Below are 57,671 nucleotides of genomic sequence, written 5' to 3'. Positions count from 1 at the left end.
GGGAACAAAAACCTTTCAACAGGCACCAACCTGGTTAAATACTTTATAAAAGATGTATCCCCATTTGCAGGTATGGCAGAAAATACGCCCGAGAACTTCGACATCCTGTATAACCTCCTGCCATCTTCAACTACGGTAGCTGTTTTTAGTCCCGAAGAAATGGAGATCCCTCAGCCATGGAAAACGATTCAGCAAATGCGGGTTTTGCAAATGGTATACAATAACCCAGCGCCTGAGGCTATAACCGATGTGGAACTTGTCCCTTTACGGGATGAGCATATCCCTGCCATGCTGGCACTTACCAAACTAACCAACCCCGGTCCGTTTTTTAACCGCACTATTGATTTTGGATATTACTACGGCATTTTTAACGATCAGCAACTGGTAGCCATGGCAGGGCGGCGTTTACAACCTTCGCCCTACATGGAAGTGAGTGCTGTTTGCAATCATCCCGACCACTTAGGCAAAGGTTACGCCAGCCAATTAATACAACACCAGGTGCGGCTTATTAAAGCAGAGGACGGTACGCCGTTTCTGCATGTGCTGCACAATAACGTAAATGCTATTAAACTTTATGAAAAACTGGGATTTGTAACACGTAGGGTGATGAGTATTTGCGCGATACAAAAAGTTTAATTATCAATGATATTGATACAATCCATTGGCCCCAAATTGACCTTACTTATCATATATTAGTGAAATAACCTTTCATCTAATTTATGAGAACAAAAACAGGGTATTTCGGCTTGGTTGCGCTTTTTTATTTACTGAGCTCCCCACTCGTTTACGCACAGGAAGCTAAACAGCAGCCTGCAACAATTACCGTAAATTTAAAAGACGAAACAGCAGAAATGAGCCCGGTTTGGGCTTGGTTTGGCCACGATGAGCCAAACTATACCTACATGAAAGATGGCCGCAAACTACTTGCCGAGCTGGCAAAACTTAGCCCTGTGCCTGTTCATTTGCGTGTGCATAACCTGCTTACCACGGGCGATGGCAAAGCCGCCCTTAAATGGGGATCAACCAATGCCTATACCGAAGATGCCAATGGCAAGCCTGTATATAACTGGCACCTGGTTGATAGCATATTTGACACTTACATTAAACTGGGAATTAAACCCTACGCGCAAATTGGTTTTATGCCCGAAGCTCTTTCAACGCACCCCCAACCATACCAGCACCACTGGAAACCCGGCGACGATTATAATGATGTTTATACCGGCTGGACCTATCCGCCCAAAGATTACCATAAATGGGAAGAGCTGATATACCAATGGGTAAAACATTCGGTAGAAAGATATGGGAAAAAAGAGGTGGAAAGCTGGTACTGGGAAGTGTGGAACGAGCCCAACATTGGCTACTGGAAAGGAACCATGCCCGAGTTTTTTAAAATGTATGATTATGCAGCCCATGGTCTGAGAAGAGCATTGCCAACAGGCAAAATTGGCGGACCGGAAATAGCCGGCGGATCAAGTCAAAGCGGGATGAAGTTTTTGAAAGCATTTATAGAACATTGCGTAGCCGATACCAATTACGCGACCGGCAAAATAGGCTCGCCGCTTGATGTGCTATCTTTTCATGCTAAAGGGCAGCCAACGGTAACCAATGGTCATGTGCGGATGAATATGGCTCCGCAGATGCGTGATATTGCCGAAGGCTTTAAAATTGTAGCATCGTACCCGCAAACCAAAAACTTGCCTATAGTTATTGGAGAATCTGACCCGGAAGGCTGCGCGGCCTGTGGTATGGCTACCAATCCATCCAACGCCTATCGCAACGGCACTATGTATTCCAGTTATACAGCGGCGTCCTTTGCCCGCGAATACCAATTAGCCGATTCATTGGGTGTAAACTTCATGGGCGCGGTTTCATGGTCGTTTGAATTTGAAGATCAGCCCTGGTTTTACGGTTTCAGGGATCTGGCCACCAACGGCGTTGATAAGCCAGTGCTCAACGTATTTCGGATGTTTGGAATGATGAAGGGCAAAAGAATTAAGATACAGGCAGATCATATGTACCCGGTTAAAACAATGATTGACTCAGGCTTAAGGGGATCACATACCGATATAGGCGCATTGGCCACTAAAGATAAAAAGGAAGTTGCCGTTATGGTTTGGAACTATCATGATGATGACATCCTCGATGCCGGGAATACTGTAAAAGTTACCATTACTGATTTGCCTGCCAACACGGTTACACTTACGCAATACCGGATTGATGAGCAACATAGTAACTCCTATGAGGCCTGGAAAAAAATGGGATCGCCGAAGACTCCAACTTCCGCACAAATTGAAGAACTGCAAAAGGCGGGGCAATTGCAAACCATGGGTAAACCGATAGCGATACCCGTTAAATCGGGACGATTAAGTACAGAGATCATATTGCCAAGGCAGGGCGTGGCATTGCTGAGGATGAGCTGGTAAGTTGTAAAGCATATTTTAACGCATGGAATGCTTTTTGATATCTCGGCAGGGAAATCGCGTTTAAAATTTATAGTGGCTTTTCTATTAGCATGATGAAATTAAAAAGCGGACGTCGTGCCGAATTTATTTCGGCATCCCACAGGACATTCAAGCCTGCCAGGTCTCCGACTTGTCTGCTGTAGATTTATTCCGTGTTCGCTTGCATGTTGGATGCCGAAATAATTCGGCATGACTTGGTGTTTGAATGAACTTAAAGCAGGTAAGGGTAAAAAATTCACAAACGTTGAAGATCTTTTTAACAGTATCTGATCAAATCCATGTTTGAAATCGCTTCTTCATCAAATACGTCCACAAATTATTTACTGACATAGGGTTTATGGATTATTGTGGCCTTATTCATCGTTTGTTGAATCTTAAATAATCGGGTAGCCATTTCAAAGCGCTCTTTGTAAGTCCGTTTTAAACCTTCCTTTAAAAGCTCCAATTCCGCCTCATCAAATGCTTGCTTCTTTGTTTCCATGGCGTATAGTACTTTAAACTATATCAAATTTATATAAAAAGCAACTAATAACACCATCTGGGCTCCCTTTCTTCAATGCCCAAACCTCATCCCGTTCAGAAATTATATAATCCTTTGGTATCCCGCGGGCAACATAACTTTCCCCTACCCCAAATAATTCACATATCTTTCCTCAAACGTTCCGTCACTGTAAAGATCAAGCAGCCCATAGCCGGGTGCTGTTTCACGCCGGTTTCCATCCCACCAGGCACCACTTACAGCACCGTTGCAGATGTAGGTAACATTATTATAAACCACTTTATCCCTTAGGTGGATGTGGCCGCTCAAACATAATTTAACATTGGGGTGCTGGTAAAACAGGCGGATTATTTTGGCCGTATCGGTATGCATATCGCCGCCAAGCATTACCCATTTATTAATAATATCATCCTCAATCATTAGCGTAGCGGTAAGGATAGGGATGTGCGACATGACCAACACCGGCATGGCAGGATCGGCAGTTTTCAATTCATTTTCCAGCCAGGCAAACTGTTCATCGCCCAGTTTACCAATGTACCACGTTCCGTCAATATCAAGATGTACACTATCCAGTAAAATAAACTTCCAGCCGCCTTTGATAAAGCTGTTGTAGGGCTTTGAAAGTTTTAGCTGATCCATTGCATACTGCTTGCCATAAATAGCCTGGTTTTTGTCGTTCTCGTTCCACCATATGTCGTGGTTACCAAGGCAATAATGCGTGGGGATGCTGCTTTCGGCTTTCAGAATACCATTCATCAGCTGCCATTGGTCGTTTATGGTGCCAATGTTTTCTTTGTTCATATCAAAAACAATGTCACCACCATTCAAGACCAGATCTGGCTTTGGGTTTTGCTGTTGCATATGATGCAGGCATTTAACAAACTTAGCCGGCGCGTCGAATTTATTTTTAAGGTGAATATCGGTCAGGTGTGCTACCCTGAGCACACTTTTTTTAGGATCAATGATGTTACCAAAACCCAGGGTTGGCGCTAATAGCAGGCCGCCAATATTTTTTAATGCTGATCTTCTTTGCATGAATAATGTAAACAGGTTAGATACGGGGCTTTTTGTGCGCCCCTTTTTCCGGCTTCATCTCTGATCGATTGCTATCCTTTTCATAATCTTTTTCATCCTTTTGATTCCTGCGGATGAGCCATACTACCAATGCAGCCAGTGCAAGTACTACGGCAATTACTAAGGGATAATTTATCGTTTCCATAACCGGTTTAATAAAACAGATGTAGGGAAAGGACTCGAACCTTTCATATGCTGCCGGCCAGCACCCTACGCAATGATCTCAATGACCGGTGCAAAGTTAAATGCACTTTTTGGGTATTAGTAGTACATGTGAATTATTTAACAAAATAGTAATATACCGGATGTCGCCTGCAGAAAAACACTAATTCAATACCTAAAGCATAACAACAATCCATCTATTCCTTTACACCGCAGCCTTAACTTTGCCAAATGGCGGTAATCAGCAAAAATGATGTTATTAAGGCTACGGGAACAAAAAGGCTTCCCGGTTTAGCTACTTTTTTAATGAAGCTGATGAAAATAGATGCTTTTAATAGTATGATGCAGCAGGCCGGCATGTTACAAGGTGTTGCCTTTACCCGTTTTGTGCTGGATTTTTTAGGCATCACTATTCAGATCGACGAAGAAGACCTGGCCAATATTCCGGCTTCTGGTGCTTTTATTGCGGTGGCCAACCACCCCTACGGCGCTGTTGAATCGCTCGCTTTGCTTAATTTACTGGTTTCATCAAGAGAGGATACTTTGTTTATGGGCAATTTTCTGCTAAAGCGGGTACCAAACCTGGCCGATTATATTATCGCCGTTAACCCGTTTGAAGCAATTAAAGATAGCTCCAGCATCAGCGGACTAAAAAACACGTTGTGCAAACTCAAAAACGGCACCCCGGTTGCAATTTTCCCCGCCGGTGAAGTTTCTGCCTTTGATTTTAAAACAAAACGGGTTACCGACAGGCAATGGCACCCTGTTGTTGGCAAACTTATTGCCAAAGCCGGTGTCCCGGTACTTCCCATTTATTTTCATGGCGATAATGGAATAGGTTTTAGTTTGCTCAGATACATACATCCGGCCTTGCAAACCGCTATGCTGCCTGCCGAGCTTTTTAATAAAAAAGGGATGGTATTACGTGTGCGTATTGGCAAGCCCATATTGCCCGGTGATTTTCAAACGCAACAAAAAGCTGATGAGCTGTTACCCATACTAAGGGCTAAAACATATGAGTTAAAAGAAGTTGCAGCTTAAATTAGCTGCAATAATTTATTAACCGTTGGCATTATAAATAAACCAAGCATTTAACGACAGGTAAATAACCAGCAAAACCTGGGCGCTTATAAAATCGAACTTTTTGGCTCTGGCTATTTTCTCTTGCTTTACAAGCCTCAGCGAATATGAGGTGCAAATGATTACGGTAAGTATAAAAAACAAAGTCATCCCGTGCAGGGTATCTACCAGGGTAAATGTGGTTGATTCAGGCAGTGTTGAATCAATGATGTACTTATTACCAATAACCGCAAACAATGCGCCTACACTTAGCCCAAAGCGCGAATCAATACTATCCGTATGGATATAAAAGCACATATAGGCAATAAGGAAGGCCACATACATACCCAGGAACATTTTCCAGAACAGGCCCATGGCGTCCCTCTTAATTTGTAGCCTAACTTTAAAATTGCTGTATTCGGTATGGGGTTTCTTCAGGCTTTCATCGCCAAATGCTGTTTCGTAGGCCTTAATGCCAGTGCTGATGTTAAGACTATCAATATTCCACCCTCTTAGTGTAAAACGCGGGTCGAAATGTTTGCCCAGCGTATCAGCAACAAACACCAACGATTGGGAATCGAACTGTGAGTTTTCGATAGAAAATCTTAGTTTTTGCCTGTCGAAGGGAAAGTTATTAATTGCCCAGGAATCCTTCATCACACATTGCAGTTTCATGAGCATATAAACTTTGTTACCACTGGAATCAATAGTTGAAAACGATTTGGTAACTGTTTTCGCCTGTGGCACTTCCAGGTTCTGCAAAAAATCAAATTTCCTGTTTTCGTATTTCAGCCACAGCCAAAGGTCAATGGTATATTCTTTATCCTTAAAATTAATATCGTGGATGCTGGTAATATAAACCCCGGTCTTTACGGTATCCGCAGTTGGCCCCTTCGCCATAACGCTGGTTGATGCAAAGCATATAAACAGGATAAATAGCAGGGAATATTTCAATGTGATATCTTGTTAGATTTAAAGCGGCCCATGCTAATATACCTAAATATGTATCAAGTATATTTTTATTACTCGTAATAATCTGGCTTTGGCGGATCAGGAATTTCCCTTAACCTGATAAAAGTTCCATTTTTATGATCTATTTTCATTTCAAACGTCGCTTCTGCGTTGGAGACGGCCAAACCGGCTAAACCGCCAAAAAGCATAGTCGCGGCAACTACATCACCTGTAGAGGCCGTTACCTTTGCTGTACCGGTAAACAAGAAATCGTCTTTTACCTTTTTTAAAGGATAATATTCGTGTTTGGAAGCAATATAGGGCTGCCCTTTATAAACTATTGCATAAATATTTTGAGCCTGTACTTTTTTAAGTTTTCCATTCTCATCTTTTGCTTTCACAGCATCCGGGTAAATCTGATACCCTTCAACAACTATTTGTTTATCGGGCGTTTGCTCCATAAATAATTTATAATTGGAGTATAGGCCATCTACGTAAGTTGCCGTATTATAAAGTTTTATCTTCCGTTTTTCAACGCTATCCATTTTTAACACCTCGCGGTAGGTGTAAAAGTTGCCCTCATGGGGTTGTTGCAAAAGATTGGCGGCAATAAAATTACCTATAGTTGCGCTTCCGGCCTTTAGCAACCCGTTGGTTACATCCATGGCTTTTACTAATACTACCGTATCTATTGCCGAAGTTAATTGATACTGACCAGCCTTTTTGGAGTAAAGTTGCGCATTGAAATAGCAATAACCCTTTTCGCTTACAGATCCTGTGACTTCGGCAAAACCCAATTGCCGTAATTGTAGCAACAGTTCTCCGTGCTTAGCTGTTGAATCGGTAAGGGAATTTAACAATATTGAAAACTGTTGAGCCAAAGGCTTTTTAGCAACCACAGTAGCCTTCCGGTTAAATAAACCCGTTTGCACAAACCCAATATTGGTGGTATCCGACCTGCAATCAAGGAGTTTAATACTATTGTATAAGCTGTTTTTAACTTTGACCTCAGGGGGACTAAGCTCAAATTCCTGCTTGTTTTGCGCGTACAGGTTTATGCAGCTTAGCAGGAGAAGAAATTGAACAAGTAAAATTTTATACATATGATGCTTATTATAATTAACTGCAAATAGGGTTAGTTACAATAACCAAAAATATCTTTTTTTAACCTCGAAAAATATTTTATTCAAACATAATCTACCGCTATGTTTATTTTACTTTCTTCACTCCTTCACTCGTCATTATCACCCGTTTAATGGTACCATCCTTATTATAATACAAGTAATCAATACACACCGATCGGTGAAAACTACCGGCATCGGGCACCAAAGCGCCGTTATGATAAATGAAATAATTTTTTCCTTTAAATTCAATAATGGCCTGGTGGTTGGTGTTGGAGTTACCGGCCAGCTCGTTAATTATCCCCTTATAAACCCAGGGGCCATTAATATTCCTGCTCATGGCATAGGCAATTTTCTCGGGAAACTCGTAGGCGTATGACAGGTAATACCAGCCATTGCGCTCGTGAATCCACGGCGCTTCGGTATAATGGGGCAGGGTGATGGTTTTTATCGGACCGTCCAGCTCGGTCATGTTGGCTTTTAGTTTGGCATAGTAGCAAACGCCATTGCCCCAAAACAGGTAAGCCTGCCCGTCTTTGTCAATTATAACCGATGGGTCAATATCATCCCAGGGGTGTTTGGCTGCCTTGGTCATATCGTTGGTAACTAAGGCCGTTCCACGCGCATCCTTAAACGGACCGGTTGGGCTATCACTTACCGCAACACCTATGGCTTTGCCGGGAATTGTACCATGCTCAACAGCAACATACCAGTAAAACTTGCCATTGCGCTCAATCACCTGCGATGCCCATGCATCAGCCTTTGCCCATGTAAAATCCTTTACATTTAGAGGTGATGGGTGCTCGGTCCAGGTTACCATATCTGATGATGTGAAGCAGGTCCAGCTGTGCATTACATAGCCATTTTGATTTGCGGGTGCTTCATCATGGCCCGTGTATAAATATACTTTCCCCTTGTACACCATTGCCGCCGGATCTGCCGTGAACTCGTGACGGATGATAGGGTTGCCAGTTGCATGAATGACGGTATCGCCGTTTATCTGAGCCTGAGCTGAAGTTAAGCAACTGAATGCAGTTATTAGTGTAAGGAGGTATGTTGATATTTTCATTGTAAGTATTATTAACTCATATAAATCACATCATTGCGAGGTACGAAGCAATCTCTTTGCTATAAAGAGCGGACTATGCAGACCGATTTGCTTGTGTAGAGATTGCTTCGTACCTCGCAATGACGCCGTTTCTATTTCCCAATCATCGGCCAACCATCAACCCAATTCAACTTCTTCAACTGCAGCTTCGAGATGCCCCTATCAGCGGCATCATAAGCATGGTAAATAATATAATCATCACCGTCGAAATTAGCTACGCCGTTATGACCTACGCCATACCAGTTGCTATCACCTTGCAATAAAATAGTGCCGCCGCCCTTATTCATCTCGAGGCCGGTTTTATCAAGATATGGTCCTTTTAAGGTTTTTGATCTGCCGATGATCATTTTATAAGTGCTCTTTGGCCCTTTGCAGCAATAATCTATAGAAGCAAACAGGTAAAAGTATTTACCGTGCCTGTAAATGAACGGTGCTTCAATAGCATTGCCACCTGCATCAACAGGGTTCCCATCAACCGCTGGTAGTTTTTCTACGGCATCTTTTCTGCGCGAAGCGATGGTGGGCAGATTGCCTATATCTTCAGCAACGCTTAGCCTGTCCTTATTAAGTTTAACCAATTTCAGGCCATCCCAAAATGAGCCGAATATTAAATATGGTGTACCATCTTTATCCGTAACCAAATTAGGATCAATAGCGTTCCAATTGGTTTTGCCGGGGATGGACTGGATCACCTTACCATGATCTACCCACTTATAGGCCGCATCATTGGTATGCAGCGTAGTATTGGTAGCCACCCCAATTGCCGAGGTATTTTTCCCAAATGCCGATACCGAATAATACAGGTAATACACGCCATCGTGATACGAAATATCCGGTGCCCAGATATGGCCTTTAAAGCCGGGGATAGCATCAACCGCCCATTGCGGGGCAGTGGCAAAAACAGGCTGCTCCGGCTTCCAATGTACCTTATCTACCGACGACCACATAGCGATGCCCATGCCTGTACAAAAAATGTAATAAGTACTATCCTGCTTAATGATCACCGGATCATGCACCGAAATATCGGTGCGCAATTCCTGGGCATTGGCTGTGATGTTAGCAAGCAGCAGGAATATGGCTATGGTTAGTTTTTTCAAAATGTATGGCTTAAAAACTATGTCATTGCGAGCGTAGCGCGGCAACCGCGAACTATGCAGAGCCTCCCTGTAAAGCTCGCGATTGCTTCGTACCTCGCAATGACGGGGAGGGGGAAGAAAGATGATTGTCTAACCCTTATTTATTCTTCAACCTTATAACCTTAAACGCGTACGGCTCCACATTGATGTTTAACGCTTTTCCGTTAACCGCAAGGGTACTTTGCACAGGGCTTACCGCTATTGGGTTTTCGATCGAGTTTTCGGCGCTGCCTTTATCGCTGCTTAACGTAGTTACATTGGCCTGTTTTTGATAGCTGCCTCCGTTAAGTTTAAAGCTTACGTTTTGCGCGGTAACCCCGGTGTTTACAAATTTGATGATCAATTCGTTGGTGTTTTTATCCAAACTGGCGGTTGCATAGCAGCCATCCTGCCCGGCAACAACATCGTTGTTAAGGGTAAGCGGTACTACATCTGTGCCTTTGTTTAATGAAAATAGTTGCTGTACGTAATAATTCGGCGTGGCATAGCTTTTCAAGTTATCAAACCAGATTAGGTTTGGTGTCCATTGCCAGCCATCTACGTGGGCAAATAGCGGGGCGTATGATGCCATGTTTACTACATCGGCATTGCGCTCTAAACCGGTCATGAAAGCGGCTTCGGCAAGGGCGCATTCCCAGTTATTCTTGTTATCCACACTAACGGTATGTACGCTCTGTGCTGCATATTCGCCAGCAAATATTTTAGGGCCTTTACGGTCGTAGTTATCATAACGCCTGGCATTGTCCCTAAACCATTTTGGTGGCGCATAATAATGCTCATCCAAAATATCGGCACCTAAACCACGGAAGGTTTTGTTCAGCATATCAAACTCTTTTCCATCAGGTGATGGACCTAAAGCCGATACAATTTTCACATCAGGGTATTTACTTTTGATGGCTTTGGTGAAAACTTTCCAGCGTTCTACATATTGCGGCCCCCATTGCTCGTTACCAACACCTATCATCTTCAGGTTAAATGGTGCCGGGTGACCTAAATCCGTACGCAGCTTGCCCCATTTGGTGCTGGCATCGCCATTGGCAAATTCAATCAGGTCGAGCGCATCATTCAGGTAAGGCTCCAGCTGATCCATCGGCACCAATTCGGCGGTGTTGAACTCACAGGCCATACCACAATTCAAGATCGGCAGCGGCGAAGCGCCAATATCTTCGGCAGTCATGAAATACTCCATAAAGCCAAGTCCGAAGGTTTGGTAATAATCGGGTGTAGAGCGGTTTGCAAATTCGGTATTCCAGCGATTTATAATGTTGGTACGTTTGTCAACATCGCCAATAGTTTTTTTCCATTGATAACGGTTGTTCAGTTCGCGGCCCTCCACAATACATCCGCCGGGAAAACGCAGGAAACCGGGTTTCATGTCGGCTAACTTTTGCACCAGGTCGGCACGTAAGCCTGCTGGTCTATCTTTCCAGGTGTGCTGCGGAAACAGGGAGATCATATCCATATCGATAGTACCTTTTCCACTTAGCCAAACATATAGCTTAGCTTTTTTAACTGTTGCCGATGATTTAAATTTTACGCTATACCTGTTCCATTCTTTGTCTGTTGGGGTAAGTTCGGCAGTACCAACAATGGCGTCATTATCACCATGCAGTTCCACATTCAGCTTTACGTTGGTATCGCCATCCTGTTTTGCCATTACAGAGAAGCTGTACTCCTCGCCCTCTTTGATCCCCATTCCGCGGAAACCTTCATTGGCCAGACCAAAAAAGCCTGCATCTGATGATACATAGGCTTTTATAAAATGCGGATTCTCCGGCCTTTCTGCAGAACGGTTGATGACCTCTATACGGCCATCGCCGCCATCTTTTTTCTGTTGGGTCCATGCAGCTAAAGGCATATTGAACTCAAACGAACGGTTTTTTACCAATTCGGCATATACACCACCATCGGCAGCCATATTAATATCCTCGAAAAAGATACCATACATGGTTGACTTTATAGGTGTTTTAATTTTATCGGCCTGGATGGCATAAACCTTAGGCGTTTGCGCATGTGCCGATAAGAGCATACCGGCACTGCAAAAAGTTAAAAAAGCTTTCCTGATCATTTTTGGTTTTGTTGGTACGCTAAAACTACAAAAAAAATATTATTAAGTGTTATTTCAACAATCATTATTTTTTTAGTATTATAAGATTGACATTTCGAAACGAGGTACGAGTGAGAAATCTTATACATCCTGCAATTCAATATGCATTGTTCAATTGCCTGTCGCCTAAGATTTCTCTTTCGCGGCTCTCTAACACTCCCTTTCGCTCTATCGAAATGACAATTTTCTTCTATTAAAAAGATGTGTTCACATAGCATCCCCTCTCGAGAGGGGATTTGCACAAGGCCTCGCCTTTTACCCTACGTCCTTATTTTACCTTACTTCTTCTTTCCCCATATAGCCGTGCCGGTATTATCCAGGCCGGTAAATATTAATGTTGATGTTATTTTGTTTTCCCAATCGCGTTCGCGTTCAACCTTTAATTTATAGGTATCACCGCTGCTGTATTTAAGGGTAATATATGGCGATGCAAAGGTCCAGGTATCGGCGGCGCTACCATTAATGGTACCCGCGGCATCCAGTTTAAACTGGGTCGAAACCTGGAAATCCGGGTTGGTTTGCTCGGTACCGTAACCCACAACCACATGGTAACCTAACGTTATTTTTTCATAGGTACCTGCAATATCGGCACTGGCTATAGCCGTTTGCGCAACATTGGCATAACGTTCCGGCGATACTACTGGCCAGCCATCAGGTGTCCAGGAGATTTTGCGTACATGCAGGTCCATAAAGTAAGAGTTGATTCCCGGCCGGCCCTGGTGAGCCATAAAATACTGACCGCTGCCATCATCAAACACGGCACAATGCGCAGTACCCTGCCAGCCGCTTTGGTTACTAAACTGGTAAGGAGCCAAAATCATAGGCCCATGATCTTCGCTGGTATTAATATCATGCCCATTATAATCATAAAACGGACCAGTTGGGCTATCGCCCCGGCCTACCCTTACATTGTATTTGGTTTGCAGCCAATCGTAACTGATAAATAGGAAATATTTTTTCAGGTCGGCATTATAGATTACTTCCGCGCCTTCAATATTGCCATTGTATTTGCCGCCTGTAAAACCTCGGTTGGCAATGCGTTTACCTTTATCGCCCGGTGATGCCGCCAACCCGGTTGATGCATCCAGCTTTAATATATAGATGCCATCCCATGCCGAACCATAGTACATGTACTGTTCGCCACTGCTGGTGGTAACTACTGTGGGGTCAATAGCGTTGGTTTGTATGGTAGCATCATTTGCTGATGTTACTACCAAACCTTTTTCTGTCCAGGGACCATCTGGTGATGTCGCGGTTGCCATGCCAATCACGCTTAAGCGTGCAACTGCCGATGACAATGAGTAATAAAGACGATATTCTGTCCCTACCTTCATTACATAAGGTGCCCATAAGGCATTAAAAGGTGTGCCGCCTTTGCCGGTAATATATTGCGAACCCAATGCCGGCAATGATGAAAATACCCAGCCTACATACTCCCACTTCACCAGATCTTTTGACCGGCGGATCTGCAGACCCGAGCGTACATCTATCCCAAAACCAACATCGGTACTGTAGCAATAATAATAATCGCCAAATTTTTTGATCGATGGATCGTGCACATTGTATACCGTCCATTTAGGATAATAGATAAAGGCAGATATATCGGCATACGTATCGGTTATAGAACCAACATCAAATGAGGCCGGCGGTGTTACCGGGGTAGTTGTAGTATCTGTTTTAACAGGCGTTGGTGTTTCCTTTTTTGAGCAGGAAAACATTGTAGTTACCAATGCGGTTGCTATGTATAAAACCCTTGCTTTCTTCATCTCGCTTTCTTAACCTTTTGTTTTAATTCCCTCCCAACGGGAGGGGTGAGTGGGGTAGCGTGCGATGGCAGGGAGGGGCTTATACGAGCGATGACCCGCTTGATTAAACCCCCTACCTCCCCCTTCCTCAAGGAAGGAATCGCACTATCCCGTTACTTTTCGCTATTACTTAATAACCCGTATTTTGTACCAAACCTGTATTGGTTTGCACTTCGGTAAGTGGTATTGGTAAATACTCTTTTCCAGGTGTATAAGTATTAAATTCCGGATCTCTTGTTTTTAGCCAGGCCAGTTTGGTGGCATCCTGCAACCAGCCCCAGCGACGGATATCATCAAAACGGTGTCCCTCCAAAGAAAACTCCAGAAAACGCTCATGACCAATCTGATCGCGCATTTGCGCCTGGGTAAGGTTTGGTTTTACAGTTGCCAGGTTTGGTAAACCTGCACGACCGCGCACCTGTTGTATAAACGGATAAGCATCTGATGTTTGGCCCAATTCATTTAAACACTCGGCATACATGAGTAATACATCGGCGTAGCGCATCAGCCTTTCATTAATACCCGATCTCCAGTCGTACTCATCATTCTGTCCGCTATCACCATTTTCATATTTGTGGCAAAACAGGGCGTTTAATGATGAACTGCCTGCATATCTTGCTGCAAAGGATTGGTTATACAGCCTTTCGCCTGGTTTGTTGTAATACATGGTTACATCCAAACGCGGGTCAACAGCGCCCGTAGTTGTTTTTTCTTCTAAGTATTCATTGTATAATACAGGTGTTGGCTGCACATCGGTAAAGCCGAAGCTTGCCGCGCCAAAAGTAATGGCCCTGGAAGATGTACGTCCCCATCCTGATGATGGATCGCCACCCCAGCCCAGGTCAGTACCTCCGGCATCCCTCGAAAACTGCACTTCGAATATTGATTCGGCGTTGTTTTCGTTGTTAGCAAAAAAGTTGTCATAATAATTAGGCACCAAACTGTAAACACCCAAATCAATAACCGATTTAAATTCGGCAGCAGCTTCTGCATATTTTTTTGTGAACAGGTAAGTTTTACCCAGGAAAGCAGCGGCGGCTCCTTTTGTAGCACGGCCAACCTGGTTATCAGCGGTGGTTAAAGCGGCGTAACTTGCAGGCAGCAGATCTTTGGCAGCTTTAAAATCACTGATCACCTGCGCCCAAACTACATCCTGTGTTTGTTGTTTTTGAAAATAATCTGTGCTTGATCCGGCAGGCACCAAAGGCATTGGCACGTTTTTATAAAAATCGGCCAAATGGAAATAATATAGGCCACGCAGGAAATAAGCCTGGCCCAATACCCTTTTCTTCAAATCGGCGTCCATATTAATAGCCGGCACATATTTTAGCACCTCATTAGCACGCAAAATGCCCTGGTAATAAGCTGTCCATGAAAACAGTACACCATCACCGGTGCTTTGCATGTTAAACTTACCCATGTTGTAGATCTGATCCCATGGGCTATAGCTTGTAGCATCATCGCCCCTGGTGTTTTCCACTATCGGCGAAAAGCGCATGTATGAGCCATCAATAATTAAACTTCCGTAAGCGGCATTAATCCCTTTAACCGCGTCACTGGCATTTTGCCAAAAGGTTTGGGTGGTTTGCGCGTTTGGGTTTATGGTATCCAGATCTCCTTTTTTACAACCCGTGATAAAAGCCGATAGTGCCAACACTGCAACTACAGTTTTCATATATATATTTTTCATTATACTTAATGTTTAATGTGAATCAATAATTATAGCCCTACCTGTAAACCAACTAATAATGTACGCGGGTTGGGGAATGAACCATAGTCGAAACCGCGGTTAATAGTACCATCGTTAATAAAATCTGGGTCGAAACCTTTGTACTTAGTTATGGTGTACAGATTTTGACCTGACAGATAGATCCTGAAACTCCTGAACACATGTGTACGGTTTAATAGCGATGCTGGCAGCGTATAACCTAACTGCGCGGTTTGCAGGCGTGCGTATGAACCACTTTGTATAAACCTGTCCGAGTTGCGGTTATTGGCATTAGGATCACCAATTACCGGCCTTGGCACATTGGTGTTGGTGTTTGCAGGTGTCCAAAAGTTAAGCTCATCGGTACTGGCATTAGTATATTGCCCGGTCATTAATGACTGGTAAACACCATTGGCTATTTTACTGCCGTAGTTACCCTGTATAAATACCGATGCATCAATGTTTTTATAGTTGGCGCTTAAGTTAAAACCATAGTACAATTTTGGAATGGCCGAGCCTAAGTAAACACGGTCGGCATCGTTAATGATATGATCGCCGTTGGTATCAACAAATTTAATATCGCCCGGTACGGCACCAGTTTGGGTGGCATGCGCGGCTACATCGGCAGCATCTTTAAAAATTCCTTCGGTTTTAAACGCGTAGAGCTGACCAACCTGGCCACCAACCTCGGTTTTGCTGTAAGCACCATAAATTGGGTTACCGCCATTACCTAATGATAATACCTTATTTTTAACCGTCGACGCGTTTGCGCTGATGGTGTAATTAAACGGTCCGGTATCCCTGCTGCGGTACGTTACTGTAAACTCGATACCCTTATTGGTGAACGATGCAGCGTTAACCAGCGGTGTATTAATTGCACCAACCGAAATAGGAATTGGAACTGGTAAAAGGATGCCTATAATTTTATTGACATAATACTCTGATGAAAATGCTAACTGATCATGGAATAAGCTCAGATCTAACCCTATGTTGGTAGTGCGTTTTTGCTCCCATTTGTTGGTTTGGTCAAACACCTGTGTTTGGGTTGCACCCGATGCCAGGGTATTACCAAACACATAACTCGCGTTTGCATTAACCACGGACTGGTAAGGATAAAACGGAAGCGCGTTCACGTTACCCAAAGTACCATAGCCCGCTTTTATTTTTAACTGGGAAACGGCATCCGGCAGGTGCAGGAATTTTTCTTTAGCAATGTTCCAGCCCACAGATACACCGGCAAAATTACCAAAGCGGTTATAGGATGGCAGCTGCGATGTACCATCGCGCCTGTAATTGGCGGTTAACAGGTAACGATCATCATAATTATAGTTTACACGGCCAAATATGGGCGAATAAAATTTGCGCAGGTTACTATCGCTAAATACTGTTTTATCGGCCGTATTGCTCACGTTATTAAATGCAAACAGGTAAGGCTGCGGCAGGTTATACGCTACACCGGTAAGGTTATCATTCTTATCTTTTTGGTAAGCAGTACCTGCAAGCAACTCAATATTATGCTTGTGGATGCTTAGTTTATAGCTTAATGTATTTTCAATAAGCGCTGTATAGTAATTACCCCGGGCATCGCTGTAATAAGCTGTTGTATTTGGGTAAAACCAGCCCAGGTCATAAATAGGATCAAAATAAGTGTTTTTAAAATCGTTACGGTCATAGCTTCCGCTTAAACGGTATTTCAGATTTTTAACAATTTCAACTTCCATCCAGGCAGATGCCAGCATACGGTTACGCTGGCCGGTGCTGTTTAACAAATTATTTACACCGATAATGTTTAACGAGATGGCTCTTTGGGTATTTTGATCAACACCACCGTAACCACCAACGCGGTTAGGGTCAAGAATAGGCATAGTTGGGATGGCTGTAACCAAATCAACAATCTGGTTACCGGTACCATGCAAGTGCGGGTAGGCCAGGTTATTATAATCACCTTCGGTGTAGGCAAACTTGGTACCAAAAGATACAATGCCTTTTTTACCCTGTATATTACCGCTCAGGTTGTAACGGGTATAAGCCGGCCCCGAAACAGTAGTACCCGTTTGGTTAAAATAATCAAAAGCGACATTATAGTTCATGGTTTCATTACCGCCGGATAGGCCCAGGTCATGACTTTGGGTATAGCCGGTTCTGAAACCGGATTTTTGCCAGTCGGTATTTACATTACTAATGAATTTACTTGAGGTTGGATCATTGCCCGGCGCCAGGGATAAGCCGGCATTGGTTTCGGCAGCATCGGCAATTTTCTGGTAGCCTACCCTATCAGTAACCGATAGCGTTTTAGGATTTTTTTGAAAGCCGAAATAACCATTATAGTTAATTTTCATCGGGCCGTTTTTCCCTTTTTTGGTGGTGATAATGATCACTCCGTTGGCACCGCGAAAACCATAGATTGCCCCTGCTGATGCATCCTTTATAACCTGCAGACTTTCAATATCGCCGGGAGGAAAATCAAAGGGTTCCATAGTTGGCACGCCATCAATAATATAAAGCGGGTTGTTATTAATTAATGAGCTTACCCCGCGGATGCGAATAGATACGCCTTCGCCGGGTACACCTGATCCATTTACCTGTACACCGGCTACCTGGCCTTGCAATGCCCTGGCAATATCCGGTGTGCTACGTTTAGTGGCATCTTTAACGTTTACAACGGTAACAGAGCCGGTAAGATTTTCTTTCTTCTGCGTACCGTAACCAACAACGATAACCTCGTTTAATGAATTTGACGCGGCCTTAAGCTGCACATTAAGTACCGAATTGCCATTTAACGGCACCTCCTGGGTTGCGTAGCCCACAAACGAAAACACAAGCACCACATTACTGGCCCTGGCATCCGGGACGTTTAAAACATATTTACCCTGAACATCGGTTTGGGCGCCCGCGGCAGCTCCTTTTACTTTGATGCTTACTCCAGGCAATGGCAGGTCGCTTTCGTCTGTTACCCTTCCAGTAATGGTAAGCACGGAAACGATACCGCCTTTTTCTGAAAGTATTACCAGGTTATTGTCGCTTAACTTGTATACCAGGTTGGTTTTGGCAAGCAAGGCAGTCATAGTTTCATCAAGCGATGCGTTAGTAACATTCAGGCTTGCAGGCAAAACATTTTTAGCCAGTATATCATCATTGTACAAAAAGCGGTAGTCAGATTTTTTTTCAATTTCTTTAAATGCCTTTTTCAAGGTTACATTCTGGAAATTGACGTTTATTATACTCTGGCCATATCCTTTTGCAAAAGCCTGTAGCGATGACATGATCACCAGGGCAAGGATAAATTTAAACATAAAAAAGATTTTCAAAAATTGGTTTAACCGCACTTGGTTAATGCGGGGTACATTTTTTTTCATAATTTAGCATTAAGGTTGTTTAACTATTTGGTTTTCAAAAGGGCTGGTAGTTAACTTTTACCACATACACGGGGGGATGCGTCAACATTTCCCCGTTTTTTGGTTTTAGTTTAGATACTTATATAAGCATAGGCTATTTAATTAATTAGTTAAATAATTGATTATCAATAAATTAAAATTTGATTATTGTCGGTTTTATAATGGAAATATGTGGCGGACTGCAGGGCTCTTAAGGCTTTACCAATAGATTCATTTTGAAACTTACCGGTAAATCTTAACTTTTTAAACTCCTCATCTTTAAAGCTGATGGTCACATTATAGCGGCGTTCCAGCTTTTTGGAAAGGCTTTCAAAATCTTCGGCGTCAAAAGCAAGTTTATTCTCAATCCACAATGCCTCTGATGGCAAAGTATCCTTTTTAGCCAGGTGAATCCTGCTTAAGGCCATTAAAGGGATTTCTTCTGTTATCCCGCTTTTAGATGGAATAGCCGCTTTACCGTTAACAAATAGTTGCTCGTTATTAATTGTAACCTTATCAGCTGCTTTTAAAATGATCTTCTTTTCGGGATTTTTTAAAACAGTTAGTTCAATGCGTCCCCTTAACAATGAAGTTTCTGATGTTTTATCGGTGGCGTATGCTCTTACATTAAATTTGGTACCCAATACCTTAATGCTGATGGTTGACGTAGTAACTATAAAAGGATGGTCGGGGTCTTTTTCAACATCAAACAAAGCCTCGCCTACAAGGTACACTGCTCTTTGTTCGGCGCCATAATTTGCTCCATAAACTATTTTACTGCCAGAGTTTAGCCACACCTTGCTACCATCTGGTAATTGAATTTTGCTAATGCCGTTTTGCGGCGCCATAATCTGGTTGGTTTTGTGGTTATCTATAACATTCTTTTTATTGAACATTATAAAAACCAGCGCAAAACAGGCAGCTACAACAAATGAAATAATTTTAAGGAATTTTATAATGCCCGATTTTGGCTTAAGCTGTTCAGTACTTTCTGATTGTGAAACTTCTTCCGATTCTACCTTATTGGCATTATCAAGTTTAGTTTCAAAGGCCAGCCATTTAGCATCTAACTTTTCCGCTGCTGTTTCCTGGTGCTCTCTTTTCCAGATCTCTTCCAATTGAGCAAGCGGATACTGGTCTGCAACTCCTTGCTGTAGCAGTTCTTCAAGTTCAAGCAATTCTTCGGCGGTAGCCTCACCACTTAACTTTTTACCAATAAGTATCCAAATATTATTAATCATTATTTACGGCTCTAATCATAAAGACTGTAACTAATGAAAACACCCTGGTGAAAAATGAAAATTATTTTAAAAAGGATAAAACGACATATCCCTGGTAGGAATCGCGTTAATATTTTATGTAGAAAGGTAGCTCCTATGGAGCAAAGGAAACATCGGTATTATTTGTGCTACAAATAGGTAGCCGCTACGCGGCATAGCACATTTACAATATGAAGATATGCCGCGTAGCGGCTACATGTTTGTAGCAAGGAATGTATCCACCCGCTGTTCGAAATCGGAGACTTCGAACAGCGGGTGGGGGTAATCGGGTATTAGATGCAATATCCAGACCTTAGGCTGGTGTGGTGAAAACACCGACCAGAGGCTAAATGGCACATCCTGCCTTAGGAATCTCGTTTAAATATTTTGTGTAGAAAGAAAGGTAGCTCCTATGGAGCAGAAGAATCATTTGAATTATTTGTGCTACAAACAGGTAGCCGCTACGCGGCATGCCTTCATATTGTAAATGTGCATGCCGCGTAGCGGCTACCTGTTTGTAGCAAGCAATGTGTTCCCCCGCACAATGCCGCATAGCGGCTACCCATTCTCACAATTCAGCCCTTGCTGGTGTTCTACCAGGCCCAGGGCAGTAGAAAGGAAAATGATATTAGGGAAACAGTAAAGCTTTTTTACATACAGAAATTTGTTGATGACGAGGCCAGGGGTGTTCGGAATATTTTTAAGGGTCAACAACTCCCTTCCAATGGACGGGGGTGCGGCTGAAACGCGCGCAAGGGCAGCAAGGAGTAGTTTAGCCGACATGTAATCCGCAATGGTGCTTGAACGCCTGATTTAACCCCTACCTCCTCCTTCCCCGAGGAAGGAATCGCCCATTGCCTGCCTTTTTATGTCTTCCAAACATCACGGTGCAAACTAACAACCAGAACAGATTGCACAGTCCTTACGGTTATTTGAAGATTTTTTCTACTTCAAATACTTTACTTTTTTGAGAAGCGGCAATGCCGCTTGCTACCTGTTTCAGCGCATTACCCATATGATATTCAACAGTTTTTATGGAAAGATTTAAAAGCTCGGCAACTTCCCGGTATTTTAAGCCGTCCTCTTTTACCAACTTAAAAACCACTTTGCATTGGTCAGATAACTTGTTCAGCGAATTATTAATAACTTTAGTAACATCCCCGCAAATCAGCTTGTCTTCGCCGGTTGCCGCCGAATCAATGATCTCTATTTTCACATCATCAATATTTACCTGGTTCAACCGGGCTTTGGAGATGTGGGTTAATGATTTGTTTTTAACCGAAACGTAGCAATAATTACTCAAGTTATTAATTTCTGTGAGCCCCTGGCGCTGCATCCAAAGGTTCAAAAATACATCATCAATGATCTCCTCAGCCGCTTCATCATTTTTTACAAACGATTTGGCAAACCAAAATAATTTAGAGTAATAAAACAGGTATAACTTTTTGAAAGATGCCCGGTTATTATACAAAGCAATATCATTAAGCAGATATTTTATTTCGGTCTCCGTCATCTCAATCAGATTATATAATCAAATATTGAACTACAATTATTTATAAAAGATTACTTAACCGCAAATTTGTATGTGGTTGCTGTATGATAGGTTTGCCCCGGCTTTAATACAGTTGATGCAAAAGCAGGCTGATTTGGCGCATCTGGAAAATGCTGGGTCTCTACACAAAATGCTGACCGGTACGCGTAAGCCTTACCACCTTTACCATCATTGGTTTTTCCGGTTAAAAAATTACCGGTATAAAACTGCAAACCAGGTTCGTCAGTATAAATATCCATCACGATACCAGTTTCGGGGCTGCTGATGGTAGCTACAGATTGTGTGGCATCATGCTTGTTCAACGCGAAATTATGATCATAACCTTTACCATTATTCAATTGGTCGTCTTTGTCATTAATATTGGTGCCGATGGCTTTTGCAGTAGTAAAATCAAAAGGAGTATTTTTTACTGCCTGCAATTTCCCTGTTGGTATCAGCGTAACATCAACCGGGGTAATATTATCCGCATCAATTTTTGCAATATCATTGAGGATGGTACTGCTGCCCGCGCCGTTCAGGTTAAAGTAAGCGTGGTTGGTTAAGTTTACAATAGTTGTTTTATCAGTAGTTGCGGTATACTCAATTTTAACGGCGTTATCATCGGTAAGGGTATATGCTACTTTAACGGTTAACGTTCCGGGATAACCACCTTCGCCATCTTTAGATACATAGGTAAGGTTAAGTGTTTTGTCATCAACCTGTGTGGCATCAAACACCTGTGCATAAAAACCTTTAAACCCGCCATGCAGGGTATTAACGCCATCATTAATATCCAATTGATATGGTTTGCCTTCAAGTGTGAATTTTCCTTTGCCTATGCGATTACCATACCGACCTATGATTGCGCCAAAATAGGGCTCTTTTGGCTTTTGGTAAGTTTTTAAACTATCGTAACCCAAAACTACATCTGTCAGTGTACCTTTTTTATCCGGAACCATCAGGCTTACGATGCGGCCACCGTAATTGGTAATGGCAACGCTGGCGCCCTTGCTATTTTTCAAGGTATATAGTTTAACGGCTTTACCATTTACTTCGCCTTCAAAATTTTTTGCATCGGGTATTGCGGCTTTTACCACCGATGTGGAATCGGTGTTGGCAGTCTTCGTCTCCGCCGGCCCATTACAGCCCATAAACAATGACAGCGCGAGGCCGTATAATAAAAAGTGCTTTTTTTCGTGCATTTTCATAATTCTTTGATAGTTTATCGCTCATCATCGCCTTTTATTGAAGCTTATTGAACGGTATTACTGGTTATAATTGGTGTTTGGTTTTTTAATCGGGGCATATTGATCGCCCTAATTAAAATCTAAGGTAGAATAAAATTATTTTAATTGTGATAAAAACAATTAAAATAATTTTCATTTTATTTGTGTACTCAATACACAAATAAACCTGTACAGATGCATTTTTAAGCCCTTTCCTGAATAAACAATGGCTTGGAATTGATTTTTCTGTATCTAAAAAATTACATTTACCACCCTCATAAACCAAATCACATGCAGAAATATTCCAAACAAACACGACTTTTACTGGCAGTTGACTGCATTATCTTCGGGTTTGACGGCGATACCTTAAAGATTCTGCTTATTAAAAGGAGTTTCGAGCCACAGAAAGATAACTGGAGTTTGATGGGCGGATTTGTACAGCCTAAAGAAAGTTTAGACCAGGCGGCCAACCGCATTTTAAAACAACTAACCGAGCTTGAGGGGGTTTATCTGGAGCAATTACACGCGTTTGGCAGTACAAAACGCGATCCTATAGAGCGCACAGTGTCTGTTACTTACTTTGCCCTAATTGATATTAATAAGTATCAAACTCAATTAAGCAAGGACTATCATGCAGAATGGTTCCCGCTAAAACGTGTACCGAAGCTCATTTTCGATCAACAGGAAATGGTGGAGGCTGCAAAAAAACGCATCAGGTACAAGGCCGCCATGCATCCTATTTTATTTGAACTTTTACCTGGCAAGTTCACACTTCCGCAATTGCAGACCCTCTACGAAAGCGTTTTTAATACGCCAATTGACAAACGAAATTTTAGCAAGCGGGTTTTAGCCACTGGATTACTCATCAAACAAAATGATAAAGACAAAGCAGGATCCAAGCGCGGTGCCTATTACTATCAGCTCAACATGCAAAACTATTATGCTAAATTTCAGGCATTTATGAATTTCATCCCTAATCCTGATTCCCTTTTACATTAAATTTTCACCAACAGATTTTATAGTTTTTTAAATGTTTTTTTAGAAAAATTTTTTATTGTAAAAAAATAAGTGTTACTTCAACACGAATTATTAAACCAATATGAGTAAAGACCAATTTGTGATTGGAGTGGACTATGGGTCCGACTCTGTTCGTTCCGTATTAATCAATGCGCAAAACGGCGAAGAAATAGCCTCATCCGTATTCAATTATCCCCGTTGGCAGCAAGGATTATTTTGCAATGCCCCCGAGAATCAGTTCAGGCAGCACCCCCTTGATTATATAGAAGGATTAGAAACTACTATTAAAGATTGCCTGCAAAAGGCTGGTGGTGCTGATGCCGCCAAAGCCGTAAAAGGCTTATCTATAGATACCACCGGATCAACCCCTATCGCGGTTGATAAAACGGGCACACCGTTGGCATTAACCGCCGGTTTTGAACAAAACCCCAATGCCATGTTCATTTTATGGAAAGACCATACTTCGGTATTGGAAGCTGCCCAGATTAATGAACATGCCACTAAATTTGATATCAATTATTTAAAATATGTAGGCGGCATCTACTCATCCGAGTGGTTTTGGGCTAAGCTGTTACACATTATAAGGGTTGATGAACAGGTACGTGCCTCATTACACTCATGGGTTGAGCATTGCGATTGGATCCCTTTCTTGCTAACCGGTGGCACTGATGTTAAAGAGATTAAACGCGGTCGTTGTTCTGCCGGACACAAGGCCTTGTGGGCCGAAGAATTTGGTGGGTTACCACCCGATGAATTCTTTTCTTCACTTGATCCTTTATTGAAGGGCATTACCGCTAAACTATTTACAGATACCTATACCGCCGATGAAGCCGCCGGAACTTTAAGCGCCGAATGGGCCGAAAGATTGGGCTTATCTACCGATGTAATTGTAGGTACCGGCGCTTTTGATGCGCACATGGGCGCGGTTGGTGGCCAAATTGAGCCTTACCACTTAAGTAAAGTAATGGGGACTTCAACCTGCGATATATTGGTAGCTCCATCTGCCGAGATAGATGGCAAACTGGTGCGCGGCATTTGCGGGCAGGTGAACGGCTCCGTTATTCCGGGTATGACAGGTTTAGAAGCCGGTCAATCTGCCTTTGGCGATACTTATGCCTGGTTTAAAAATGTGCTTTTATGGCCTTTAAATAACCTGTTATCACAATCAACAGTAATAGATGCAGCTACGGCCGAAGCACTAAAGGCCGAAATGGCCGAGCTGATTATACCTGAATTAAGCAAGCAGGCAGCCCTTTTACCTTTAGATTTTGACAATGAATTATCAATAGATTGGTTTAATGGCCGCCGTACACCGGATGCCAACCAGGAACTAAAAGGCGCAATAACAGGCTTAGGTTTGGGCAGCGATGCGCCACGCGTTTTCCGTTCACTGGCCGAGGCTACCTGTTTTGGTGCTAAAAGCATTGTTGAGCGCTTCATTAGCGAAGGCATCCCGGTTAAAGGGATTATCGGGATTGGTGGTGTCGCCAAAAAATCACCTTTTGTGATGCAGATGATGGCCGATGTATTGGGCATGCCTATCCGCATTCACCAGTTTAAACATACCTGCGCTTTGGGTGCAGCCATGTTTGCAGCTGTTGTTGCAGGAATTTATCCAACGGTTGAAGATGCCATGCAAGCCATGGGTCGCGGCTTTGATGTGGAGTATTATCCTAACAAGCATCTGGAAGCTGCTTACCTGGCACGTTACAATAAATATAAAACCCTGGGTAGTTTTATTGCACGCCAAATTGCAGATAAATCAACCCAAAGCTTAGCAGATAATTCAGTTTTAGCATGAGCAAGTATCAACATATAAAACAAGCTGCTTATGACGCTAATATGCAGCTGCCCAAACTCGGCCTGGTGTTGTTCACCTTCGGTAACGTAAGCGCTGCCGACAGGGCTTTGGAGGTTTTCGCTATAAAACCAAGCGGGGTACCTTATGAAGATTTATCACCCGAAAAAATGGTGATCGTTAACTTTGATGGGGTTATCATTGAGGGCGACCTTCGCCCCTCATCAGATACCCAAACCCATGCCGTGTTATATAAACACTGGCCAAACATTGGGGGTATTGTGCATACCCATTCAACCTATGGCACTGCCTGGGCGCAATCACAACGCTGTATCCCGATCTTCGGTACTACACACGCAGATCACCTGACGGCTGATATCCCTTGCGCCCCGCCTATGAGCGATGAAATGATTGAAGGTGATTACGAATACCAAACCGGTTTCCAGATCATGGATCATTTTACGGCCGAAGGGTTGGATTACAACGAGGTAGAAATGGTTTTAGTTGGTAATCACGCTCCTTTTACCTGGGGCAAAACCGCGCACAAAGCGGTTTATAACAGCGCCGTGTTAGAGGCTGTGGCCCAAATGGCCTATTTAACCGAGCAAATTAACAACCAGGCCCCTCGCCTAAAAGATTCGCTCATCAAAAAGCATTTCGAACGCAAACACGGACCAAATTCTTATTACGGCCAATAGATGAAAACATCACTGCAATATATCATTATCCTGGCAGCGGGTTTGCTGGGTGCAAAAGCATCGGCACAAACCGTAGCCGCTACCCCACCCATGGGTTGGAACAGCTATAACTGTTTCGGCTCGGCTGTACATGAAGACGAGGTGAAAGCCAACACCGATTATATGACCCAATACCTGAAACCGCATGGTTGGGAGTACATCGTGGTTGATTTTTTATGGTCGTATGATAATCCGCCGGGAAGTAACATTGGCAATCCCTTTCAGTTACGACTTCAGGATGGTTCTTATTTACCCTGGCTTACCATGGATAAATGGGGAAGGTTAACACCACAGCCCACCAAGTTCCCTTCCGCTTTTGGAGGTAATGGGTTTAAACCGCTGGCTGATTATGTACATGGTAAAGGTTTAAAATTCGGCATTCATGTAATGCGTGGCATCCCGAGGCAGGCTTATTGGGCAAAATCACCCATAAAAGGGACTAATAACATAACCGCCGATATGGTTGCTGATACCAATTCCAAATGCCCCTGGATGAATCACATGTACGGACTGGACATGAAAAAGCCCGGTGCGCAGGAATACCTGAACTCGTTATTGGAGCTTTACGCTTCATGGGGCGTAGATTTTATTAAGGTAGATGACCTTTCGCGCCCTTATAGTAATGCCGAAATTGAAGGATACCAAAAAGCGATTCAAAATTGTGGCAGACCAATAGTATTAAGCCTTTCGCCCGGCGAAACTCCTGTTGCACAGGCTGCGCACGCCACAAAATACGCTAATATGTGGCGCATGGCCGATGATTTTTGGGATAACTGGAAAGAGATCCTCCACATGTTTGATTATGCCAAAAGCTGGGAAGGCGTAGGTGGCCCCGGTCACTGGCCCGATTGTGATATGATACAGATAGGCAAGCTGAGCAAACGCGGCCCCGTTGGCCAGGAACGCTTTAGCCGCTTTACAGAGGATGAGGAATATACCCACATGACTTTTTGGAGCATTTACCGGTCGCCCCTGATGATAGGCGGCAACCTGCCCGAGAATCGGGAATTTGAATTGAAATTATTCACCAATGATGAGGTACTTGCTGCCAATCAGAAAGGAACAAATCCGCGCCAGTTGTATAAAAAAGATGGCGCCATGGTTTGGTTCTCACAAATACCGGGCAGTAAGGATATTTATGCCGCACTTTTCAACATTGGCGATACCAACAAAAGCATAGCCATTGATTTTGCAACCATTGGTCTCAAAGGCAAAGTAAAGGTGCGCGATCTATGGAAGAAACAAGATATAGGCCAATTTAAAAAAGGCTATCAGCAAAACATTAACCTGCACGGTGCTACCTTATTAAGGCTATCGCCGGCAAACAATTAAAACATTAACCATTATATAAATCACCAATTCGCTAATTCAATAAATCACTAATTATACAATGATAGATCTTAAAAAATTTGAAGTTTGGTTTATTACAGGAAGCCAAAACTTATACGGAGAAGAAACTTTAAAGAAGGTTGCCGAACATTCCCAGGAAATTGCAGCCGGGATAGATGCAACCGGAAATATCCCTGTACGTGTGGTTTACAAACCTGTTGTAAAATCACCGGAAGAAATTTATGAAACCCTGCAAGCTGCCAACGTAGCAGAAAACTGTATCGGTATCATTACCTGGATGCACACCTTTAGTCCGGCCAAAATGTGGATCCGTGGGCTAAGCATCCTGAAAAAGCCAATGCTGCACCTGCATACCCAATTTAACCGCGATATTCCATGGAGCAGCATCGATATGGATTTCATGAACCTGAACCAAAGCGCCCATGGCGACCGTGAGTTTGGCTTTATGGTATCGCGCATGCGCATTAACCGCAAAGTAGTGGTTGGTCACTGGCAGGATACCGAGGCTTTGGCCGAGATAGAAACCTGGACCCGCGCCGCAGCTGGCTGGCACGATTGGCAAGGCGCCAAATTTGTTCGCTTTGGTGATAATATGCGTTTTGTTGCTGTTACAGATGGTGATAAAGTAGAGGCTGAATTGAAGTTCGGCTTCTCAGTAAATACCTATGGCATTGGCGACGTGGTTGCCGTGATCAACGCGGTAAGTGAAGAAGCAATTACTGCTTTAACAGATGAGTATGAGGCAACTTATACCATGGCAGATGATCTTAAAAAAGGAGGCGCCAGGTATTCGTCGGTTTACGAGGCTGCTAAGATTGAGATTGGTTTACGTAAGTTTTTGGTTGATGGTGGCTTTAAAGGCTTCTCGGATACTTTTGAAGATTTGCATGGCATGTTACAGCTGCCGGGTATCGCCGCACAACGTTTAATGGCCGATGGTTTTGGCTTTGCCGGTGAAGGCGACTGGAAAACAGCGGCCCTGGTACGTGCCTTTAAAGTAATGGGAGCCGGTTTGGCTGGTGGTAATGCTTTCATGGAAGATTACACCTACCACTTTGACCCTGCTAATGCACTGGTTTTAGGCTCACATATGCTGGAAGTGGATGCTTCTTTGGCTAATGGCAAAGCTTCATTAGAGGTTCATGCATTAGGTATTGGCGGCAAAGCCGATCCTGCACGTTTGGTATTCAATGTGGCTGGCGGTGCCGCACTTAACGCATCTATCGTGGATATGGGTAACCGTTTCCGCCTGCTGATAAACGAAGTGGAAGCCGTTGAACCGGTTGAAGATTTGCCAAACCTACCTGTGGCCCGTGTACTATGGAAACCCCTGCCCGATATGAAAACCGGCTGCGCAGCCTGGATTTACGGTGGCGGCGCACACCATACAGCCTACAGCCAAAACCTTACCGCCGCGCATATGCAGGATTTTGCTGATATGGCAGGCATTGAGTTTTTGAGGATTGGAAAGGATACCACTATCCCACAATTCAGAAATGAGATATTGTGGAATGAGGTGGCATATAGGTAGGAAGCTCACTCTAAATCTCCCCCTGAAGGGGGAGACTTTTGATTTGCATGGTGGTGGGTTAAATACCAAAGCAAGTATGACATTGCGAGGAATAAAACCCGAAGAATATTTAAAGGCAAATGACATTTTAAAAGGTTTGTCATCCTGAGGAACGAAGGATCTATTTGCAGACTGTACAGGGCGAAGAAGCATGGCGAAGAATAGATCCTTCACTCCGTTCAGGATGACAAAAGGTTTTTGTTGCAAACATATCATTGCGAGAATAAAATCCCGCGGGGCTCTTAAGGAAAAATGATGTTTTAAAAAAGGGCTGTCCTGCTGAGCCTGTCGAAGCATGTGGGCAAAAGCCTCTGCGCGCGCGACCCTTCGACAGGCTCAGGGTGACAGGCCGTTTTAGGATGCTCTAACAAACATGTCATTGCGAGGCACGAAGCAATCGCGAACTGTACAGGGGTAAACAACCTGCATGTTTGACTGGTATAGTTCCCGATTGCTGCGCTCGCAATAACATATGTTACAATTGACCCGCGTTAGGGATAGCAGTGGATACCGGCCTGCGTGTAATGCCTGCAGGCGTATGAACGGATAGCCCGGCCCGCAGGGAAACGCCCTTTTTGAGAAGAGTCAAGAGGTTAGAATCAAGAGTTAAGATTTTGGGGCGATTAAAAGATTTTTAGATAGAGGACAAAAAACGGAGGCATGTTGGAGAATAGACCCTTCGCTGCGCTCAGGATGACAAAGAGTAAAGAGTATAATCAAATAAATTAAATACCGAACACGCAGCCCACGATGGGATTCCGGTTGCATGTTTTTAAAACACTAATACAACAAACTAATTAAACCCAATTTATGAATAAATTTGAAACCATTGATTACGCCATTTTCGTGATCTATTTTGTTGTGGTATCCAGCTATGGTTACTGGGTGTATAGCCGCAAAAAAAAGGCCAGTATCTCGGCCAGTCATGATTTCTTCCTTGCCGAAGGTTCACTTACCTGGTGGGCTATCGGTGCCTCACTTATTGCATCAAATATTTCGGCCGAGCAATTTATAGGTACCAGCGGACAGGGATTTGCTGTTGGTTTGGCTGTTGCAGCTTATGAGTGGGTGGCCGCTATAGCCCTTATTATTGTGGCAGTATGGTTTGTACCTGTGTATCTGAAGAATAAGATCTTCACGATGCCACAGTTTCTGCATACCCGCTATAATGAAACCGTGAGTTTTGTGATGGCCATATTTTGGTTGTTTTTATATGTATTTGTTAACTTAACTTCAATACTTTACCTGGGTGCATTGGCCATCAACAGCCTGGCAGGTGGCGGATACCTACATGAGATCATTATCGGACTGGCGATTTTCGCCTTGTTTATTACGCTGGGTGGCATGAAGGTTATCGGTTTTACCGATGTTATACAAGTGCTTGTTTTAGTTGTTGGCGGTTTGGCTACCACCTATATTGCCCTTACCCTGGTGAGCGAGCATTTTGGTTTAGGTAAAGATGCCATGGCTGGTTTAAACGCCATGTTTAAAGATGCTCCCGATCACTTTAAAATGATGATGGCCAAGCCAAAAGCAGGCGCATCGCAAGCCGAGATCAACAAATACCTGGCACTGCCGGGCATTGCTATGTATTTTGCAGGTCAGTGGATAGTGAACCTTAACTACTGGGGATGTAACCAATACATTACCCAACGCGCCCTGGGTGCCGATTTGAAAACCGCCCGCACAGGTATCCTGTTTGCCGGTTTAATGAAACTGGCTATGCCTGTCATTGTAGTTTTACCGGGTATTGCGGCTTATGTATTGTACAAAAATGGTGGCCTGCAGCATGAAATGGCATCGGGCGGGCATTTTAATTCAGATAACGCTTATTCGGCCGTGCTTGGCTTTTTACCTACGGGTTTGAAAGGACTTTCGGTTGCGGCGCTTACTGCTGCTATTGTGGCTTCACTTGCGGGTAAGGCTAACAGTATCAGTACCATTTTTACCCTGGATATTTACAAAAAGCACATCAGCAAGGATGCCAGCGAAAAGAAAATGGTTATTGTAGGTAAGATAGCTATTCTTGCGGCACTTATCTTCTCCATTATATTAACCTGGAAAGATCTTTTGGGCATTGGCGGCGAAGGTGGTTTTACCTTCATCCAAAAATACACCGGCTTTATTAGTCCGGGGATATTTGCCATATTCATATTGGGTTTCTTTTGGAAACGGACAACGGGTGCAGCGGCTATCGCGGGTATCCTCACAGGCTTCGCCATGTCGGTATTGTTTAATAACTATGCGCCGGCCTTGTTTGGACACGAAACCTTTTTGTACACCGCATTCCCTAATGGCAAGGGAGGGTACGAGATTCCGTTCCTGATCTGTATGGGCCTATCCTTCCTGTTCACCATTATTGTAATGGTGGCTGTTAGCTTTGCAGGGCCTAAGGAAAACCCTAAAGCGTTTGATATACCAAGTAGCATGTTCAAGGTAGAGAAATCAACCCTGGCATTAATTATAGTAACGCTGTTATTACTTACCGCGCTTTATGTTAAGTTCTGGTAATATATAATAACACAATAAGGATCTTCTGGTTTATATATTGATTTGATCTCCCGGCGTGGTTGCCGGGGGATTTTTTGTTTTCGGGGGATGGGTCACCGCTATGCAGGTGTATCCCGGTTTAATTTGACCTCACTATTAAACGGGTTGCCCCATTCGGCATAACACAAACACCACTGATAACCAATAAATTGAAAAAAAAATAATTGATTATACCTTGTTTGATATTTTATAATACTCTAAATTGGTATAATTATCTACCATTTAGATGGCTTCGATTTTAAGCCTCAATTAACAAGTAAGTTAAACCTAAATTCTTTCTTGTATGATCATCAACCCTGGATTAATAGAGAGCCTTATTTTTAAAAGATTTCAGCAAACTTTGCGCTTTACGCAGGATTCGCCAATTTTTCCTGATGTTTGGCTTGCCTATTTTGAACAACGCGGAGATCTTAAACAAAGCCGGGTAGATCTTATTCTGTCACCTCATAAAAATTCCTCCGCCTCGCAATTATTTACTGCATTGTCCCATAACCTGCTGCGGCAGGAAAAGCCGGAAGAAACAAGCGGCTGGCAACTGGCCACCAGTGGCGAATCTGTAGTAGCCTGCCTTACTTTTGAAGAACTGATTTTAGTTGCTTTACCCATGACGCAATGGTGGCAAACCTACCTGTTTAAAAATAAGGAGCCTACCGAAGATTATTATTGGCTTATCCGGCTTATCGGGGCAATTGTGTTATCGGCAAAAACCAATCAAACTCAAAGCGATAAGCCGGCTGAAATATTAGAAGAATTTGAACACGCTTTTCATACCTACTTTGATGAATTTAAGCCCTTTAAAATAAAAGCGCCCGTTACCCTATGGGCTATAAACCGCAACAGGCGCGCGACGCTAACCATTGAAAGATCGGTACCGGCAACCAAAGCTGATGCCGGCAGGCGCTTATTCGAAATTGATGGTTCGGGTATTGCCTGGGCTGTACTTGATTCTGGCATTGATGCGCGCCACCCGGCCTTCCGGAAAACCGATACAACTACAAAAAAACCTTTTGACGATGCATTAGGCGATAAAACGGATAAATTCTCTAATCATACCCGGATAGTTGCATCCTATGATTTTACAAGGTTCAGAAAAGTGCTTGCAAGCATCCATAAACAATATGCTTTTGACAAACCACGACATATCCCCTCGGCCATCAAATCATCCGGCGATAGCGATGATGCGGGGCTTTCAGATAGCGAGTTAATGGACTTTGTTAAGGAAATAGATAATGATCTTAGAAACGGCAGGCTCCTGGATTGGTCGGTTATTGCTCCGCTGTTGCGGATTCCGCATAATATCCAGGAATACTATCCGCCTGTGCACCCGCATGGCACCCATGTAGCCGGTATTATAGGCGCAGGTATAAAAGATGAAGTTACCATGCAAAACGTCATAGGCATGTGCCCTGGTATAGATCTTTATGATCTTCGGGTAATGGATGATTCCGGGTCAGGAGAGGAATTTAATATCCTGGCAGGCATCCAATTCATCCGCTGGATGAACAATCAGAAAGATGAACCGGCTATACATGGTGTTAACATGAGCTTTTCGATGGTGCATGAGGTGGCCAGCTATGCCTGTGGGCAAACCCCGGTTTGTATCTGCTGCGAAAAGCTGGTTAACGAAGGTACCGTTATTGTTGCCGCCGCAGGCAACCTTGGGCAGGCATTGTTTACAAGCACCGATAGCAGCACAAGTGCAGGGTTCCGGATGGTAAATATAACCGACCCCGGAAACGCCGAGTTGGTTATTACAGTTGGGGCAACTCACCGTAACAGGCCACATGACTACGGTGTATCCTACTTTTCGAGCAAAGGCCCCACCGGCGACGGAAGGTTAAAACCTGATCTTGTTGCCCCGGGAGAAAAAATTGTTTCAACCAGTATAGACAACAGTATGGAACGCATGGATGGTACATCTATGGCTGCCCCCCATGTTTCGGGCGCAGCGGCGCTCATATTAGCCAGGCATCGTGAGCTTATTGGCAAGCCGGGCAAAGTTAAACAGGCCCTGTGCAAAACAGCTACCGATCTGGGCCGGGAAAAGTACTTTCAGGGTTGCGGCATGCTTGATGTGTTGCGGGCCATTCAATCGATTTAAAAAACAGTTTATCATTCACTAAATCTCATTTCATATGCTTTTCAGTTTAGAAGTTCTTGAAGCTAAATATGGTGATTGCCTGTTGCTTCATTTTGGCGACCCTAATGATCCAAAATCTATCTTGATTGATGGAGGCCCACCGGGTGTTTACTCAAAAACATTAAAGCCCCGGCTTATGGCGATTAAAGCAAAACTCGCCGGCGACGAACCATTGCCCCTCGCCATGGTCATGATCAGCCATGCTGATGAAGATCATATACAGGGCATTATTGATCTTACAGATTCTATGACAGATAAATTATCTGAGAAGGAACAACAGGATTTCATTATTGATAACTTTTGGTTTAACAGTTTTGATGATATTATCGGGAACCAGCAAATACCCATCATTAAAGATTTAAAAACTTCTGCACATGCGGCAGATATAAGCTCCCTGCAAATTCCTCAGTTTGATAATGCCCCCGAACATATTGTTGCCGTAATAGCCTCTACAGGCCAGGGAAGGCATATCCGCGATAACGTTGCCAAGTTAAATCTATCCGTTAACGCCCCCTTTCAAAATCTTAAGCCAGGTAATACAAAACTTGTTCGCGGCGATATCAAGACTAAAAATTTACACATCGGCGATCTGGAAATTATTGTGGTTCATCCTACCGCGCAACGATTACAGGAACTACAGACGCAGTGGGACAAAGATTTAAAAAAAGCAGCCAAAGCAAAAAGCAAGGAAGAAAGTAAGAAGATTATTGTTTCGAGTCTTATTAATAATGATAAATCGCCGTTTAATTTATCCAGCATAGTTTGCCTGGTTAAGTTTGGCGATAAAAAAATGCTGCTTACCGGCGATGGCAGGAGCGATGATATATATGCCGGCTTAAAACTAAAGGGACTGCTTGATAAAGATGGCAAAATACACGTTGATATACTTAAAATGCCGCATCATGGCAGTAAAGCAGATATGACCCCGGAATTTTTAATGAATGTAACTGCAGATCATTACGTGGTATCGGCCAGTGGTAAATTTAACAACCCCGATCAGGAAACATTAGATATGATGGACCAGTCCGTGAAAAAGGGAACCCTGCATTTAACCAACCATGATGGTGAGCTGGGACTTAAAAAAAAGATGGATGATTTTATAGAAAAACTAAGCAGTAATGGCAATCCTTTGCAGGTAGCTTTCCGGAATGATACCGACTTATCGTTTATCATTAATTTAGAAGAGAAGGTCAATTTTTAACTTTTAACAGCTAAACTCAATTTAAAACGAGGTAATAAACGCTTAGTTAAATAATTTATGACAGATCAACAACATCACCAATCTTATGGTGTATCTGGTATACTATGCCATCCATTTCGCTTACGCATATCCTGAGTAATGCAAAAATTTCTTCTTTCTCTTTTTCGTTTTTGGCTGCATCGGCAAGGTTAATAAGGCCAAGCATGTTGGCTACCGGCCGCCTTATCTCGTGCGAACTCATCCAGGCTACTTCCTTTAAAAACTCATTCTGCCGTTGTATTTCCTGTTCCTTTTCTTTTCTCAGGGTGATGTTTTGGTAAACCGCTATATACCCCAAATAGATACCCTGATCATCAAACATCGGGGTTAACTCTACCGAAACCCATAAAGGAATTCTAAATTTGGTATAGATCACCAGGTCGACAGAGAAGGCTTCGCGCATTTTTTGCTTGGCATACATGCTACTTATCTCATCCCTATCCATACCGGGTTCCCTTAAAAGCTCAAATGGCTCCCGCCCCCCCATTTCAACCAGGTTAAAACCGGCAATATCTTCAAATGCTTTATTGATCCATTGAACTCTATTTTCAGCATCGGTTACAATAATCATATTGTTAACCCTGGTAATAATATCGGCAAGGCGTTTATTTTCCTGGGTCGATCGCTTAAGATCATCAATATCCTTAACTACCCCTATTAACCTTATTGGCTCTTTATGGTCATTATAAATAAAATATCCCTGATCCATAATGTACTTATAATGGCCGTTACCACAATTTACCCGGTATTCGCATTCCCAATTTGTTTTACCTTCGTTACTTATCTTCTGCTGGCTTTTTTTAACCTCGGTAACATCATCCGGATGAATTAGTCCGCGCCACCACTCCAGGCTATATTCTATCTGATCATAAGGAATCTCGATAAGACGGGTTAAACTGGTATTATAAACAATATGATCACTGGTGATATCAAGGTCATATATTACATCTTTAGTGGCCTGCGCAACCAATTCATACCTTTCTACAGCATCCTTAAGCTTGGTATCCTTTAATCTATCCTCTGTTATATCTGAAAAATAAACAGCAACGCCCTCATCATCTGTTGGGTAGGCTGCCAACCGTATCCATTTGTTCAATATAACCGAATATTCTTCCTGCTTTACAACAACCCGTTCTTCCAGAGCTTTCTGGTAATACGGGTATAAGCGGTTCTTTTCTTTCGGAAACACCGTAAAAATACTCTCTCCAACAATGTTTATAACTTTTTCATCAATCAAATCTCTGAAAACCTGGTTAATACGGGTAATATTCATGTTATGGTCCAACGCAAAAAAAGCATCACTAATGCTATTCAAGGTATTTTCAAGACTGTACTGATATTTATTTCTTTCTATTTCTAATTGCTTCAGTTCGGTAATGTCCTGCATAGAACCTACCAGCTTTGAAACGGCAGGATCTTCATCATCCAAAAAAGCAAGTTGCCTTATATAACGGGTTTCGCCGTTTATTGCCAGGATGCGGTGCGTAATATCCATAGCCTTTCCCTTGCTAATAAGCTCATCAAGTGCCTGAATCATCATTTGGCGGTCTTCGGGGAAAATATGTTCCAGGTAAATATCAAATGCATCACGTGGATCGTCCTTGCTAATACCCGTAAGCGTGAACAGTTCATCAGACCATATCAATTTTTTAGTTTCAGGAAAAAACATCCATCCGCCCACTTTCGAGATCAATTGCGTTTCCCTTAATTTTTTCTTCTCGTTCTTCAGGTCCAGATTTATTTTTTCAAGTGTCTGTTCAAATAATATCCGTTCGGTCATGTCCTTAATCATAACCAGTACATTTGGCCGGTTATTAAAGATGATCTTATGCGATGTTATATTTACATAAATAAGGGTTCCATCTTTTTTGATATGGCGCCAGGTACCGCTTAAATTCAAATCACCCGACAATCGTTTAACCGTCTCAATCAGCCTTTCGGCGTCTTCCTGTGGCCTGATATCCAGAATGCTTTTTGCTAAAAACTCGCTTCTGCTGTATCCATAAGCTTTTACCGCCGCGTCATTAACCGAAATTATTTTTAGCTCTTCGTCGTATATCCACATCGGCACCGGATTGGCTTCATACATATTGCGGTACTGGTTTTCGCTTTGCTTCAGTTTTACATCATCCTTCCTGATGAGGTAGTATAAAAACCACCCATTAGTTACTACAAAAAAATACCCCTTGGCACTGCTGATCAATAGAAACTGATCCTCGGTAAATTGATGGGCGAAAAAAAAGAGCAGGCGGTCGCTAAAAGTGATCCAGAGGAGGCTGATAATAATATAAATAATGGCTATCCGGAAGGGGCCGTTTTGCATAGCTTGGCTTTAATTGACAATTAAATTAAACGGATTAAAATACTATTAGTTACATCAGAATACTTTTTAAGCTATTATTAGCTACAACACTTTAAATAGAACTTCCATCCTGTATAACTATTGGTTTATCTGCAATGCCTATAAATTCTGCAATTTCTGCTTCAGTGGATTTTTGTTTGTCTTTGGCGTACCATAAATGCAAATCGGTTGAATAAATAGCTATGGTAGCCGGGTCTGCTCTTAGTTTGCGTACCAATTGCTGTGCAACAGCCGGGCGTGGCCCCCAGGCCCCGGTTAAATTAAAATCTTCATTAAATTGTATCACTTTTGGAATTGATCGTGTTCCGTTAGTTAGCCAGGCATCCATTAATTCGGCGTTTTGATCCCGATAAACTAATCTCATTTCAATTTTCCCATCACTTAAATTGACTATGGCATTCAAAACCGGGAGTATTTGCGCCGCATCACCACACCAATGCTCTGTTAAAATTAACCAATAAATTTTGTGGCGCAGATTTTTAATCTGATTGGCTAAATGGGTTGATACCATATAAGTTTTTTCAACCCTGTACATTCTTCGTTGATTGAGGGTGATGTAATCTTTCATCTGGATATCTTTATTTGAAGCGTGGTCATCCGCCATTTGCTTTTTATATTGATCATATCCAACCCCCAGCTGCCAATAAGCTTTATAATCCAACTTTTCCATTCCTCTTTTTTTATTTACCGATTTCCATATTGATAAAGATAGTAATCCCTAAAATGGATAAGCAACACTATCAGTTATATATGTTCTTTTAAAAATTATTGAGAGCGTATAATACGAGCTTCAACATTATCGCAACCATTTTTTTTACTCAAAAGCCTGCCACACCTCAATTGCTTAAATTATGTTAAATTCTTTAAAGCCCGCAATAATGAAATTGCCGGAACGTATTTATAATACATCAGAATTACCATATACATCTAACAATGGATTACAAAATAAAATTAGCAGACGGATCTGCACATATCATCAGCATTACAAGTGCATACTTTAAAACATGGCATGTATGGAATATAAAATTTAAAGACGGCAGGGCAGCAATGCTTTTTAAGTTAGGAAATGAATGGATGCAGCGAAATGAAGATTTTCTGGACGAACATATTTTAACGGCGATAGGCAACACCATTGATAAAATCATTTGCAGACGGAAGACGCTGTCTTTTTAGTGCAAGGTGTTGAGCTTAATCACTGGCTGAGTGTTTTAGCCAGTGATTGGTATTTTATTAGCCTTTAAAGCAAGCGTCTGTTTTTCCTGAGGCTCTGCCTGTTATCTATAAAAGTAACAAGCTCAATAACCTTGCTCTTTGGTAATCAATATTTTTTTGAAAAGTCTCTCCTGCTTTATCAGACCAGATGATTATCATTTAAAACCGAATCTCTTTTTAGCATCTTCATGGCTGAAAGATTGGCCATTGTCTAATTGCGCTAATCCCTCTTTAACATCAGCTTGCTGATGTTTGCTTAAATTATCAAACCAATCCAATTCCCTGTTGCTGATCAAAGATTTAATATCTTTAATTAAACCTATATCATCGGAGTTAATAATTTGCTGTAATACATTTAGTTTTTCTGCCTGAATGTTCATATACCCCAATTTAGTAATTATTTCCAAAACAATCATATAACTGACAACGGAAGGCATAGCGTCGAAAAAAAGAAAAAAACAGAAATTTCTTTTCAACCCCTCCAATAATTTCCGCTCAAAATAATCATGTTGAGCATTTTTATGCTGTTGTCGTAATAATCGTAGTCTTTTATTTTAAAATGCAACAGGTAATCCCAGATGTGGTTGAGCCATTGCTGGTTTTTGGCTTCGGTTGTGGCAGCTATAGCAAATGGTGCAATAAAACTGAGTGCTTCAAAGTAGCGGGCAGGCAGATCATTGCCCGCCAATGTGTAGCCGGCAGAAATATTGTCGGGATTATCCTTAGTTGTTAGCCGTATCCAGCGGTTAATTTTGGTACTTATGACTTTGGCACGGGTGTCGCCATACAATAAATAGTCGGCAGTTATGCGCCATGGAACCCGGCAGGCATTGTAATTATAATAGCCATCGTATTTTGTTTCCAGGTACATGGCTTTGGCCGGGTGCGGGTGATGATTCACCTGCTGGATAAAATCGGGCAGCAAACCCGCATCTGGGCTGTATTGTTGTTGCATCAATGCAAATAAACGGTAGGTGTTGTCGGTTACCTTATCCCAACGGCTATCTCCCGTAGCGGTTTTAAAGGCTTTAAAATGCGAGGGCATAAAATCCGACGGGCGAGTATCAAAATAATCTTTGCTATCCGCCTCTACCTCATTACTGAGGAGTACCGTAAAAGTTTTCCGGTTAATTTCATAGCGCATGATATCGGCCATCAATACCCTGGCTGCTTTCAAATAGTTAATAGCGCCCTTGCTACCCCATTGTTTATCTGCCAGTAATAAGGAGTACGCGATATCTATATCGCCATCGGCGGCCGAAGAGTGATCAAGGTTATTGCCTTTTACATCCTGCGCCCAGCCCATAAGGTATTGCCCTTTTTTTGCCGGGTGCGCCCGGTAATAGCTAAACAATGCATCATAAACCGCCTTGGCAGATGGATCGGCACCGGCCATGAGTGGCACGATGATCATACCGTACCCCTGCCCCTCTGATACGCATTGCTTATTGCCCGACCTTTCAAACCAAATATAACTTTGACCTTTGCCCGGCACCGGTTTCACATAACGTTTTTTCCATTCCCGGTAAAAGGCGCGTACACTGTTATCCAGGTTTTGGCGGCTTACGTGGTTGGGGATAATGCTGCCCGCCGCATAGGTGGTATGCTGCGGAAAAGGTTTCAACGCAGGCTGTGCATATAAGCCAGAGCAGCCTAACATTACAGCGCACCATACAAACCCTTTTTTTAACATAGCATGTTTTATGGTTAAGAAAACAGTCCGTGGGTTATCTCCTTAATTTCGGCATCGGCATAAAAATAAATAGTACAGCCCTGCGGACCATCAGTTATAGTCAAAATATCGTCGCGTTTAATGTTATTCTCGTTAATGAATGTTGCCAGGCGGGTATGCGTAACAAATGTATCCGATTTTAAAATGATCATGTTGGTATTTTTTATAAATACAAGGTAGCCTTTTTACCTCAACAAGCGGTTAAAGCCTGGCGCTTAACAAAAGCAATTGATATAGTTAAAAATCGCCCCAAAATATTTTCTTATTATTTATAAAAAATACTCAACCCACTGATAAACAATACATATACAAACTCTTCACTGGCACTTTCAACTGCAAATTCGGGTGAGTGTTTCATCTGTAATATAAGCACTCTAACGGCTTTGCATTTTTTAATTATCGGTTCATTCCCGGGCTGTACTTTTAACGACGTAAGCTATTCGATGCAAATTTCCTTGAAATTAAAATACAAAGTCAAAATAGGCGTTTTGGTTAAAATATTAATTAAAATTATATTTTTTCTAAGCATTGCTTTGTAATATTGCATTCAACCATGTTAATTTGCACGATAAGCAAAGGGGCAAAATATTTTAGCTTAACAGCGATTATTAATTATATTTATAATAACTTCATAGCAGAATGATAAAAAAAATACTTGTAATAGAAGATGATGAAGATATTTTAGACTCAATTGATACCTTATTGAGCTTAAACAATTTTGAGGTAAAAGGAATAACCCAAACAGATGATATTATTGCAGTAGTAAAAGCCAACAATCCCGACCTGGTACTAACCGATTATATTTTACCGGGCATGAACGGCGGCAAAATTTGCCAGGTTATTAAAAACGATAAGGAGCTAGCCCACATCCCGGTTATTTTGATGACAGCCTACCATAAACAAGCTATTGCAATTGGTAATTTTGGCCACGATGCCTATCTGCCAAAACCATTTGAAAATCAGCATCTTGTTAATATCATTAATAAATTGCTTAACTAAATGTAATTCAGTTATTAAACTTCCCACGAAAAAATTCAAATAGATTTAACTTAAATTGAATACTTAATCATAAGTAATTACAAATTAAATATTTTAATTTTATATCCTTTATTAAGCGAGTAAATTCCCTATAAAGCTAAATCTTCTATTAAAATGAAATTATCGCTTAATCGCAATCTGCAAATCGGATATGGCTTTTCTCTTGTTGTAATCATCATCATTTCCATCGCATCGTATTTAAGTATCCGATTTTTGTTAAACAGCGCCGCCCTGGTTGATCATAGTAACCTGGTGATTCAAAAACTCGAAAACACCGCGTCTATCATGAAAGATGCTGAAACTGGGCAGCGCGGTTACCTGCTTACCAAACGCGAAGAATTTTTAGAGCCCTATAACGGCGCCTATACAAAAGCGCTCAACCAGATACAACAAGTCCAGCAGTTAACCGTAGATAATCCTGAGCAGCAGCGGAATATAGCAGAGGTTAAAAGGGTTTTAAAAACCAGGTTAAGTATTTTACAGCAAATACTGGACAAATACAAAAGCGACCAAAAGGTAAACATTGATGACCTTGCCAGGGGAAAACTTGCTATGGATGCCCTACGTCAACAGATTAACATAGCCGAGACCGACGAAACTAAATTACTAAATGCCCGCGTAGGCACTTATAAAACTTACACCACTTATGTACCTGTTATTATTGTTATTGCAGCTTTGCTCGGCTTAATTTTTACCATTGTATCATACATAAGTGTTACGAACATTATTGCCGGGCGCACAAAAATGCAAAACGATCTTAAAAACAAAGAGCATGAAACAGCGGAGCTAAATGAAGAACTTGCCGCTGCAAATGAAGAGATGACGGCCATTAACGAAGAACTGCTGGCCAGTAATGAAGAGCTTTCTGTATCGCAATATAATCTTCACGCGCTTAATAACGATCTGGAAGAAAGGGTTGCTGCCCGTACCGAAGCGCTCTCGTTAAGCGAAACCCGGTTCCGGAAAATAATGCAAACCATCCCCCAGATAGCCTGGACAAATACTGCCTCGGGCGAGGTTGACTTTTATAACCAGCAATGGTTTGATTATACCGGCTTAACCTTTGATGAAACCAAAGATTGGGGTTGGCGCGAGGTGATCCACCCGGACGATATCATGCACAACCTGCAACGTTTCCGGGCTATTATTGACAGTAAGGAATCCGGCGAGTTCGAAATCCGCGAAAAACGTTTTGATGGCGAATACCGCTGGCACCTGGTACGAATGGCCCCCTTAAAAAACCACAACGGCGAGGTGCAGCTGTGGGTAGGTACAGCTACCGATATCCAGGAAATTAAACAGCTGCAGCAGCAAAAAGATGATTTTATAAACATTGCAAGTCATGAACTCAAAACGCCTTTAACCAGCCTTAAATCATCTGTGCAGCTTATCCATACGATGAAAGACAGGCTCTCGCCCGAAAAAATGGACGATCTGGTAATCCGGGCCAACAAAGGGGTAAACAAAGTTGCCTATTTAATTGAAGACCTGCTGTACATTGGTAAACTAAACCAAGGCCAGCTTGATTTAAATAAAACGTCAATAACGCTATCACGTATCATTAATGACAGCAGCAATCACATCAAAATATCCGGAATCTACAAAGTGATCACTACCGGCGATATGGCGCTACAGGTATTTGCAGATGGAGAGCGCATTGAACAGGTTGTAGTGAATTTTGTTAACAACGCTATAAAGTACGCCCCATTATCCAAAGAAATCTATATAGACATAACGAAGGATGACACGATGGCGAAAGTATCCGTAACAGATAAAGGCCCCGGTATTTCTCACGAAAAGCTCCCCTTCCTGTTCGATCGTTATTTTAGGGTACAAAGCAGTGGCAGCCAATACTCCGGCCTGGGCATAGGCCTTTACATCAGCGCCGAGATCATCAAAAAACACAACGGTGAAATTGGAGCCGACAGTAAACCGGGCGAAGGGAGTACATTCTGGTTCACATTGCCGCTACAGGCTAAATAAAGCAATAAACTACCCTTAAAACGCTACAGGCGCAGGTTGGTTGGATTTTATACTGATGTTTGTTTGATTAACCGAAGGGAAAAGGGCAATAAGCACAATTGCAGCCAAAATGAGCCAGCTGATAAATTGGTAATAATCTACCGCAAAACGTAGCTGAGCCTGTACACCTACACTTTTATTTAATAATCCGTTTGCTATTTTCACGGCCTGATCGGGGGCAGTACCACCGCCAATGAGTGCCTGCTTATATTGGGTAAGGCGCTGCACTGCAACCGGATTTAGCGAGCTTAATTGTTCCTGGAAGCGATTGTAATGATCACGTTGCCCGTAAAGCTGAAAAAAGTTGATCATCCCGATGCTGGTACAAAAACCAAAGAAGCGCACAAAAATACCAAAGGCAGATCCCGTAGTACCGAAACCGGGTGCACATGATGAAACAACAAACAAAATTATGGGTACCATTAACATACCTGCCCCAAGCCCTTGTAGTATTAATGGGATAATGAGATCTGAACTATCGGCCTGCGTGCTAAAAATAAAACACATGCGCACATGAAATATCAGCAGGATTACAAAACCATAAATAAAGATAAGCCTTGTAGGTTTTTTTAACAGCACCAACCGCGATGATATAATCACACTTAATATGATACCGGCAATATTATAAAGCAGCAAATAACCAATGTGTATAGGATCGAGCCCCAAAACTGTACCTAAATAGGATGTGGTAATACCAAAAGATCCTCTTATAATATAAAACACAAAAAGCAGCAGGGCCCCTAATAAAAATTTAGGTTGCCTGAATGCCCCCAGATGCAAATAAGGATTTTTTAAGCTCAGTTGCCGGGTAACAAAAATACCTGCAAGTAATACAATAGCTATAATGCTGGTTAATATCCGCCGGTCATCCAGCCAATCATATTGCTGGCCGTATACCAAAATATAACCAATAAGACATAGTGCTGCCGAATAGGTAACAAAGCTTGGCCAATCCAGCCGGTACAATGGTACTTTACGGTTAAACCGTACGTTGTTCATGATTAAAAACATGAGTACAGCTCCTGGTATGTAGGAGTATACCGCGCATTTATAAATTACATTATAGTTAAAGGTATCAATAATAGCGGCCGTAAGTAAGGTTGTTAAAGGTACAACAGCCAACAGTATGCAGTAAACAATAGAGTACGCAATCTCTTTTGACCGCTCATTGTGCAACCTGCTAAACATGAGGGTAAGGGTAATGCTGATAGTACCACAGGTTAACATCCCCTGGATATACCTCAATACTAAAAGCACAAAAAAGTATCGCGTAACATAACACAAATAACAAGTGATGATATGCAAAACTACGCCTATAAGCAGGTACTCTTTACTGGCAATGTTTTTAAAAAAACGCCCTTCCAACACAATAAAGCTGGCCATTGCCGCATATAAAATAATAAGGGAGTATTGCACATCATTTGGAGAGATGCCATAAAAACCCGCCGCGGCATTAACATTGCTTACAGATAACGCAAACAAAACCACACCCGGCAACACCACAATAAGCAATGTAAAACGGATAAGCCACTCTGGTGCCCAGTGTTTAAAAACGGGGATAGCCTTATTCATGACCCAACGCATTTTTTGAAACCGAAACACTGGCGTTCATGCCCGCGCTTAGCAAGCCCACTACTGCACCGTTATCAGTAATTTTTATTTTAACAGGTATGCGTTGCGCAATTTTCACAAAATTACCCGTTGAATTATCTGGCGGAAGCAATGAAAACCTTGAACCCGTAGCAGGTGAAAAGGAAATAACACTACCCGTAATTTTAGTATTAGGATAAGCATCCGCCGTGATCTGCACCGTTTTTCCGGTTTGCAGATATTTTAACTGGGTTTCTTTAAAATTGGCAATTACCCATTTACCGGTTTCTTTATCAACAATAAATGCCAGTGTTTGCCCAACCTGAATCTGCTGACCAGCCTGTATTGTTCTTCGGCCCATTTTTCCGTTATATGGCGCGGTGATCACCGTATAGGATACATCGAGCTGATTACGCTGCAGCATAAGCTCCCTCCGTTTTATTTCTGAAATTACAGGATTGATCTGCGCCCTGCTGTCATTCACCTTTGAAAGCGAAGCCTGGTAATTACTCAATGCCGCCTGGTAATCAGATTGTGCCACATCAAGCCCGCTTTTAACGTTTTCCAACTGCTGCTTAGTAGCCGATTCTGCATCGAATAGTTTCTTATACCGGTCATATTCCTGCTGCTGCCTTACCAATTTTGCTTTAACGGCATCTATCTGGGCATTGTTAACCTGGGCAATTTTAGCAGCGGTTTGTACATTGCTCTCCAACACCGCCACCTGCGACCGTGCATTTTGCAAGCCGGCTTCGCCTTCTTCTTTTTGCAGAGCATACTCCCGGTTATCAATAACAAGCAGGGTATCGCCTTTTTTTACGTCCTGGTTTTCATCATACCTAATCTCTTTAATATAACCGCTTACCCTCGAAGTAATGGGGTTAATATATTCTTCAACCTGGGCATCATCGGTTTCTTCATAGTTATATAAATTGTATAGTGTAACTATGCCCCAGCCGCATAAGGCCAGCGCTATGATCCCGGCTATCCAGGCCGTTATTTTCGTTATTAATTTATCGGTAGTTGTGTATGTATGTTGCTTGCTCATTTTATTAAAGATTGCCGGTAACGTTTTGTAATTGATAGTACTGTAATTGTGCCGCTATCTGCGCAGCGGCCAGGTCAAAGCGGGTTTGTAATAACTGGGTATCCGCATCAAGCAGGTCGGTTATTAAGGATGTTTGGTTAAAGTAGGTATTGCTTACTATCCTGCGGTTTTCCGTTGCTTGTTTAATATTGGTTTTGCTAACTTCTACCCGGTTAAGCGCTTCATTGAAACGCAAATACGCCTCATTAACCTGCTGCCTTACATTATCCTGCGTTTGGGCATGTTCAACTTCCTGGCTTTCATACTCCAGCCGGGCCACTTTTGCCTTATGGTAATTATGATAAAATGATGAAACAGAAAAAGATGCCTTTATGCCAGCCAGCCCAATACCATATATGTATGGCGAATAAGGGTATAAAAAAATCTGGGGATAGCTGTATTTGTACTGCGCAAAAAAACCGATCCGGGGCAAAACATTTGCCTTTACATTTTTGAGCTGTAGTTTCTTCAGTTCGGTTTCCTGTTCAGATATTTTAACCTGGTAAGCATTGCTGCCGGCATCTGTAAGGTAAGCCTGGTTAGTTTTCAGCGTAAGGGAGTCAAGCACATTACTGGTTGTAGGGGCTATGCGCTCATCATCGGGCAAGCCAATCAGTATGTTTAATTTTTGATTGGCAATTGCCAGGTCGTTATTCAGCTGAACCAGCGATAGCTTTTGCCTTGATAATTTCAATTCGGCCCTTAAAACATCACTTTTTAAAACAACGCCATTTGCTTTTAACGCCTGTATTTGTCTTAATTGTTTTTCCTGCGCCTCAATATCTTTCAGCAAAAGATCCCTGAAAATGATGCTGCGTTGCATATCCAGGTAATAGGCTGCGGCCCTGAGTTTTACTTCAGACAGGGTCAATTTTTTTTGCTCGGCGGCAATTTTGTTTTCGCTTTTGCGGGCTTCAATTTCAATATTGAGTTTGTTGCCATTGTAAATATTCAGATAAGCATCCGCGCCTAAGGTATAAGTGCTATGCAATACCTCAAACTGGGTAGGCGATTTAAAAATCCCGTTTTCGTAAACCGGCATATTGCTTATCCTGGCATACTCGCCTTCAATGTTGATATCCGGCAGCCTTTCGGTTTTGGCATTTTTAATTTGTTCAACGCTGCTTTCCAGGTGAAGCTGCTTCATTTGCACTGCCTTATTATAGCTTGCCGCGCGTTCCCAAACCTGGTTTAAGGTTAGTGGTATACTGAGTAATGAATCTGTTTTAACCGCCCTTGCTGATGCGCGCTGGAGTGGGAAATACACAACAGATAACAGTAAAATATTTTTAAAATACGATTTCATAAAATTTGATAATACAAAATTGAGCCTTTTACACCTAAGTAATTTTATGTACTTTGCCAAACTTTTACTCATTTCAGCCAAAGCAAACGTGATTGATACTGAAGCATTTTTAACCGCCATTGATCGCATCCCAGCATCGGTATATGTAATGCACGAAAAAAATGAGTTCAGATTACCGCAACACGCGCATAAAAAAGGGCAGCTGATTTATATTGAAGGAGGGGTGGCTTATATTCACCTGGTTGATAAAACGCTTATTATACCGGCGCGGCATTATGTTTGGATACCCAAGGAGGTTAAGCACTTTATAGAGATGCACAAATCGGTAGCCATCATATCATTATACTTTTATGCCGATGACGATGATGACCATCCATTTTTTAATAAGGGGGGTATCTATCCCATCAATGCGCTTTTAATGCAAATGCTCTCCTACTCGGTACGGTGGGAAGGCGATGTGGTACCGGGCGATAAAGCTTTCCCCTTTTTAGCGGGTATCAAAAATATCCTGCCGGAGATTAGCAGGAAAGCTTTACCAATTGCACTGCCTACAACAGAAAACGAAAGGATGCAGCCGGTGTTGAAATATATTAATAACCACCTGTTTGAATCACTTAGCCTGGTAACACTAAGCCACGAAACCGGCTTTAGCGAACGTACCTTAACACGCCTGTTTCAGGCTACCATGAACATCTCGTTTCTGCAATATTTTAAATTGCTGCGCATGGTAAAGGCTATTGAAATGATGCTGCAAACAGATAGATCAATCAGCGAAATTGCCTACACTTTAGGCTACAATAATGTATCGGCTTTTAGCAACATATTTTATCAGTTAACCAAAACCAGGCCATCTGAATTTGCCAAACAGTTGTTATTATAATTACTGCGCGTTTTTTAATATCAGCACCGGTTTATAGTTATTCCGGGCAAGGCCTTTGGTTATATTGCGATGTGTTAAATTGTACAAAAAGCTATGCTTGCCGGGCAGCGCGATGATTAATTGCAAATCGTTTTTATAACAGAAATGATTAACACTTTTCAATACATCCTTCTCTACAGAATAATAAAACTTGTATTGGTAATTTTGCAGGTGCGTACTTATTTGCTCCACTACCTTGCACGTAACATCATCTTTAAATAATACCTGCGGTGTAGCATCAACATTTAACAACAACAGTTTGGGATGCGGCCAGTTCTGGATATGATTTAGGCGTTGAATTAAATTCAAAGAAGCAAAATTGCCAAGATCAAACGGCACCAAAGCCTTCTGCACCTCCTGGTACCGACTAAGCGCAGGAATAATAAGCACCGGGACTGTGCTTACCTTTGCAATTTTAATTAAATGATTACTAATATAACTTTCTTCAGTTGCCCCGGCGTGGTCGCTTCCTATCAGCAGTAAATCCGGTTTTTCCTGCTTAATTAGCTCCCTGAGTGAAAGCAGTAAGGGCATTTTGCTTAAAATAAAACTAACCCTCACCCCGGGATCTAATTTTTTTAATACCGATGCCTTTAAGTTTTCAAACTGGGTTGATAGCTGTCCGTTTAAAGCCTGCGCTTTATCTACAGCAAATTGAATAAAATCTGCCGTAGGCAATAGTTGCTCAAACTCGGTAATGTATACATTAACAACAAGTATAATTTGTTTTATCGGGTTGTTTTTGCTTAAAGCAACCGCGTAAGCTATGGCGTTATTTGATGATCTGGTAAAATCAATCGGAATTAAAATTTTTTCCATTACAGGTTCATTTATTGTGCAGCGTTTTTCTAAACCAAACCGTTTACAATCTTTAATCCTGTTCCCTGGTACTGGATCTCCCGTGTAAACAACTGGTAACTATTTATATTGATACACAAAATTGAGCCTTTTTAAAATTGCCCTGTTTATAAACAAGACCAATTACTTACTCATTCCCGCCACGCAAAAAAGCACCCTTACTGTTAATAGTAAGGATGCTTTTTTTGTTCGATAGCTCCATTTACCCTTTGATAGAGAAATACCTGTAACACCGCCAGTATTACCCGCTAATGCAGCGTGGCCTTCTACTTCAGGGCCTCGTAAATCTCTGCTGCCAGCAAGCCGCTGCCGCCCCCGTAGTGCTGCACAATCTTGATTTTGGGGTTGCGATTACGAAAATAAGCGCACAGCTGATCTTCAGATGCAGGTTCAATACCGCCGCCAAGCAGTACCAGTGCAAATGCCTGTTGGTCAAAAGCAAGGGTAGCTTCTTCATCGGTTTGGCAGCCGGTAGCATTCCAATCGGGGTTATTATTTACCAGGCGTACCACCGTTGCCAATATCTCGGGATGGCGGCCTACTACTAATATTTGTGTTGATTCCATTTCTTATTTTTTATAATCGCTGCTAATCGTTGAATCCCAGACTTACTAAGTTTAACTCGATAATATTGTTTTTGGCCTCGTTGAGGGCTTCGCCGTTTAAAAACTTCGTATGTCTTTCGCCGTGTGTCATTTGCCTTTCAGAGTGGCGGGGTTTGTTAAAACCCTTTTTGTCATCCTGAACGATAGTGAAGGATCTATTATTCACCATGCTTCTTCGCCCTGTATAGTCTGTGAATAGACCCTTCGTTCCTCAGGATGACAAACTTTTTAAAACACTATTCCATTCCGCCAAAACCCTCATTTTCCACCTCCAATCAATTCATCATCTGAACATCTGCACATCTGAAATCTGCACATCTATTATATGCTCATCGGTACATCCATCAATAAAAATTCAGCGTCGGCGGTTGCTGTAATGGTAAATTTATCGGTATCCCAAATGCCCAGGGCATCGCGGTTATTTAATTGCTGTCCGTTAATTTCTACCTGGCCGCTTAGTACAAACGCGTAAACGCCGTTGCCTGCTTTGTGGATGGTGTATTCGGTACTTACTCCCTTATCAAACTTACCCAGGTTAAACCATGCATCCTGGTGAATCCATACCCCGGCATCGTCAGCATTGGGCGATAATACCTGTTGCAGTTTATTTTCACGATCGGCAAGGTTAAGCGTAATCTGGTCATATCTTGGCTCCACGTTGCGTTTGTTGGGATACAGCCATATTTGCAAAAACTTTACACGTTTGTCCTTATCCTGATTGTATTCGCTGTGGTAAATGCCTGTGCCGGCACTCATGGCCTGTATATCGCCATTTTTAATAACGGCGGTGTTGTTCATACTGTCTTTATGCTCCAGATCGCCTTCAAGAGGAATGCTGATGATCTCCATATTATCGTGCGGGTGTTTGCCAAAGCCCATTCCTGCATCCACGGTATCATCATTTAAAACGCGCAGTGCGCCAAAGCTCATCCGGTCGGGATTGTAATAACTACCAAAACTAAAAGAATGATAACTATTTAACCAGCCGTGGTTTGCGTGACCGCGGGTATCTCCTTTATGCAATATTGTTTGTGCCATGATGTATTTCCTTTTTTGTTGCTATAAAGGTACGGCGGTATTTGCAGGGCAAAGTTGATGTAGATCAAGTTTTTAGGTGAATGGTTAATTAGTGATAAGTGAGTAGTTGCACAGCGGTTAAGTTTACCCGGACACTTCACTCACAGAGGGAGCTTGGATGATGGTAATTTATGCCTGCTGCAAACTGATAACTGCCCACTGCAAACTATTTTCTGCTTCTCATTCTGCTAAAAAACTCAGGAGTTACTCCTATATATGATGCTATCTGCTTTTGGGGTAATGTATAAATGAGTGTTGGGTAGCGTTTGCAAAAGTTGTTATAACGATCTTCGGCGGTAAGGCTGAGGCCATCTATAAGGCGCTGCTGACTGGCCACAAGCGAGTTCTCCACCAAAACCCTAAAAAAATGCTCAAACTTGGGTATCTGCTGGTATAGTTTTTCCTGGTTGGTTTTGCTCAGCAGCAGTACCTGGGTATCTTCCAGTGCTTCAACGTTAAGGATGCCCGGCTTTTGGCTAATGAGGCTATACATATCTGCCATCCACCAATCGGGCGGGGCAAAGCTCAATACGTGTTCAATACCGTTTTTATCAACAGTAAATCCGCGCAGGCAGCCCGTGGTTACAAATGCCGAGTGCTTGCAAATATCGCCATCTGAAAGCCAGAATTGCTTCCGCTTAATAGCCTGGGGCTTAAGCAGGTCTGTAAAAACAACCTGCTCCTCTTTGGTGAGGTGAATGTGTTTGGCAATATTATTAAGGATGAGCGTAAACGGCATGTACAAAAATGTAGTTTTTTTTGTGATTGCGATATGTAAAATCAATATTATTGTTGGGGTTAGTGTTTCTGTTATCGATAAATGTAAATTAGCTTTTACAAAAGTAGGCCTACTATTCCTTTGTCATTATAAACGCTTGAAGTATCTATTACCCGAATGCATATTCGCCATGCAGATCCGATCTGTATAGTTTATAGATCCTTCGCTATCGCTCAGGATGACAAAATAATAGGAAGGCCGTATTGATGCTAAAATCCTTGTATGTTATGCTGATAAAGCAGGATAGATAAAAAGAAAATTATTTTTATGATTGTGACCGGCTTTGTCTTATTGTGTATAAGGCAGGTGTTACAGCAAATAAACACGGTATTGCATTTACCAATTGATGCACTATTAGTTTTTACCAACAGATAACCTATATGTTAAAAATGAAAAGTAATGTTTTATTAAGCTGCATGTTTGTTTTGCTGACATCATCTGCCGCCTTTGCACAAAAAAAATTTAATGGCCTTGATGTTGGCCTTGGTAACCTGTACCGTACCAGCGATGCCAAAACACGATCAATAAGTCCGGAGAACTTTACCGGCGAAAAGGGTAAGGGTGGCATGGCCACCACCGGCACAGGCAGCAATGCATCACGAGATCTGGGGCAAACCTGGAAAGTAAGCCCAAGCGTGGTGATCAAAAAACATACTACTTATACCATCGCCGAAATTAATGAGTCGGGCGCTATACAGCACATCTGGATGACCCCTACCGGCAACTGGCGCTATAGCATCCTGCGTTTTTATTGGGATGATGAAACAACCCCTTCCGTTGAGGTACCTGTAGGCGATTTCTTTTGTATGGGCTGGGGTAAGTATTCGCCCCTGTCATCATTAGCGGTAGCGGTAAATCCCGGCAGTGCTTTTAATTGTTACTGGCCAATGCCATTCCGCAAAAAATGCCGCATCACTATGGAAAATATCGACGATAACGATATGGTGCTTTATTACCAGGTTGATTACACCTTGACGGATATCCCGGATGATGCAGGGTATTTCCACGCCCAGTTTCGCCGTACCAACCCGCTGCCTTACAAAAAAGATTATGTTTTGGTAGATAGCATTGTGGGTAAGGGCCAGTATGTGGGTACTTACCTGGCCTATGGCAGCAACAAAAATGGCTGGTGGGGCGAGGGCGAGATCAAGTTTTTTATGGATGGCGATACTAAATTCCCTACTATAAACGGTACCGGTACAGAGGATTATTTCTGCGGATCATATGATTTTGATACCCGCCACAAAGATGCCGACGGCAAGGAGGCAGAGCATACCGAATACACCGAATTTAATACGCCTTACAGCGGCTTGCCACAGGTGATTCGCGGCGATGGGCATTACAACGTAGCACAGCGGTTTGGTTTATACAGATGGCATATTGTTGATCCTATCCGCTTTGAAAAAAGCCTGAAGGTTACCATACAGGCCCTGGGCTGGCGTCATGACGGGCGATACATGCCTTTACAGGATGATATTGCATCAACCGTATTTTGGTACCAAACCGGCGCACATACCCCATTCCCTAAATTACCCACACGAGACGAACTGGAAGTAAACTGATGAAACTATATAAAACCACCAAAGGAACAATCCTGGAGCATGCCGGGGCAGCCTATATTGTTGACGACCAATGGGACACACTGATTAACCGGGATAACCTGGCCGCATACCTGCAGGAAATCATTGATGATACCACAGCTTTAGGCGCCGACGTGCAACATGAGTTTTTGAACGGGCCGATACTGCCGCCTATAGGCGCACAGGAAGTTTGGGCAGCAGGCGTTACCTATCTTAAAAGCCGCGATGCCCGCATGGAGGAATCTGAAAACTCTGGCGCGGCAAGCTTGTATGATAAGGTGTACGATGCCCCCAGACCAGAGTTGTTTTTCAAAGCTACAGCGCAACGGGTATCAGGTCATGGTGCCGAGGTTTATATCAGGAAAGATTCGGAATGGAATGTTCCTGAGCCGGAGCTGACCTTGTATATCAATTCCAAAGGAAATATTCAGGGCTATACCATCGGTAACGACATGAGCTCGCGGAGCATCGAGGGCGAGAACGCCTTGTACCTGCCCCAGGCCAAGATTTATGAAAAAAGTGCTGCTTTGGGCCCATGCCTGTATGTAAGCGCTGACCCAATACCCGGCGAATCGGCCATAAAACTGGTTATTAAGCGTAATGACGTGCCTGTTTATGAAGACGAAACCACCATATCCCGCATCAAGCGATCATTCACCGAGCTTGTAGGCTATTTATATGCCGAGTGCGATTTTCCGCAGGGCTGTTTTTTGATGACAGGAACCTGTTTGGTGCCGCCGCCTACTTTCACTTTACAAGTGGGCGATGTAGTGGTTATTACTATCGATAACATTGGCACCATGGTTAATATTATAGGCATCAATCCCAAACATAAATTATAAGGTTATGAGCGCTTTAAAAATCTCTTCCCTGGTTATGTTGGCGGCAAGTATTACATCATGTACCATGCGCATGCCCCCGGCTACTAAAGGTAGTTTCAGGCACGATTTAGAGTTTTTAAAGAAACATGGCAGCGTTGTGGTTTTAAAAACTAAAAATAGCAGCGCGCAAGTTATAGTTTCTCCAAAATACCAGGCCAAGGTATTTACCTCCACAGCCGATGGTTTGGATGGAAACAGCTTTGGCTGGATCAAATACGAAACCTTCGACCTTAAGCAACCCGACCCGCACATGAATGCCTTTGGTGGCGAAGACCGCCTTTGGCTTGGCCCCGAAGGTGGCCCGTTCTCCGTGTTCTTTAAGCCAGGCACCAAAATGGAATTTGATAATTGGCATACTCCGGCAGCAATTGATAATGAAAGCTGGGAGCTGCTTTCTTCATCAGATACAAAAGCATCCATGAGCAAAGCTACCCAGATGCAAAACTACGCGGGTACGCTGCTTAACATCAAGCTGGAACGTGATATCGAGATCCTGGAGCCGGATGTGATTAAACAATTGTTAGGCATTAGTGCCAATGATTCGGTAAAATCGGTTGGCTTTAGCACCATCAATACTATTATTAATGCCGGCGATAAAGCCTGGGATAAAACTACAGGCGCTCCCTGTTTATGGAATTTGGATATGTTTACGCCATCGCCTAAAACCGTTATCGTAGTGCCCTATATAGATAAAGCAACAGGCAAAGTAGCTACCACTAATTATTTTGGCGAGATAGCTAAAGACAGGATCATCTACGGTAATGGCACCCTCCTTTTTAAAGCCGACGGCAAATCGCGCGGTAAGCTGGGCATCCCGCCAAACCGGGCCAAAAACATGGCTGGCAGCTATGATGCCAGTAACAAAGTATTAACTATTACCGTTTTTGACATAGATAGCGGCGCAAGTTATCTTAACCAGGAATGGAAGCCCGATACAGTCCCTTTTTCCGGCGATGCCGTGAACGCCTATAACGATGGCAAATTAGCCAATGGATCGCAAATGGGCCCGTTCTACGAAATTGAAAGCGTATCACCGGCAGCATTTTTAAAACCCGGCGAAAAGCTAACACATAAACACAGTGTGTTCCATTTTACAGGAGATGAGAAGGCATTGAATAGTATCGCCTTGAAAACGCTGGGTATTTCACTTAAGGATATTACATCGGCATTAAAATAAAACCAAATCAAGTAAACCAATTATAATAAATAACCAATGGCAAAAAATAAAGATCTGTTAGCAATAACCCTCATTACTTCCCTGTTTTTTATATGGGGCTTTGCGCTAAACTTAAATCCAATACTCATACCTCACTTAAAAAAAGCCTGCCAGTTAACTGATTTGCAGTCTTCATTAATTGATTCTGCATCTTATTTTGCCTATTTCTTGTTGCCCATCCCGGCAGCCCAATTCATGAAACGGTATGGCTATAAAGGAGGAATTTTATTAGGGCTGATACTTTTCTCGGTAGGAGCATTTTTGTTTTACCCGGCATCCATTGTAAGAAACTACGCGTTTTTCCTGGGAGCTTTGTTTATCATATTTTCCGGGGCCGCTTTTTTAGAAACTGCCGCCAATCCGTATATCACCGCCATTGGTGATCCTGCAAGCGCAACCCAACGTATTAATTTCGCCCAAACATTTAACGGCCTGGCAGCTGCCCTTGCGCCTTTAATCGGCGGTATTTTTATTCTATCGGGCAAAACTCTTACTGCTGTACAAGAATCGGCCATGTCACCAGGCCAATTGAATACTTATTTAAATAAAGAAGCGTCATCGGTACAAATACCTTACATCATTATTGCTCTTGGTGTGCTGGTGGTAACTGTTCTTTTATGGAGAACACATTTACCCGAAATTGTTGAGGAGGGCGAAGGCTCACCACTACATGAAAATTTATCATTTTTTCAACGCACAGGTGCACTTTTAAGGGAGAAGAACCTGAATTTTGGTGTAGCGGCACAATTTTTCTACGTAGGTGCACAAGCATGTGTTGGTAGTTTCTTTATCCGTTTTTCTGAGCGCGTATCGGGCATGGATGAAAAAACCGCAGCTTATTATTTAACTGCAGCTTTAATAGCCTTTTTGGCGGGCAGAGCCGTAGGCACATTTTTAATGACCTTTATTAACCCGGTAAAACTACTGGCCATTTATGCCGTTACCAATGTGCTGCTTATCTTACTATCGGTATTTCTGCATGGCAAGTTCCCGGTATTTGCATTGATAGGCGTGGAGTTTTTTATGTCGATCATGTTCCCAACCATATTTTCATTAAGCATCCGGGGCCTGGGCACCAAAACCAAGGAAGGTTCTTCACTGGTAATTATGGCCATTGTGGGTGGCGCGGTTTTCCCGCCTATTATGGGCAAACTATCTGATATGACCAACATCCAGGTAGCTTACCTGGTACCCGCAGCCTGCTTTTTATTCGTTTTTTATTTTGCAGTTAAAAACCTGAAGGTGAAAGAGGCCGCAGAGGTGAAACTAAGCGTTTCTCATTAATAGTATTTGATATTTTACAACATATAAGCATGAATTTACAACTTACAGATAAGGTAATTATAGTAACCGGTGGTGCAAAGGGCATTGGCGAGGGCATTGTTAAAGTACTGGCAGCCGAGGGCGCCATACCCGTTATTGTGGGCCGTAGTGAAGTGGATAACCTTAAAGTAGTGCATGAAATTGAAGCGGCAGGCGGTAAGGCTTTCCAGGTAGTTGCAGAACTTACCGATCCTACAGCAAGCGAAAACGCTATTAATGCCGTAGTTGCCAAATTTGGAAGGATTGACGGCCTGGTGAATAACGCGGGCGTTAACGATGGTGTTGGTTTAGAAAGCGGCAACTATGAAGGCTTTGTTGCCTCCCTGCATAAAAACCTGGTACATTATTACCTGATGGCGCATTTTGCTTTACCCGAACTTAAAAAATCAAAGGGAGCCATCCTTAACATCACTTCAAAAACAGCCGATACCGGGCAGGGCCATACCTCTGGCTACGCGGCATCAAACGGTGGCCGTAACGCTTTAACCCGCGAATGGGCCGTGGAGCTGTTGAAATACGGCATCCGTGTAAATGCCATTGTAGTAGCCGAATGCTGGACACCACTATATGAAAACTGGATAAAAACCTTGCCTGATCCGGGTGCTAAACTACAGGAGATTGAGGCAAAAATACCATTGGGCAACCGCATGACCACAGCCGAGGAACTGGCCAATACCACCGCCTTCCTGTTGTCGCCAATGTCAAGCCACACCACCGGGCAACTCATACATGTTGACGGCGGTTATGTGCATTTAGATAGGGCTCTGGCAAACGCGTAAGGCCTACGGATATGTAGATAGGGAAGATAGCAGACTTGAAAGTACAAGTGGTATGTACCCCTGCCGTCATTGCTGTAAGGGTTTAGTAATTCGGTAACAGAATCAGGTATTTTTATTTGTTGTTTAGGGTGACCATATCGATAGGTTTTTTACCATTGATGCCCTGATGTGGTCGTTCCCAGTTATAATAAACAAGATATTTGAGGAGTTCATCTTCCAGCTCTTCAAAGCTGTCGAAATCGGTATCTTCAATAAGGTCTTCTTTAAGGGTCCTCCAAAAGCGTTCCACCTTGCCGTTGGTTTGCGGCCGATTTGCGGCCGA

The 57,671-nt window shown here is 42.7% G+C and carries 47 protein-coding genes (1 of these 47 running past the window's edge); 20 read left to right on the top strand and 27 right to left on the bottom strand.

Annotated elements, in window-relative coordinates; translation table 11 throughout:
• Both AC1D0K_RS06905 and AC1D0K_RS06900 read left to right on the top strand, forming a co-directional pair.
• A protein-coding gene (locus AC1D0K_RS06905) for a GNAT family N-acetyltransferase (protein ID WP_477392100.1) crosses the window boundary here: on the top strand, window positions 1–636 show its 3' portion. It extends 45 nt beyond the left edge of the window; the window shows 636 of its 681 coding nt (coding positions 46–681); its start codon lies beyond the left edge, outside the window; the stop codon is at window positions 634–636.
• An 83-nt stretch (window positions 637–719) separates the two neighbouring features.
• Window positions 720–2,423 carry a GH39 family glycosyl hydrolase gene (locus AC1D0K_RS06900; RefSeq protein WP_477392099.1) on the top strand — a complete coding sequence of 568 codons (1,704 nt, stop codon included), beginning with the start codon at window positions 720–722 and terminating at the stop codon, window positions 2,421–2,423.
• A gap of 355 nt (window positions 2,424–2,778) precedes the next feature.
• Here AC1D0K_RS06900 and AC1D0K_RS06895 read toward each other — a convergent pair whose 3' ends face one another.
• The 3 genes from AC1D0K_RS06895 to AC1D0K_RS06885 form a co-directional block, all read right to left on the bottom strand.
• A complete protein-coding gene (locus tag AC1D0K_RS06895; RefSeq protein WP_477392098.1) occupies window positions 2,779–2,943 on the bottom strand; it encodes a hypothetical protein in 165 nt (54 codons plus the stop codon).
• A gap of 144 nt (window positions 2,944–3,087) precedes the next feature.
• A complete protein-coding gene (locus AC1D0K_RS06890; protein ID WP_477392097.1) occupies window positions 3,088–3,996 on the bottom strand; it encodes a metallophosphoesterase family protein in 909 nt (302 codons plus the stop codon).
• A 16-nt stretch (window positions 3,997–4,012) separates the two neighbouring features.
• Window positions 4,013–4,180, bottom strand: a complete 168-nt coding sequence (locus AC1D0K_RS06885) for a hypothetical protein (RefSeq protein ID WP_477392096.1) — start codon at window positions 4,178–4,180, stop codon at window positions 4,013–4,015.
• 248 nt (window positions 4,181–4,428) lie between these two features.
• Here AC1D0K_RS06885 and AC1D0K_RS06880 point away from each other — a divergent pair, with 248 nt between their 5' ends.
• Complete coding sequence (locus AC1D0K_RS06880; RefSeq protein ID WP_295711372.1) at window positions 4,429–5,238, top strand: lysophospholipid acyltransferase family protein; 810 nt, start codon at window positions 4,429–4,431, stop codon at window positions 5,236–5,238.
• Between the two features lie 18 nt (window positions 5,239–5,256).
• Here AC1D0K_RS06880 and AC1D0K_RS06875 read toward each other — a convergent pair whose 3' ends face one another.
• From AC1D0K_RS06875 to AC1D0K_RS06825, 11 genes are all read right to left on the bottom strand, one after another.
• Entirely contained in the window at window positions 5,257–6,210 is a 954-nt protein-coding gene (locus AC1D0K_RS06875; RefSeq protein ID WP_477392095.1) for a ligand-gated ion channel, read from the bottom strand.
• 68 nt (window positions 6,211–6,278) lie between these two features.
• The gene (locus tag AC1D0K_RS06870; RefSeq protein ID WP_477392094.1) at window positions 6,279–7,310 is read right to left on the bottom strand and encodes a hypothetical protein; all 1,032 of its coding nucleotides are present in this window, start codon (window positions 7,308–7,310) and stop codon (window positions 6,279–6,281) included.
• Between the two features lie 106 nt (window positions 7,311–7,416).
• Window positions 7,417–8,397, bottom strand: coding sequence for a glycoside hydrolase family 43 protein (locus AC1D0K_RS06865; protein ID WP_477392093.1), 981 nt, complete (start codon window positions 8,395–8,397; stop codon window positions 7,417–7,419).
• Window positions 8,398–8,528: 131 nt separating this feature from the next.
• Window positions 8,529–9,533: a family 43 glycosylhydrolase gene (locus tag AC1D0K_RS06860; RefSeq protein ID WP_477392092.1), complete on the bottom strand. Its 1,005-nt coding sequence runs from the start codon at window positions 9,531–9,533 to the stop codon at window positions 8,529–8,531.
• A gap of 136 nt (window positions 9,534–9,669) precedes the next feature.
• Window positions 9,670–11,640 carry an alpha-L-arabinofuranosidase C-terminal domain-containing protein gene (locus AC1D0K_RS06855; RefSeq protein ID WP_477392091.1) on the bottom strand — a complete coding sequence of 657 codons (1,971 nt, stop codon included), beginning with the start codon at window positions 11,638–11,640 and terminating at the stop codon, window positions 9,670–9,672.
• A 317-nt stretch (window positions 11,641–11,957) separates the two neighbouring features.
• Window positions 11,958–13,445 carry a family 43 glycosylhydrolase gene (locus AC1D0K_RS06850; RefSeq protein WP_477392090.1) on the bottom strand — a complete coding sequence of 496 codons (1,488 nt, stop codon included), beginning with the start codon at window positions 13,443–13,445 and terminating at the stop codon, window positions 11,958–11,960.
• Between the two features lie 169 nt (window positions 13,446–13,614).
• Complete coding sequence (locus tag AC1D0K_RS06845) at window positions 13,615–15,174, bottom strand: RagB/SusD family nutrient uptake outer membrane protein (RefSeq protein ID WP_477441449.1); 1,560 nt, start codon at window positions 15,172–15,174, stop codon at window positions 13,615–13,617.
• 29 nt (window positions 15,175–15,203) lie between these two features.
• Window positions 15,204–18,485, bottom strand: coding sequence for a TonB-dependent receptor (locus AC1D0K_RS06840; RefSeq protein WP_477441451.1), 3,282 nt, complete (start codon window positions 18,483–18,485; stop codon window positions 15,204–15,206).
• Window positions 18,486–18,712: 227 nt separating this feature from the next.
• The gene (locus AC1D0K_RS06835; protein ID WP_477392087.1) at window positions 18,713–19,807 is read right to left on the bottom strand and encodes a FecR family protein; all 1,095 of its coding nucleotides are present in this window, start codon (window positions 19,805–19,807) and stop codon (window positions 18,713–18,715) included.
• A 946-nt stretch (window positions 19,808–20,753) separates the two neighbouring features.
• The gene (locus AC1D0K_RS06830; RefSeq protein ID WP_477392086.1) at window positions 20,754–21,338 is read right to left on the bottom strand and encodes an RNA polymerase sigma-70 factor; all 585 of its coding nucleotides are present in this window, start codon (window positions 21,336–21,338) and stop codon (window positions 20,754–20,756) included.
• Between the two features lie 50 nt (window positions 21,339–21,388).
• On the bottom strand, window positions 21,389–22,564 hold the full coding sequence (locus AC1D0K_RS06825) for an aldose epimerase family protein (protein WP_477392085.1): 1,176 nt from the start codon (window positions 22,562–22,564) through the stop codon (window positions 21,389–21,391).
• A 309-nt stretch (window positions 22,565–22,873) separates the two neighbouring features.
• On the opposite strand from AC1D0K_RS06825, the gene AC1D0K_RS06820 reads away from it, so the two are divergent.
• From AC1D0K_RS06820 to AC1D0K_RS06785, 8 genes are all read left to right on the top strand, one after another.
• Window positions 22,874–23,581, top strand: coding sequence for an NUDIX hydrolase (locus tag AC1D0K_RS06820; protein ID WP_477441453.1), 708 nt, complete (start codon window positions 22,874–22,876; stop codon window positions 23,579–23,581).
• A gap of 100 nt (window positions 23,582–23,681) precedes the next feature.
• Entirely contained in the window at window positions 23,682–25,400 is a 1,719-nt protein-coding gene (locus AC1D0K_RS06815) for a ribulokinase (RefSeq protein WP_477392083.1), read from the top strand.
• A complete protein-coding gene (locus AC1D0K_RS06810; protein WP_295711346.1) occupies window positions 25,397–26,095 on the top strand; it encodes an L-ribulose-5-phosphate 4-epimerase in 699 nt (232 codons plus the stop codon). The genes AC1D0K_RS06815 and AC1D0K_RS06810 overlap by 4 nt, the downstream gene beginning before the upstream one ends.
• Entirely contained in the window at window positions 26,096–27,466 is a 1,371-nt protein-coding gene (locus AC1D0K_RS06805; protein WP_477392082.1) for a glycoside hydrolase family 27 protein, read from the top strand.
• A gap of 58 nt (window positions 27,467–27,524) precedes the next feature.
• On the top strand, window positions 27,525–29,015 hold the full coding sequence (gene araA, locus AC1D0K_RS06800; protein WP_477392081.1) for an L-arabinose isomerase: 1,491 nt from the start codon (window positions 27,525–27,527) through the stop codon (window positions 29,013–29,015).
• Window positions 29,016–29,864: 849 nt separating this feature from the next.
• A complete protein-coding gene (locus tag AC1D0K_RS06795) occupies window positions 29,865–31,565 on the top strand; it encodes a sodium:solute symporter family transporter (RefSeq protein WP_477435861.1) in 1,701 nt (566 codons plus the stop codon).
• 322 nt (window positions 31,566–31,887) lie between these two features.
• On the top strand, window positions 31,888–33,705 hold the full coding sequence (locus tag AC1D0K_RS06790) for a S8 family peptidase (RefSeq protein WP_477392079.1): 1,818 nt from the start codon (window positions 31,888–31,890) through the stop codon (window positions 33,703–33,705).
• A 34-nt stretch (window positions 33,706–33,739) separates the two neighbouring features.
• Window positions 33,740–34,945: a ComEC/Rec2 family competence protein gene (locus AC1D0K_RS06785; RefSeq protein ID WP_477392078.1), complete on the top strand. Its 1,206-nt coding sequence runs from the start codon at window positions 33,740–33,742 to the stop codon at window positions 34,943–34,945.
• 55 nt (window positions 34,946–35,000) lie between these two features.
• Here the strand turns inward: AC1D0K_RS06785 and AC1D0K_RS06780 are convergent, their stop codons facing one another.
• Together AC1D0K_RS06780 and AC1D0K_RS06775 are read right to left on the bottom strand one after the other, a co-directional pair.
• A complete protein-coding gene (locus AC1D0K_RS06780) occupies window positions 35,001–37,307 on the bottom strand; it encodes a PAS domain S-box protein (RefSeq protein ID WP_477392077.1) in 2,307 nt (768 codons plus the stop codon).
• Window positions 37,308–37,398: 91 nt separating this feature from the next.
• On the bottom strand, window positions 37,399–38,016 hold the full coding sequence (locus tag AC1D0K_RS06775; RefSeq protein WP_477392076.1) for a thioredoxin family protein: 618 nt from the start codon (window positions 38,014–38,016) through the stop codon (window positions 37,399–37,401).
• A 263-nt stretch (window positions 38,017–38,279) separates the two neighbouring features.
• Here AC1D0K_RS06775 and AC1D0K_RS06770 point away from each other — a divergent pair, with 263 nt between their 5' ends.
• Window positions 38,280–38,519 carry a hypothetical protein gene (locus AC1D0K_RS06770; RefSeq protein ID WP_295711331.1) on the top strand — a complete coding sequence of 80 codons (240 nt, stop codon included), beginning with the start codon at window positions 38,280–38,282 and terminating at the stop codon, window positions 38,517–38,519.
• Between the two features lie 194 nt (window positions 38,520–38,713).
• On the opposite strand, the gene AC1D0K_RS06765 is transcribed toward AC1D0K_RS06770, so the two are convergent.
• The 3 genes from AC1D0K_RS06765 to AC1D0K_RS06755 form a co-directional block, all read right to left on the bottom strand.
• Window positions 38,714–38,938: a hypothetical protein gene (locus AC1D0K_RS06765; RefSeq protein WP_477392075.1), complete on the bottom strand. Its 225-nt coding sequence runs from the start codon at window positions 38,936–38,938 to the stop codon at window positions 38,714–38,716.
• 92 nt (window positions 38,939–39,030) lie between these two features.
• Window positions 39,031–40,251: a family 8 glycosyl hydrolase gene (locus tag AC1D0K_RS06760; protein WP_477392074.1), complete on the bottom strand. Its 1,221-nt coding sequence runs from the start codon at window positions 40,249–40,251 to the stop codon at window positions 39,031–39,033.
• Window positions 40,252–40,265: 14 nt separating this feature from the next.
• Complete coding sequence (locus AC1D0K_RS06755) at window positions 40,266–40,442, bottom strand: hypothetical protein (RefSeq protein WP_477392073.1); 177 nt, start codon at window positions 40,440–40,442, stop codon at window positions 40,266–40,268.
• Between the two features lie 487 nt (window positions 40,443–40,929).
• Here AC1D0K_RS06755 and AC1D0K_RS06750 point away from each other — a divergent pair, with 487 nt between their 5' ends.
• Both AC1D0K_RS06750 and AC1D0K_RS06745 read left to right on the top strand, forming a co-directional pair.
• On the top strand, window positions 40,930–41,289 hold the full coding sequence (locus AC1D0K_RS06750) for a response regulator (RefSeq protein ID WP_295711323.1): 360 nt from the start codon (window positions 40,930–40,932) through the stop codon (window positions 41,287–41,289).
• Between the two features lie 153 nt (window positions 41,290–41,442).
• On the top strand, window positions 41,443–43,311 hold the full coding sequence (locus AC1D0K_RS06745; RefSeq protein WP_477392072.1) for a CHASE3 domain-containing protein: 1,869 nt from the start codon (window positions 41,443–41,445) through the stop codon (window positions 43,309–43,311).
• 15 nt (window positions 43,312–43,326) lie between these two features.
• Here the strand turns inward: AC1D0K_RS06745 and AC1D0K_RS06740 are convergent, their stop codons facing one another.
• Genes AC1D0K_RS06740 through AC1D0K_RS06730 form a run of 3 tightly spaced genes read right to left on the bottom strand, consistent with a single transcriptional unit; the run spans window position 43,327 to window position 47,333 of the window.
• Complete coding sequence (locus AC1D0K_RS06740) at window positions 43,327–44,922, bottom strand: MFS transporter (protein WP_477392071.1); 1,596 nt, start codon at window positions 44,920–44,922, stop codon at window positions 43,327–43,329.
• Window positions 44,915–45,988, bottom strand: coding sequence for an HlyD family secretion protein (locus tag AC1D0K_RS06735; RefSeq protein WP_477392070.1), 1,074 nt, complete (start codon window positions 45,986–45,988; stop codon window positions 44,915–44,917). The genes AC1D0K_RS06740 and AC1D0K_RS06735 overlap by 8 nt, the downstream gene beginning before the upstream one ends.
• 4 nt (window positions 45,989–45,992) lie before the next feature.
• Window positions 45,993–47,333, bottom strand: a complete 1,341-nt coding sequence (locus AC1D0K_RS06730) for a TolC family protein (RefSeq protein WP_477392069.1) — start codon at window positions 47,331–47,333, stop codon at window positions 45,993–45,995.
• Window positions 47,334–47,352: 19 nt separating this feature from the next.
• Here AC1D0K_RS06730 and AC1D0K_RS06725 point away from each other — a divergent pair, with 19 nt between their 5' ends.
• Window positions 47,353–48,213, top strand: a complete 861-nt coding sequence (locus AC1D0K_RS06725) for a helix-turn-helix domain-containing protein (protein ID WP_477463031.1) — start codon at window positions 47,353–47,355, stop codon at window positions 48,211–48,213.
• Here AC1D0K_RS06725 and AC1D0K_RS06720 read toward each other — a convergent pair whose 3' ends face one another.
• From AC1D0K_RS06720 to AC1D0K_RS06705, 4 genes are all read right to left on the bottom strand, one after another.
• Window positions 48,214–49,071, bottom strand: a complete 858-nt coding sequence (locus tag AC1D0K_RS06720) for a universal stress protein (protein WP_477392068.1) — start codon at window positions 49,069–49,071, stop codon at window positions 48,214–48,216.
• 305 nt (window positions 49,072–49,376) lie between these two features.
• A complete protein-coding gene (locus AC1D0K_RS06715) occupies window positions 49,377–49,676 on the bottom strand; it encodes a hypothetical protein (RefSeq protein WP_477392067.1) in 300 nt (99 codons plus the stop codon).
• Between the two features lie 360 nt (window positions 49,677–50,036).
• A complete protein-coding gene (locus AC1D0K_RS06710) occupies window positions 50,037–50,753 on the bottom strand; it encodes a pirin family protein (protein ID WP_477392066.1) in 717 nt (238 codons plus the stop codon).
• A gap of 205 nt (window positions 50,754–50,958) precedes the next feature.
• Window positions 50,959–51,531, bottom strand: coding sequence for a Crp/Fnr family transcriptional regulator (locus tag AC1D0K_RS06705; protein ID WP_477392065.1), 573 nt, complete (start codon window positions 51,529–51,531; stop codon window positions 50,959–50,961).
• Between the two features lie 428 nt (window positions 51,532–51,959).
• Here AC1D0K_RS06705 and AC1D0K_RS06700 point away from each other — a divergent pair, with 428 nt between their 5' ends.
• The 5 genes from AC1D0K_RS06700 to AC1D0K_RS06680 are packed head-to-tail and all read left to right on the top strand — an operon-like array spanning window position 51,960 to window position 57,349.
• Window positions 51,960–53,132 carry a glycoside hydrolase family 172 protein gene (locus AC1D0K_RS06700; protein ID WP_477392064.1) on the top strand — a complete coding sequence of 391 codons (1,173 nt, stop codon included), beginning with the start codon at window positions 51,960–51,962 and terminating at the stop codon, window positions 53,130–53,132.
• A complete protein-coding gene (locus AC1D0K_RS06695) occupies window positions 53,132–53,992 on the top strand; it encodes a fumarylacetoacetate hydrolase family protein (RefSeq protein ID WP_477392063.1) in 861 nt (286 codons plus the stop codon). Before AC1D0K_RS06700 ends, AC1D0K_RS06695 begins: the two co-directional genes overlap by 1 nt.
• A 4-nt stretch (window positions 53,993–53,996) precedes the next feature.
• On the top strand, window positions 53,997–55,208 hold the full coding sequence (locus tag AC1D0K_RS06690) for a DUF6786 family protein (protein WP_477392062.1): 1,212 nt from the start codon (window positions 53,997–53,999) through the stop codon (window positions 55,206–55,208).
• 36 nt (window positions 55,209–55,244) lie between these two features.
• Window positions 55,245–56,531 (top strand): L-fucose:H+ symporter permease, encoded by a 1,287-nt coding sequence (fucP, locus tag AC1D0K_RS06685; RefSeq protein ID WP_477392061.1) that lies wholly within the window; start codon window positions 55,245–55,247, stop codon window positions 56,529–56,531.
• Between the two features lie 29 nt (window positions 56,532–56,560).
• Window positions 56,561–57,349, top strand: coding sequence for an SDR family oxidoreductase (locus AC1D0K_RS06680; protein ID WP_295711296.1), 789 nt, complete (start codon window positions 56,561–56,563; stop codon window positions 57,347–57,349).
• Window positions 57,350–57,461: 112 nt separating this feature from the next.
• Here the strand turns inward: AC1D0K_RS06680 and AC1D0K_RS06675 are convergent.
• A partial coding sequence (locus AC1D0K_RS06675; protein WP_477463030.1) for an integrase core domain-containing protein occupies window positions 57,462–57,671 on the bottom strand: 210 nt, incomplete at its 5' end.

It is taken from the genome of Mucilaginibacter sp. P1_A3 (assembly GCF_056406855.1).
This window is presented reverse-complemented; position numbering and strand designations above follow the sequence as displayed.

What these genes read in the sequence shown, in the direction of transcription:
- AC1D0K_RS06710 (WP_477392066.1), bottom strand. Translation starts at nt 50,753, where the DNA reads ATGGCACAAACAATATTGCATAAAGGAGATACCCGCGGTCACGCAAAC.
- AC1D0K_RS06735 (WP_477392070.1), bottom strand. Translation starts at nt 45,988, where the DNA reads ATGAGCAAGCAACATACATACACAACTACCGATAAATTAATAACGAAA.
- AC1D0K_RS06790 (WP_477392079.1), top strand. Translation starts at nt 31,888, where the DNA reads ATGATCATCAACCCTGGATTAATAGAGAGCCTTATTTTTAAAAGATTT.
- AC1D0K_RS06850 (WP_477392090.1), bottom strand. Translation starts at nt 13,445, where the DNA reads ATGAAGAAAGCAAGGGTTTTATACATAGCAACCGCATTGGTAACTACA.
- AC1D0K_RS06745 (WP_477392072.1), top strand. Translation starts at nt 41,443, where the DNA reads ATGAAATTATCGCTTAATCGCAATCTGCAAATCGGATATGGCTTTTCT.
- AC1D0K_RS06750 (WP_295711323.1), top strand. Translation starts at nt 40,930, where the DNA reads ATGATAAAAAAAATACTTGTAATAGAAGATGATGAAGATATTTTAGAC.
- AC1D0K_RS06900 (WP_477392099.1), top strand. Translation starts at nt 720, where the DNA reads ATGAGAACAAAAACAGGGTATTTCGGCTTGGTTGCGCTTTTTTATTTA.
- AC1D0K_RS06885 (WP_477392096.1), bottom strand. Translation starts at nt 4,180, where the DNA reads ATGGAAACGATAAATTATCCCTTAGTAATTGCCGTAGTACTTGCACTG.
- AC1D0K_RS06890 (WP_477392097.1), bottom strand. Translation starts at nt 3,996, where the DNA reads ATGCAAAGAAGATCAGCATTAAAAAATATTGGCGGCCTGCTATTAGCG.
- AC1D0K_RS06690 (WP_477392062.1), top strand. Translation starts at nt 53,997, where the DNA reads ATGAGCGCTTTAAAAATCTCTTCCCTGGTTATGTTGGCGGCAAGTATT.
- AC1D0K_RS06835 (WP_477392087.1), bottom strand. Translation starts at nt 19,807, where the DNA reads ATGATTAATAATATTTGGATACTTATTGGTAAAAAGTTAAGTGGTGAG.
- AC1D0K_RS06705 (WP_477392065.1), bottom strand. Translation starts at nt 51,531, where the DNA reads ATGCCGTTTACGCTCATCCTTAATAATATTGCCAAACACATTCACCTC.
- AC1D0K_RS06775 (WP_477392076.1), bottom strand. Translation starts at nt 38,016, where the DNA reads ATGGAAAAGTTGGATTATAAAGCTTATTGGCAGCTGGGGGTTGGATAT.
- AC1D0K_RS06815 (WP_477392083.1), top strand. Translation starts at nt 23,682, where the DNA reads ATGAGTAAAGACCAATTTGTGATTGGAGTGGACTATGGGTCCGACTCT.
- AC1D0K_RS06730 (WP_477392069.1), bottom strand. Translation starts at nt 47,333, where the DNA reads ATGAAATCGTATTTTAAAAATATTTTACTGTTATCTGTTGTGTATTTC.
- AC1D0K_RS06720 (WP_477392068.1), bottom strand. Translation starts at nt 49,071, where the DNA reads ATGGAAAAAATTTTAATTCCGATTGATTTTACCAGATCATCAAATAAC.
- AC1D0K_RS06805 (WP_477392082.1), top strand. Translation starts at nt 26,096, where the DNA reads ATGAAAACATCACTGCAATATATCATTATCCTGGCAGCGGGTTTGCTG.
- AC1D0K_RS06865 (WP_477392093.1), bottom strand. Translation starts at nt 8,397, where the DNA reads ATGAAAATATCAACATACCTCCTTACACTAATAACTGCATTCAGTTGC.
- AC1D0K_RS06830 (WP_477392086.1), bottom strand. Translation starts at nt 21,338, where the DNA reads ATGACGGAGACCGAAATAAAATATCTGCTTAATGATATTGCTTTGTAT.
- AC1D0K_RS06755 (WP_477392073.1), bottom strand. Translation starts at nt 40,442, where the DNA reads ATGATCATTTTAAAATCGGATACATTTGTTACGCATACCCGCCTGGCA.
- AC1D0K_RS06810 (WP_295711346.1), top strand. Translation starts at nt 25,397, where the DNA reads ATGAGCAAGTATCAACATATAAAACAAGCTGCTTATGACGCTAATATG.
- araA (WP_477392081.1), top strand. Translation starts at nt 27,525, where the DNA reads ATGATAGATCTTAAAAAATTTGAAGTTTGGTTTATTACAGGAAGCCAA.
- AC1D0K_RS06740 (WP_477392071.1), bottom strand. Translation starts at nt 44,922, where the DNA reads ATGAATAAGGCTATCCCCGTTTTTAAACACTGGGCACCAGAGTGGCTT.
- AC1D0K_RS06760 (WP_477392074.1), bottom strand. Translation starts at nt 40,251, where the DNA reads ATGTTAAAAAAAGGGTTTGTATGGTGCGCTGTAATGTTAGGCTGCTCT.
- AC1D0K_RS06870 (WP_477392094.1), bottom strand. Translation starts at nt 7,310, where the DNA reads ATGTATAAAATTTTACTTGTTCAATTTCTTCTCCTGCTAAGCTGCATA.
- AC1D0K_RS06840 (WP_477441451.1), bottom strand. Translation starts at nt 18,485, where the DNA reads ATGTTTAAATTTATCCTTGCCCTGGTGATCATGTCATCGCTACAGGCT.
- AC1D0K_RS06680 (WP_295711296.1), top strand. Translation starts at nt 56,561, where the DNA reads ATGAATTTACAACTTACAGATAAGGTAATTATAGTAACCGGTGGTGCA.
- AC1D0K_RS06855 (WP_477392091.1), bottom strand. Translation starts at nt 11,640, where the DNA reads ATGATCAGGAAAGCTTTTTTAACTTTTTGCAGTGCCGGTATGCTCTTA.
- AC1D0K_RS06825 (WP_477392085.1), bottom strand. Translation starts at nt 22,564, where the DNA reads ATGAAAATGCACGAAAAAAAGCACTTTTTATTATACGGCCTCGCGCTG.
- AC1D0K_RS06895 (WP_477392098.1), bottom strand. Translation starts at nt 2,943, where the DNA reads ATGGAAACAAAGAAGCAAGCATTTGATGAGGCGGAATTGGAGCTTTTA.
- AC1D0K_RS06780 (WP_477392077.1), bottom strand. Translation starts at nt 37,307, where the DNA reads ATGCAAAACGGCCCCTTCCGGATAGCCATTATTTATATTATTATCAGC.
- AC1D0K_RS06795 (WP_477435861.1), top strand. Translation starts at nt 29,865, where the DNA reads ATGAATAAATTTGAAACCATTGATTACGCCATTTTCGTGATCTATTTT.
- AC1D0K_RS06695 (WP_477392063.1), top strand. Translation starts at nt 53,132, where the DNA reads ATGAAACTATATAAAACCACCAAAGGAACAATCCTGGAGCATGCCGGG.
- AC1D0K_RS06820 (WP_477441453.1), top strand. Translation starts at nt 22,874, where the DNA reads ATGCAGAAATATTCCAAACAAACACGACTTTTACTGGCAGTTGACTGC.
- AC1D0K_RS06880 (WP_295711372.1), top strand. Translation starts at nt 4,429, where the DNA reads ATGGCGGTAATCAGCAAAAATGATGTTATTAAGGCTACGGGAACAAAA.
- AC1D0K_RS06770 (WP_295711331.1), top strand. Translation starts at nt 38,280, where the DNA reads ATGGATTACAAAATAAAATTAGCAGACGGATCTGCACATATCATCAGC.
- fucP (WP_477392061.1), top strand. Translation starts at nt 55,245, where the DNA reads ATGGCAAAAAATAAAGATCTGTTAGCAATAACCCTCATTACTTCCCTG.
- AC1D0K_RS06845 (WP_477441449.1), bottom strand. Translation starts at nt 15,174, where the DNA reads ATGAAAAATATATATATGAAAACTGTAGTTGCAGTGTTGGCACTATCG.
- AC1D0K_RS06715 (WP_477392067.1), bottom strand. Translation starts at nt 49,676, where the DNA reads ATGGAATCAACACAAATATTAGTAGTAGGCCGCCATCCCGAGATATTG.
- AC1D0K_RS06765 (WP_477392075.1), bottom strand. Translation starts at nt 38,938, where the DNA reads ATGAACATTCAGGCAGAAAAACTAAATGTATTACAGCAAATTATTAAC.
- AC1D0K_RS06700 (WP_477392064.1), top strand. Translation starts at nt 51,960, where the DNA reads ATGAAAAGTAATGTTTTATTAAGCTGCATGTTTGTTTTGCTGACATCA.
- AC1D0K_RS06785 (WP_477392078.1), top strand. Translation starts at nt 33,740, where the DNA reads ATGCTTTTCAGTTTAGAAGTTCTTGAAGCTAAATATGGTGATTGCCTG.